This is a genomic window from Pseudomonas sp. QD4 (genome assembly GCF_049199125.1).
Lineage (GTDB): Bacteria > Pseudomonadota > Gammaproteobacteria > Pseudomonadales > Pseudomonadaceae > Aquipseudomonas.
Map to the genome: position 1 here is coordinate 1,290,660 of NZ_JBLZOM010000002.1, position 55,521 is coordinate 1,346,180.

Genomic DNA, 55,521 nt, shown 5'->3' on the forward strand with positions numbered 1-55,521 from the left:
CATCGCCCCGCCAGGCATCTACAACCTGCAACTGATGTCGGTCGTGCCCTCCACCCCCCACAGTTGGGGCGTGACCCAGGCTGAGCTGGACGATGGCAGCTACCGCACCAACCCGGCCTACCTGGCGAAGAAAGACCGCTACGCGCGCCAGCTGATTGCCTTGGCGGAGCGGGTGATTCCGAACATGTCGGCGCACATTGTGTATCAGGAGGTCTCGACCCCGTTCTCGGTGACGCGCTTTATCGGCTCCGAAGGCGGCACCTCCTACGGCCTGGCCTTTACCCCGGAGTACTTCCTGCACAACCGGCCGGGGGCCAAGACCGAAATCCGCAACCTGTACCTGTGCGGCGCCTCCACCCGTACCGGGCACGGCATCTTTGGCGCCATGACCGGCGGTGTGGAAGCGGCCGCGGCGGTGTGCGGGCGTCACGTGCGTTACCAGGTGATGGACGTCGGCACCCGCGCCGAAGCGGCAACCAACTGATCAGGTGGCTACCCTGAGCCCTGGTGAAGCAACGCCTCGGGGCTCAGCGTGGCCCTCGGGCCTCAAGGAGCGATGGCATGACAAACGAATACAACATGGCACTGGTGATCGGCGCCGGGCTCAGCCTGCTGGCGGCGCTGATGCATGTCGGGGTAATAGTGGGCGGGCCTTCCTGGTATCGCCTGTTTGGCGCGGGCGAACGCTTTGTGCGGGCAGCCCAGGCCGGGCGCTGGTTTCCGGCGCTGGTCACGGCGGGGATTGCCCTGGTGCTCGGCGCATGGGCGGCGTATGCCCTGTCCGCGGCCGGCGTCATCGAGCCCCTGCCCCTGCTGCGCCCGGCACTGTGCGCGATCACCCTGGTCTACCTGCTGCGCGGCCTGTTGGGGCCCTTCACCCTGGTCGGCACCGGGCGCAGCGTGCGCTTCGTGGTGGTCAGCTCGGTGGTGTGCCTGGTCTATGGCCTGGTGCACCTGTTCGGCCTGGTGCAGGTCTGGGGATCACTGGCCTAGGCCACAGTCCTGCAGCGGCGCGCTGCAGCCCGCTCTCGGCAGCGGCTGAACCTGCATTGCCTAGCGGGCGATGGCAGCTGCCGCCTGCACCAGACGCGCTGTGGCCAGCCGGATTTCCTCCCGATTGAGCGAGGCGAAGCCTATGCGCAAGGCATTCTCCGGTTGATCCAGCGGCGAAAACTGGCGACCGTTGCGCACCACCAGGCCATATTCCAGGGCCTTTTTTACCAGTTGATCGACATCGATTTCCGCCTCGAAACCGACCCACAGCGCCAGCCCGCCTTCCGGCTCCCGAACTGAAATCCGCTCGCCAAACCCATCCAGCAGGCCACTGTGCAGGGTTTCCCGGCGCCGCAGATACTCCTTCGAAACCCGGCGCAGGTGCTTCTTCAGTTCACCGTCATTGATCAGGTCCGCGAGCATCCGCTGCATGACCGCATCCCCCTGGCCCAGGGTCAGCGCAGCATGTCGCTCCAGCACCTCGATGACATTGGTGGGCGCCACCACATAGCTGCAACGGAAGGTCGACCCCAGGGCCTTGGACAGCGAGCCGATGTAGATCACGTGGCGCTGCGTGCTGTCGCTAGCCAGGGGCAGGTATGGCCGCCCGGCAAAGTGGTACTCGTGGTCGTAATCTTCCTCGATCACACAAAAATCATGGCGCCTGGCCAATGCCAGCAATTGTTGCCGGCGTCCGGCGTGCAGGCTGACGGTGGTGGGAAACTGGTGATGGGGCGTGAGGTAGATCATCCGCACCTTGTGCACCCGGCACAGCGCGTCAATCTGATCGACCCGGCAGCCTTCGCTGTCCAGGTCCAGGGTCACCAGTTGCGCCCCCAGCTTGCGAAAGATCTCCCACGCCGGTGGATAACTCAGGCGCTCCACCAGCACCACGTCGCCGGGTTTGAGCAGCGCGCTGGCGGTCAGGTACAGCGACATCTGGGTGCCCTGGGTCAGGCAGATATGCTCGGCGCCAACGGCCAGGCCGCGATTGTGGCGCAGCATGTCGGCCAGCGCGCGGCGCAGGTGATGGCTGGTTTGCTCGCTGCCGTGACGCACGGTATTGGAGGCGAAACTGCTGCGCAGCGCGTTGCGATAGTAGCGGTGCAATACGGCTTGAGGCAGCAGGCGGTGGTCGCACGCACCGTTATCGATGAACAGTGTGCCGGGCCGATGCTGCAAGGCCGGCACCTGGTCGCCCTGGGTGAAATACGCCACCGCGGGGTGCGCCAGCAGTTCCAGGGCGAAAGACGGCTGGGCACTGCGGGCGCTGGGCTGGGCGGCCAATTGCGCGTTGACGAAGGTGCCGCGGCGCGGCTCGCTGACCAGCCAGCCCTTGGTGATGGCTTCTTCATAGGCCAGGATCACGGTCTTGCGATTGACGTCGAGCAGCTGCGCCATTTCCCGTGTCCCGGGCAGCAGCGTCCCGGGGGTCAGGCGTCCGTCGACGATGGCCTTGACCAGGCCGTCGACAATCCGCCGGTAAGACGCCTGGGACTCGCTCCCCTCAAGTTGCAGCAAGGGGCGCCATTTACGCATCTGGACCATCTGAAATATCCAAATCTGGAGGTTCTAATGGTCCTAGTCTAGCGCAACAATCAGGCCTCACTTACCCGAGGTCCTTATGAACCAACGCCATGTCATTGAAGTGTCGCCATCGGGGAAAACCTTTGACGCCGGGGATGAGCTGCTGCTCGACGCCATGCTCGCCAGCGGCTTGCCGGTGCCGTTCTCATGCCGCCGCGGGGCGTGCGGGTCGTGCAAGGTCAAGGTGATAAGCGGGCAATACCGCGCCACGCCCCAGGCTGCGAATGGTGCGCCTGCCTCCTTCCCCCTGGCGGCCGATGAACTGCTTTTGTGCCAGAGCCATGCCTGCGCGGACATGCGCCTGGAGATCCCCGGCTGGTCCCTGGACACCCCGACCCTGGCGATCGACGCCCGAGTGCTGAGCCTTCGTGCCTTGAGCGCCGACGTCATCGAACTGGTGCTGCAGCCGGGCACCCGGGAGCCCCTTGACGTCAGGCCCGGGCAGTACCTGAAGTTTCGTCTGGGGGAGGACCACAGCCGCTGCTACTCGATCGCCAACCTCCCGGCCGAGGATCAGGGGCAACTGGTCTTTCATATTCGCCAGGTTCGCGGCGGGTGGTTTTCCGAGGGCATCCTGCCGACCCTGGAGATTGGCCAGACCCTGACCCTGGAAGGCCCGTTCGGCGCCTGTACCTGGCAGCACGATGATGATCGTCCGGTCGTCCTGTTCGCCACCGGCACCGGCTATGCCGGGGTCAAGCCGATCCTGCTCAATGCCCTGGCCCGGGGAGCCAGGCTGACGCTGTACTGGGGCGGCTCAGGCCCGGCGGATTTTTACGACCGCGACTTCCTCGACCGGGCCGGCGTCGAGCACCCGGGGTTTGCCTGGCACCCGGTGCTGGCGGCGCAAGCCCGGGTGCAACAGGTCGCACTCGGCCATGGGCATCCCTGGGCAGAGGCCCAGGTCTATGCCTGCGGCAACAGCACAATGATCAGCCAGGTCAGCGCGCAATGCCTGGCTGCCGGCCTGGCGCCACACCGCTTTGTCGCGGAAGCCTTTGTGCCCAACGGCGTGCCAGCCCCGGTGTCGACATTCAAGCCTCTGGATCCCGTGTGGGAGAAGGTCGGCCCGCGCTATTCCCTGGACGGCATGCTGGCCGCCCGCGAACAATCGGTTCGCGCCCTGGCCTTGATCGCCAGCCAACTGCGGGTCGGCATGACCACCGCCGAAGCCATTGATATGGCCAACCGGCAACTGACCCGGATGGGCGCATCCCACACGTGGCACCCGACCTATATCCGCTTCGGCGAAGACACCATTCGCTCGCCACGGGAGGGCATCGACCCCCTGCGCCAGCTGCGCGCGACCGATATCGCCGTGGTCGATCTCGGCCCGGTGTGGGACGGCTATGAAGGCGACTATGGCGACACTTTCGTGTTCGGCGAGCACCCGCTGCACCGGGCGTGCGTCACGGCCTTGCATGAGGTCTTCGACGAAACCCGCGAGGCCTGGCAGCGGGGGCTGACCGGTCGCGGGCTCTACGATTTCGCGGAGCGCAGCGCGGCGGCGAAGGGCTGGATGCTGGAACGAAACCTGGCCGGGCACCGCATCGCCGACTTCCCCCACGCCCTGTTCGGCAATAAAAAACTGGCCGAGCTGGAAATCGTACCGAGCGAGATGGTCTGGGTCCTGGAAATTCAGCTCTGCCATCCCACCGAAGCCGTCGGTGCGTTCTTCGAGGACATCCTGATCGGCGAGGCCCGCCCGACCCCGTGAGCCGGGAGCGCCGCGCCCTGTACCGGTGTCGGTTCGGCCTCTGATAAGCTTGCTGCCCCCTATCTACACCCGGTGCAGGATGCACGATCTATTAAACCCGGCAGTGTCTTACCAGGCCGAAAGCGAGCAGCAGGCCCTGGCTCGCTACAGCGGCTTCGGTGAAACGTTGTTTGCCGAGCTGTATCGGCACTTCCCCTCACTGACAGGCCAGGTGCGGTTTTTCCGCAACGGTGAACTGCCGGATGTCTGGGCCGTTTGCGGCACCGGGCCTTCGGCGTTCGCGGTGCAGCTGGACCCTGATATCGACGTCATCTGCCTGTGGAATGCACGCCTTCAGGAAGAAATCACCGCCTGGAACCCCGAGCCCGTGGCCCACGCCATGGCCCGCATCCGCACCGACTACTACCGGCTGGACGGGGCCGAAGTGCTGCAACAGTGGCTCGACCTGGCCCGGGATGATGAGGTGGTGATCGATCCGGAGCACATCAACCACGAAGCCCAGAGCAACCTGTGGCGGTTTTCGCCCACCGACGAGCAGACCCCGGGCATCACCGTGGCCGGCATCGGTGGCTTTATCAATGCCATCCTCGAAGCCCGCCGCGCCAGCCTGGGCCGAAGCGCGATGCTGTTCTACTGCTGGCACGACGCCCAGGTGCGCCAGTTGCGCTTCAGCCTGGTCTCGCAAAGCCACGGCCGCCTGCCCTTCGGGCGCAAGACCCGGCGCACCGAGCAGGTCGAAGACATCGCCCAGCGCCTGTATGCCGACTGGCACGAACTGCCGAGGCAGATCCACACGCCCGAGGCGACGCGCCATATCCTCCCGGTGTTTGTCGCGGCGATAGCCTGACCCTACCCTTTTCAACCGCTAGGCGATTGAACATGAACACAGCCTTGAATTCGATTTTCACCACCCTGGCCGAGGCCGCCGAACAATCACGCGCCCAGGGCGATAAATGGATCGTCATCGACTGTGCCTACCAGCACCTCGACGCCCTGCGCCTGCATGACTACCCGCAGGTACTGGAGCAGATCCTGGCCTTGGTCGAAACCTATCCGGAACTGGATTACGGCGGCCCCGGACCGTTCGGGATGCTGATCGAAGCCCAGGCCATTGCGGCCTATGAAGGGGCGCTGCTGGCGTCCCTGGCGCGCCAACCCAGCTGCCAGGTCCTCGGTTGGCTGAGCCGCACAATGCAGCTCGAAGACGCCGAGCGTAAAGCCCTGGGGCTGATTTCACGGGCGCGTTTTGCGCAACTGCTGGAGGACGTCCAGGTCCATCCATCAGTGCCTGAGGGCTGCGTTGATTTTGCCCAGTTCTGCCAGGAAGACGATCAACCAGAAACCTGAGTGCACTCCCCTTTGAGGCTGACCCCATGAGCGCTACCCACTCCCACGCCCAGACCCTGGCCGCCATCGCCCATTGGGTTGCGCAACACGCGCCAGACCTGCCGCCGATGTTCCGGCCCGGCGCATCAGAGGCAGAGATGGCCGAGGCTGAACGCCAGCTTGGACTGTCTCTGCCGCCCATGCTGCGCGCGCTTTATGCCATCGCCGACGGCCAGACCGAAGGCGCCGCCACGCTGCTGGATGCTTTTGCCTGGATGCCCTTGAGCGAGGTGGTGGATCGCGCGGCCTTCCTCAACGAGTTCTTCCCGGGCGGGGTCAACGAAGAAGACCCCGACCACGAGCCGATGCAGGTGGATGCCGGAATTCGCCCGACCTGGTGGTGGCCGCAATGGCTGCCGATCATGGCCAATGGCGGCGGCGATTATCTGTGCGTCGACCTTGACCCGGCACCCGGCGGGCAGCCCGGCCAAGTGCTCGCCTACTTCCATGACGAGACCTATCGCAGCCTGGTAGCGCCCGGGGTCGAGGGGCTGATCGAGCATGTCGCCAGGGGGTTGGCCAACGGCACTCTCGACCTCACGGACGGCATGCTCTGCGAGGTCTAGCAGGCGACCTCAGAACACCCCGCGCGCCTTCGCCAGCCCCAGGCGCTGCTGCTCGGCGTCGATCAGGGCATCGATCTTGCGCTTGCCGGTCCACAGCGCCAGGCTGCTCAGGGCCGGTGGCAGGGGCTGCTGGATCAGCGCCAGCAGGTCCAGCCCCGGGGTCTTGATCAGGCGCAACTGGGTCAACCGGGAGGCGGCCAGCCCCGTAAGCCCGGTCAGGCCCGTGAGGTTGTCCAGGTGCAGTTGCTCAAGCAGCGGCGCCCGCTCCAACGCCAGCTGCGAGAGCTGCGCCTGATCGGCCACGTAGAGCTTTTTCAGTGCCGCAAAGCGCCCCAGGTCCAGCTCGGCCAGCCCCCGCACCCGCAGCACTTCCAGGCTGTCGAGTTGCTGGTGGTGCAACTCCGGCATGGCCTCGCGGCTGCCAAAACTCACCGACAATTGCCGCAGGCCGCGCATCGGGCTGACCATCTCCAGCGAGGTCTTGGCCGGCAACCGGTGCAAGGCCAGCCGGGTGATCCCCGAATGCTCGGCCAACACCCGCAGGTTGTGGCTTTGCGCGCTGATTGAAAGGTTCTTCAGCCCGGGCATGCGGGCAATCGGCGCCAGGTCCAGCGGCGGGCCTTTGTCCTGGGAGACATGCAGCTCCTGCAGTTGGCCCAGGTTGGGCAAGCCGAGGATATCGGGCGTATTGCCGATGCGGATTTGCAGCCCGAACTCCGTCAGCGCGGCCAGGCCCGCCAGCGCGCCAAGGTCGCCGCGGGTCTCTTCGCAGTCCAGGGTCAACGAGCAGACATGGGGCAGCAGGCGCAGGTTGGCGCAGTCGAACGCATCATTCGGGTAATGGGAGTAAAAACGGACGTTGATCCGCCGACCGTACTCTTTGCACAGCGCATCCAGTTGGGTCAGCAGCGCGGCGTCGTACTGATCGGAGCGGTAGAACTGCACGATGACCTGGTCCAACTGGTCGTCATCCAGTCGGGAGCGAACCAGGGGTTCCAGGTCGAGGTGGGTTACGTCATACAGTCGGTTGTTGGACATGTGCGGTCCTTCGTCAGTGGCGCGAAAAGAATACAGGCTTCGGCCACACAACTCGCCCCGCGTTCACGGCTCAGGGGACAGCTCGCGTTCCATGACGATGGTGCGCTCGCCGTCGTCCTCGATCTCGCGCACCACCTGGTAGCCAAGCCGCGCGTAGAAGGCCTGGGCGGTCAACGATGACGGCACTGCCAGCACCGTCACCCCGGCCTCGCGGGCCGCGCGCTCGACCACGAACATCAGGTGCCGCCCGATGCCGCGCTTGTGCATCCTAGGGTCGACGAAGACCGAGCGCACGGCGCGCCCGTCGAGGCTGGCGGTGCCGACCGGGACGCCGCCGATCAAGGCCACGAACATCTGGCGCTTCTTCATCAGTTCGGCCACCGCGGCCGGAGTGAAACTCTGCTGGACCCGGGCGATGACACTGGGCGGATAGTCCTGGGCGTTGCTGCCGAGCAACGCTGCAAGAATCACCTGGCTGACTCCAGGTGCATCGCTGTCACGGGCCAATCGAATCAGACACGGCATAACTTCTCCCGCTATGAAACCGCACACTTGACTGCTCAGCATAATCCAAGCGCAGGTAGTTTTCGTACAGTGCCCAAGGCTTATGGCATCTGGAACACCAGACACGGGCTGTCGTTCAGGCGCCCTTCAAAGGCCGGGGTGGATGGCTCCAGCACGCTGCCCTGCAACAGCGCCCGATCCTTGCGCGCCACGATTACCCAGGCCCCGCGTGGCAGGGCGTCCAGTTGTGCACGCTGGGCCTTGGCGATAAACAGCGGCTGCTCGTCGTGATCCAGGTTCATCATGTAGCGCACGGCCCAGGTGTCCTGGCCGAGGTTGAAAAACACCAGCGGCCCCGGATTGGCGGCGCGCAACCCTTCGACCTGATCGACAAAACCCCGGGTGTCGAACTGCAGGTCCTTGGCCGGCTCCACCACCTTGATCAACAACCACCATTGCGCCGCCAGCGCGATCAGGCTGAGCAGCACCAGGCGGCGTCCCAGGGCCTGGCGCGTGCTGCGCCAGCCCTGGATGGCCAGCAGTTGCAGAAGCACAAACGTCCCCACCAACAGCGGCAAGGACACCGGCGGCCAGTAACCGTGCTTGTGCCAACTGTGCCGACAGACAAACAGCACCAGGATGCACAACGCCGGCAACACCGCCACCAGCCAGGTGTAGGCGCCTCGCACCTTGAGCATCCAGCCCTGGGCGTTGAGCAGGCCGTAAGCGGCCACCGCCGCGAACATCGGCACCATGGGCAGGATGTAATAGGCACGCTTGAAGTGCGGCACCGATAGCCCCAGCAGAAGCATCAGGCCGCATGCCCCCAGGCGCATCACCAATTGCAGATCGCCCTGGGCATGCCGCAGGTGCCACTGCCGGCGCAGGGCAAACAGCGTCGCCAGGGCCAGGGGCACCACCGGGAAGTAGCGATACAGGCTGAGCTGGAAGTAGAAAAAGAACGGCTCGCCGCTTTCATCGAGGCGACCGCTGACCTGCATGTTGAACACCTGATCGGCAAACGCCTGGCCGCCGCTGAGGCGCGCCAGGTGCATCAACCCCCACCAGCAGCCCGCCAGCAGCACCAGCCCGAGCACGCCATAGGCCAGTACCCGCTTGAGCACCAGCAATCGCTCGGCGCGCGAACGCAGCGGGCCCAGCAGGCAATAGGTACAGGCCACGCCGCAGACTTCGATCAGCCCCAACGGGCCGCGAATGACGAACGCCAGCACCAGCAACGGCAACACGCCAAGGCGCCGCCAGCGCGAGCCGATCTGCTCGCCGCTGTGCAACAGGTAGAAGGCCCCCAGGCACAACAGGGAGACCATCTGGTCGAGGCAGACCGAACGTGACTTCTCCAGCAACTGGGTGGTCAGCGCCGTGAGCAACACCGCCAGCAATGCCCAGGCCCGGCCATGGGGCGCGAGCAGGCGATACAACAGCGCCAGCACCCCGGCCGAGGCGATGGCCGTGGGCAAGACATTGGCCAAGTGGTTGGGCGCACCGAACAGCTGGGCCCACAGCCAACTGAACAAGGTCGCGGTGCCCGGGTAATCCGGGTACGGCTGGCCGTAGGTGGTGGGGAACAGGCTGGGTCCGTGGCGGAACATTTCCTGAAGGAACAGCGCCCAGCGTCCATCGAACCCTTGGGGCTGCTGGTCCCAGATCCCCAGGGTGAACAGCACCAGGGCCAGTAGCAGGATGCAGAACGATTCGACGCGATACCTAGTGTTGTGATCCATCGCTGACCCGTCAGGTTGATTCGCCGCTCAATGGGCGTGGCCATGGTGCCGGGGCAGCCCCTGAACGCCTCCTGAACGGGCGTTGAAAAATCCGGGCGGCCGTCCGCAAACCCCGCATTTGTTGTGCTGAAGAGCTTGCCCGATGACGAACGGCACACTCCCAATGACGCGCCGCGAACACGCCATTACAAGCGCTGCGCGGCCGAGCGGGAGCAAGCTCCCTCGCCACAGTGGTTTCAATACAGATGAAGCAGCAGCGCGTAGGCGGCGGTGCCGATCACTGCGGTACTGATCAACCCGCACCCCGTGAGCAGCGCCAGGCCTGCCACCAGCAGCATAGACAGGCTGGCGGCGAGGGGGTCGCGGCTGATCTCGCTGTAGGCGATGTACAGCGCAAAATTGATAAACACCGCCACCGGCAGCACCCGCTCCAGGCAGCGTTGCAGGCTGCAGGGCAAGGGCACCCGGACCAGCGCCGGAACGACCCGCACCAGGCAACTGGCGGTGAACAGTGCGGCAATGGCCATCAGCGTCGAGGGGTTCATAGCGTGGCCCAGGTCAGGATCAGGGTGGCCAGCAGCACACTGGGGATCCAGAAATACACCGGCCCCAGCCACTGGATCAGCCCCCAGGCGCACAGCACGCACAACGTCAGCGCACCGAGCATCGGCAGCCAGCGCTCACGCACTTGCAGCAGGCGGCCACGCAGCTGGGAAATCGACAAATACATCAGCACCACGCTGGCCGGGTAGCCCAGGTTGACCTCGGCGCCGACCCACTGCGCCGGCAGCAGTTGGCCGAGCAGCGCACCCAGGACCCCGGCGGCGGCCCAGGTGAGAAAGATCGTGGCCCGAATCAACAGCACCGCCCCGGGCCCGTCCTGTTCCCGTTCGGTGGCGTAGGCTTCATCGCCGAGCATGTGCGCGGCCAGCACCTTGCGCCCCCAGGGCCGGGGCAAGCGGCCCGCGGTGGTAAAGGCAATCGGCAGGTAGCGGCTGTTGATCGAGGCGGTGACCAGCAGCATGGTGAAAAAGCCCGCCCCGGACTGCTCCAGGGGCAGCACCGCAAATTGCCCACTGCCGGAGAACCCCAGCACGCCGATCAAGGCCACCTCCAGCAGGGACCAATCCGCACGCCCCGCCAGCACCCCGAACAGCAGGCTGACCGGCACGATGGCCAGCGCCGTCGGTGCTACCCGGCGCCAGACACTCGAGCGGCCCGGTGTCCATTCCAACTCACTGCCTTGCATAACCACCTCCGATATCCCGCGGGCAGCATGCAAGGCTCAGGCAACAGGGTCTTGTACGATTGTGCGGGCTGGCGTCAGCCCCGATTCACCACAGGAAAACCACACAAACTCCACAGTGTGCCGCGCCCGCTATCGATAGCCTTTGCGCTCATCAGCCCTCAACGGTCCGCTTCCCCATGTCCCGAACCTCCACCCCCATTCGTACCGTGCGCGCCATTGACTGGTTTATCACCTACCTGGTCGGCGTCGCGGCGCTGTCCCTGGTTGTGGCCCTGTCGTTCGGCCTGCTGATGCTTGGTGGCAGCCCCACGCTGTGGAGCAGCCTGCCGTCGGTGATGTCTTTCAGCCTGGCGATCGGGTGTTTGAGCGTCATGGTGGTCGGCACCGTCGCGGCCCTGCCCTGCGCCCTGTTCTTCTGGCTGGCCCAGCGTTTTACCTGGCGCCATATCGCGATCTACCTGCTGTGCGGCGCCCTGAGTGCGCTGCCCACCATTCCCCTGGTGATGCAGTTGGATCCGGATTTCTATACCGATCCAGCCGAAGAGCAGGTATCCCCCAGCACCCTGGAGCGCTGCTGGCCCCTGGCGCCGTTGTTCGGCGCCTCGGGGGCCTTGCTGGGGGCGATATTCTGGTGGCGCAGCGGCCGGCACCTGCGCTGATCAAGGGTGCGTGCTTGCCATTGAGCTGCAGGAGCCGGTTTACCGGCGATGGCGCTGTCAGTTCTGCTGCGACAGGAACGGCAGCACCAGGGCGATGAACGCTTCAGGCGCCTCCTCGGTAATGAAGTGCCCGCAATCGGCGACGATGGCGCCCCGCAGATCCAGGGCATTGCCCTGCAAGGTCTCCAGCGGCGCATTGTCGGTGGCGTGCTGCGCGCCAATCGCCAGCACCGGCATGGCCAGTGGGGTCGCCGCCCGCAGCTGGTTCTGGCGGATGGTTTGCGGAATCGCCCGGTAATAACCAAAGCCGCCACTCAAGCCGCCCGGCGCCGAGTAGGCCTTGACGTAGGTGTCCACCGCCACCCGGTCCTGGCGGAACGACCACTTCTCGAACATGTAGGCCAGGTACTGCGCCTCGCGGCCGGTGATCAGCACCTCGGGCAAGTCCTGCAACTGGTTGAACATGAAGTGCCAGAGGAAAATATTCAGCTCCGGCGGGGCGAAGATCGACGGCGCCGGGGCCAGCCCCGGAATCACGGCTTCGGTGAGCACCAGTTTTTCCACCGCCTGCGGCTGGTCGCTGGCCAGGGCGTAGGCGATCCACATGCCCACGTCATGGCCCAGGACCGAATAACGCTCGTGCCCCAGAGCCTGCATCAAGGCATGCAGGCGCCCGGCACTGGTGCCGGTGTCGTAGCCGTCCCGGGGTTTATCCGACAGGCCCATGCCCGGCAGGTCCACCGCAATCGCCTGGTAGCCCTGCTCGGCCAACGCCTGCATCACGTGGCGCCAGGTGAACCAGGTCTGCGGCCAGCCCGGTATCAACAGCACCGGCCGACCCTGGCCTTGCGTCACGTAGTGCAGGCGCAGGCCGTCGATACGCTCATAACCGTGGTGCGGCTCATGTCCGGCAACGGCCGATTGTTCAGCGTTATTCATGCTCATCATCCTTATGCCGCGACCGGCGCAATGCCGAGTAGTTGATTGATCTGGGCCTGATCCACCGGAGCTCCGGCGAAGTCGTCGAACACCTTGTCGGTCACCTGGATGATGTGCTGGTTGATAAAGGCCACGCCCTCGCGAGCCCCCTGCTGCTGATCCTTGAGGCAGCATTCCCACTCCAGCGCCGCCCAGCCGTCGTAGTCATACAGGGCCAGCTTGGAAAAAATCCCCTTGAAGTCGACCTGGCCATCGCCCAGGGAGCGGAAGCGCCCGGCACGATCAGCCCAGCCCTGATAACCGCCGTACACACCCTGGCGTCCGGTGGGATTGAACTCGGCGTCCTTGACGTGAAACATGCCGATGAACTCGTGGTAGATGTCCAGGTAGTCCAAGTAATTGAGCTGCTGCAACACGAAGTGGCTGGGGTCGAACAGCATCTTGCAGCGAGGGTGATTGCCCACCCGCGCCAAGAACATCTCGAAGGTCACGCCGTCGTGCAGGTCTTCGCCAGGGTGGATCTCGTAGCACAGGTTGACCCCCTGCTCGTCACAGGCATCGAGGATCGGCAGCCAGCGCTTGGCCAGCTCGGCAAACGCCGAATCGATCAGGCCTTCGGGGCGCTGCGGAAACGGAAAGAAATACGGCCAGGCCAGGGAGCCGGAGAAGCTGCCCATTTCTGTCAGGCCCAGACGCCGCGAGGCCTTGGCCGACATCTGCAAACGCTCCAGTGCCCATTGGGTCTTGCCCGCCGAATTGCCCTTGAGCCGGGCCGGGGCAAAGCCGTCGCACAGGCTGTCATAGGCCGAGTGCACGGCCACCAACTGGCCGAACAGGTGGGTGGTCAGCTCACTGATCACCAGCCCGTGCTCGGCCACCACACCGCTGATTTCATCGCAGTAATCCTGGCTTTGCGCGGCCAGGCTGACGTCGAACAGACGCTCATCCCAGGCCGGCAACTGCAAGGCCTTGAAGCCCATGCCGGCGGCCCAGGCGGCAATCGACGGCAGGCTGTCGAACGGCGCCGTGGCGTCACTGAATTGAGCCAGGTGCAGGCTCGGTCCTTTAAGGGTTTTCATCGGGCACTCCCATTATTTGTCGGTCGACAAACAATAGAGGCAGCGCCAGGACCCCGTCAATACGCGGGCTTGATTTTTTTGTCGATCGATCAATAATGCACGCCGGCACACACCCTTCATTCAGGCGAGGCATCCACAGCATGGCCGGCAGACCCCGGGAGTTCGATCGAGACCAGGCCTTGCGCCAGGCCCGCGATGTGTTTTGGCAGCGCGGTTTTGAAGCCACGTCCATGGCCGACCTGGTGCAGGCCCTGGGCATCGCCTCGGCCCGCATCTACGCCGCCTTCGGCTCCAAGGAAGCGCTGTTTCGCGAAGCCATTGCCCTGTACGAGAACGGCGAAGGCGCCTTTGCCGACCAGGCCCTGAGCGAAGAGCCCACGGCGCGCGCGGCCATCGAGCGCATGCTGCGCGACGCCATCGAGCTTTACACCCGTCCCGACGGGCCCCTGGGTTGCATGGTGGTGTCATCGGCGACCAACTGCACCCTGGATAACGACAGCATCCGCGAGTGGCTGGCCGGGCATCGGCGCGACCGCACCCGCTCGATCATCCAGCGCCTGGAACAGGCCGTGGAGTCCGGCGAACTGCCGCGCCAGACCCCGGTGCAAGCCTTGGGCGACTGCTACGCCACCCTGCTGCACGGGTTGTCGGTGCAGGCTCGGGACGGCATCGAAAAACCACGGCTGCTGGCCACCCTGCCCATGGCCTTGGCAGTGTTCGATGCTGCGGCCGGCACCGGTCCGGCGTAAGCCTATCGGGTTGCGCAGGGCTCCTGGGGCGGGCGCCGGCCCTTGATCAGGCCCACGGCCAGCGCCGACAGAATCAACACCATGGCCAGCGCCTCCCGGGCATCGACCTGATGCCCCAGCAGCAGCACCGAGCCCAGCACGCCGAACACCGGGATCAGCAACGACAAGGGTGCCACCCGCGACACCGGGTACTCGCGCAGCAACAGGTTCCAGCCCCAGTAGCAGAAGTGCGTGGCGCCATACACCTGGAACGCCAGGGACCACAGGGTGCGTTGATCCAGCCCACTCGCCAGGTTCACAAAAGGCGCCGAACCCTGGCTCAGCCAGGTCAGCGCAAACAGCGGCAGCGGCGCAAACAGGCTCGACCAGACCACAAAGGCAAAGATCTCGCGCACCCCGGAGCGCTTGATGATCACGTTGCCCAGGCTCCAGCTCAGGGCGCTGATCAACAACAGCCCGTAGCCCAGTGACGTGCCCTGCCCCGGGCTGCCTTGCAGGATGCACAGCAACCCCAGCGCCGCCAGCACCAGCCCGAGCACCTGCCCTCGGCTCAAGCGTTCGCCAAACAGCAACACCCCCCAGCCCAGGGTAAAAAAGGCGCTGAACTGGATCAGCAGCGCGGCGGTGCCCGGCGCCACGCCCAGCTTGATCCCGAGGTTGATCAAGGCCCACATCGCCACCCCGAAGATCACGCCATACGCCGCCAGCCAACCGATGGCGACCTGGGGCCTGCGGATAAAAAACACCCAGGGCAGGGCCGCCAGGGTAAAGCGCAGGCCCGTGAGCAGCAGCGGGTCGAGGTTGGCCAGGCCAAGCTTGGTGATCGGAAAATTAAAGCCCCAGAGCGCTGTCACCAGCACGGCCAGGATCAAGTGTCGCTTCTGCATCAGCTCGCGTTCCAGCACAAAGGCCCGCGCAGAGACGCGCCGGCGAAGACGCCACTATGACTAGCCCGGGCCATGGCCCGCTTGCAATGCCAGGCCATTGATCATTAAATTCGGGCCATGCGCCAGATAGATATCGATCCTTACGAAAACACCCCACGCGACGCCGTGGTCACCGCCAGCGACTACTACGCCGGCCAGCACTTCCCCCGCCACAGTCACCAACGCGGGCAATTCGCCCTGGCCGCCAGTGGCGTGATCACCCTGTTCACCGATGCCGGCAACTGGGTGGTGCCGCCACAACGGGCAGTCTGGGTGCCCGCCGGCGTGCCCCATGAAATGCAGATGAGCGGCCCGGTGACCATGCTCAACACCTACATCCGCCCCCCCGCCGCCACCGCGCTCAAGCTGCCCGCGCGGTGCCAGGTGTTCGGTGTGTCCGAGTTGCTGCGCCAGTTGCTGCTGCGGGCCATGAACATTCCCGCGCTCTACGCCGAAGACAGCCACGACGGGCACTTGATGACCTTGCTGCTGCATGAAATAGCCGCCATGGCGCCGCTGTCGCTGAACGCGCCGCTGCCCGATGAACCGCGCCTGGCAAAAGCCTGCCAGCGCTTGCTGGCCCAGCCGTCCCTGGAAATCGGCATCGACTGCATGGCGCGCGAGGTGAACATGAGCCGGCGCACGTTCACCCGCCTGTTTCGCCAGGAGACCGGCATCAGTTTTGTCGAATGGCGTCAGCAGGCCTGCCTGTTGGCGGCCGTGGCGCGCCTGGGCGAGGGCGAGGCCATCACCCGGGTCGCGACCGACCTGGGCTATAGCAGCCCGAGCGCCTTCAGCAGTGTGTTTCGTCGAGTGCTGGGGGATGCGCCCAGTCGCTACTTTCCCAAACAGGCTATGTGAGTCCAGGCCCGGGGGCCTGAACATCCTGGACCGGCAGATTGCCTGCCGGACCAGAGGCGAGTGGCTGCGCCCAGCGCAGCGTTCTACAGGAATACCGCCGAGAGCATGCCCAGGGCCCCGAGGCAGAACCCGATCAAGGCGCCACGCCCCGGTTGCTCATGGAAGATCGCCCAGATCACCAGCGGCTCCAGAAGCAGCAACGAGGTGACGGAGACCACGGTAATCAGCCAGATATCACCGACCGCGACATACCCCAGCCAGTACGCGCCAATCAGGCAGATACCGGCAAAGCACATGATCAACACCGGCAATGCCAGGTCGGCCCAGGTGGTGTTGCCGGTATGCGCCAGGCGCGCGGCGGCCACTTCACTGTAGATGGCGCAGAACTCGCCCAGCACCATCAACCCTACAGCAGAAACTCCGAGTAACTCTTTGGACATGAGACAAACCCCTTTGCATTGAGAGCCAGATTTTTCAGCTCCCAGGCAGCTATGGCTCCGTTGACGGAGCCTCCATGGCAATGCGCGGGGGTTTGCGGCGGCTCAGTAATCGTGAGGAACCTGAACATGTCCATCTCCTTCTCGGGTGTTGCAAAGGGGGTTGATACAGCGCAAGGAGGCCCGAGTGCGCTAGCATCACTGCCCTGCGCCTCCAGCCTCGCTGGCAGAGACTATCGCGATTTGCCCGGAAACCTGAAATGCCTGTTGCCCGCTCCCTCGATGCCTTGGAACACCAGATTCTCGACCTGCGCGATGTCGGCAACTCGATCATGGGCATCCAGGCCTGGGAGTCCGGGTCGGTGGAAGACGCCGCCCGCCGCTTCGGACTGCTCGACAACCCCGGCATCTATCGCGCAATCAGTGCCGAAGAGGCCGAGCAGGTGCTGGTCTGGCTGTTGCGGCGCGACATGGTCCACCGCCTGAAACTCATGCCCAGGGCCCAGGCCCAGCACTTCGCCGCCGAACTGATGACCCACCTCGCCGCCCCAGGCGCCACCTTCTATACCAACGGCCCGCTGATCAAGACCCCGGACAACCCCGGCGGCGAGGTCAACTGGACTGCTGTCAGCGACTGCACCTTCGACAGCGGCGTACTGGCCCTGGCCCCCGGGCGCATCGCTTGCGCCTGGTTTCAGGAGGAGGACTGAGGCCATGCCGCGCTTTGAAGTCTGGCATCACGCACAGCTGATCGGCTGGTCCGAACTGGAGTCCGGCGACCCGCCCATGGGCGTGGCGTTCGGCCTGTTTATCCCGGCGCCGGCCTATGCCCAGGTACAAGCGCTGATCCGCGCCCGGGCCGAAAGCGATCAGAGCGACCTGCACCTGAGCGTGCTGCACCAGGGCCAAGCGCTGGTCTGCGCGGGTGTCTACATCCAGGACTTTTCCGCCGACTGCGGGGAAGACGCCATGGAAGTCACGGTCCTGGGAATCAGCGAGCCGCCCTACGCCGAGCTGTTCGCCCAGCACGCGGCGGCGTATTGGCGGCCGCAAGGCTGAAGCCCGCGAGCATCGCGCCCGCCGTTCACGAATTGTTAAGAATTGGCCCCGTATACTTCGTCGATTGCCTCGCGGCACTTCGATCAATCCTCTACTGGTGGCCCCAAGCTCATGTCGCGACCCGCCCCGCTGCTCTTCCTGCTTGCCGGCCTGCTGTTCTTTTTCGCCCTGGGCAATCATCAGTTGCAAGGCTCCACCGAAGCCCGGGTCGCCGGGATCGCCATGCAAATGCACCTGGATAACGACTGGGTCACCCCGCGCCTGTTCGGCCAGCCCTTCCTGGAAAAACCGCCGCTGAGCCTGTGGCTCGACGCCGGCGCCATCCGCGCCTTCGGCGGCACCCCCTGGGCCGTGCGCCTGGCCTCGGCCTTTGCCGGTCTGTTCAGCGTGCTGCTGCTGTACGCCATGCTGCGCCGTTTTGGCCGGCCGACAACGGTGGCCTGGGTCGCGGCGGCGATGCTGGCGACCATGGCCAGTTACTGGAGCAACGTGCGCGGCGTGGGCGAAGACGCCTTGCTCAGCCTGGGCGTGACCTTGGCGCTGCTGGCGTTCTTCCAGGCTCAGCGCCGCGCGGCCGATCAGCAACCGGCGCTGCTGGCCTGGCTGCTGTTCGCCGTCGGGATCGCCATTGCCACCCTGAGCAAGGGGGTGCTGGGCCTGGCGATGCCCGGGGTGGTGATCTTTGCCTACCTGGTCGCCGACAGCCTGCTGGCAAAACGCTTGGCCCCGAGCCACTGGCTGCGCCCGGCGCTGTTTACCCTGCTGGGCCTGATCCCGCTGCTGATCTGGCTCTACCTGCTGTATCAGCGCGGCGGCCTGCAAGCCTTGGGCGAGGTGCTGTGGACCAACAGCGTCGGGCGCTTCGACGGCTCCTTCGAGGAAGCCGGGCATTACGAGCCGTTCTACTACTACCTGGCCAAGCTGCCCCAGGCCTTTCTGCCGTGGAACATCCTGGTCTACCTGGGCCTGTGGCACTTTCGCAAAAGCCTGATGGAGAACCGCTACCGGCTGTTCTTCAGCCTGTGGCTGGTGGCCCAGTTCACCCTGCTGTGCCTGGCGTCGAGCAAGCGCACGGTGTACCTGATGTCGCTGACGCCAGCCGCCGCGGTCCTGGCCGCCGAATACGCCGCCGTGCTGTATCAGCGCCTGGGCCGGCAGGCCGGCACGGGCAGCTGGCTGGGCAAACTGGGCCAGCACCGTCGTGGCCTGGCAGTGGGCATCATGACGCTGGTGGTGTGCAGCTATCTGGCCACCGCCCAGTGGGCCGCGCCCCGGGCCGACCGCACGCTGTCGTTTCTGCCGCTGATGAATCAGGTGCAGGCGCTGCAGGCTGACCAGCACCAGGTCGGGATCTATCAAGCTAATGAGCGGGTCGGCGGTGCCAGCGTGTTCTACACCCAAAGCCAGTTGCCGGACCTGCAGACCGAGGCCCAGTTGCACGCTTTCCTCGCGGCCTCGCCGCAACATGTGGCGCTGATGGCCGCCGAGCAGGAACCCCAGGCTCCGCTGCGGGTGGTCAAAAGCATGAAAGTCGGGCGCCAGGCTTACTATTTCGTCAGCCACTGAGGTCAACGGCAAAAAAAACGGCACCCCGATCAGGTGCCGTTTTTTTATCTCGCGCAGGGCCCGGTTGAAAGCCCGCCCGGTTCAGCGGCGGTCCAGCCCCAACGAACGCCAGTCGCTGGCCTCAATAAAGCCAAGCATCTTCGGCGCGGCCTCCAGGCTCGCACTGGAGACAAACAGCGAGGCGCCATAACCAAAGCTGGAAACCGGCAGCTTCAGGTCTTTCTCCAACTGCGCCATGCATTCGCTGTGGGTCACCAGAATCAGATTGCGCCCCGGCACCTTGTGCGCCAGGGCATCACGCAACATGGTGTTCTTGCAGTTGAACAGCCAGTCCTCGCCGCTGCCGGCGTCGCTGAACATATAGCCCGCCGTCTGCACCGCACGGGTCAGCGGGCTGTGGTAGATGTCGGCACGGTCCAGGCCCAGGTGTTCGAACTGCGCCCCGACCCCGACTGCCACATCGCGGGAACGATCGGTAATGCCGTCGGCCGCTCCCAGGCACGCGGCCCTGGAGTGATCGCAGCGCTCCACATGGCGCACCAGGACGATCATCTGGCCACTGGCCCAGCCCGCATTCAGCGCCTTGAGTCCCGCCCCATTGCCATGGGCCAGGTCCGGCACCGCCATCGGCTTGAGCAGCCACAGGGTCAGCGGCAGCACCAGCAGCGCAGCCAGCAACACCACGGCGGCGTTTTTGAAACGCGCCACGCGGCCGAAATCCGGCACTCGTCGGGTCAGGGCAAAACCGAGTCTTGATTCCACGTGCAAGCTGCCTCTCTGACAATGACCGGGACTACCAGCAGCCAGCACAGACGCTACCTGGCCCGGATGACAATTGAACGCTCAACGGCGCCGTCAACCGGCGGGCAAGCGCCGAGTGACGCCAAGACTCTAAGCAGCCCGGCGTAGGCCGGCGGTGAAATGGATGTGAAAAAAGTCTCAACCCGCAGCCGAGCCCCCCGGACAACCCCGACCATCCGCCTATTGCGCTAATCCCGACAAAAACGTTTTAGCAATCGCATTTGCCGCCGATATCCCCCTACGAACACACCTTGCTGGCCACCAAAAACAACAATCTTCCGGCTACCTAACGATAAAGAAGCGCAACGTTCCTGGAGGAATTGAATGAATAGCTGGTTTGCCAACATCAGTGTCAACCTTAAGCTCGGCCTGGGGTTTGGCCTGGTCCTGGCCCTGACCACCATCCTCGCCCTGACCGGCTGGACCAGTCTGGGCAGCCTGATCGACCGCAGTAACTGGATGAGCGACATCACCCAGCTCAATGCCGGCCTGACCAAGCTGCGGGTATCACGCCTGCAATACATGCTGACCAATGGCGACGAAACCGCCGCGCAGAGCGTGCAGGCCACCCTCGATGCCTTCGTCGCCCAGCAGCAGAAACTGCTCAACAGCTTCAAGAGCCCGGACAACCTCAAGCTGCTCAAGGAGCAGAGCGCGACCATCAGCGCCTATCAGGCTTCGCTGAACAAAATGCGCAGCGCCTACCGCACCGGCAACACCGCGCGCGAGGCCATGAGCAACAATGCCGAAACCGCCAACGGCCTGATCAACGCGATCAACACCCGGGTGCAGCAAATGCCGTTGAGCGACGAGCGCTTCGAGCAGTTCCAGGCCATCACCAAGGCCAAGGAAGCCTTTATGCTGGCGCGCTATGAAGTGCGCGGCTACACCGCCAACAGCAACCCGGAAACCGAACAGAAAGCCGTGGCCCAGCTCAACAACGCCATCGGCGAACTGGCCCAGCTCAACACCCACTTCAGCAGCACCCAGCAGGACGCCCTGCGCCAACTGGAAGCCGCGCTGAGTGCCTATCGCACCTCGCTGCAAGCGTTCAAGGCGGCGTTCAGCGATGCGGTTCAAGCACGCAAGGAAATGACCGATCAAGGCACCGACATCGTTGCCCGCAGCGACGAGCTGTACCAGATCCAGCTCGACCGTCGTGATGTCGAAAGCGCCCAGGCCCGCAGCCTGCAGTTGATCAGCACCCTGCTCGCCCTGCTGGTTGGGGTCCTGGCCGCGGTGATCATTACCCGCCAGATCACCCGCCCGTTGCGCGAAACCCTGGCTGTGGTGGAACGCATCGCCTCCGGCGACCTGACCCAGGATGTGCGCGTCACTCGCCGCGACGAACTCGGCGTGCTGCAACAAGGCATTGCCCGCATGGGCGTGACCCTGCGCGAGCTGATCAGCGGCATCCGTGACGGCGTGACCCAGATCGCCAGCGCCGCCGAAGAACTGTCGGCCGTGACCGAAGAAACCAGCGCCGGGGTCAACAGCCAGAAAATCGAGACCGACCAGGTCGCGACCGCCATGCATGAAATGACCGCCACCGTGCAGGAAGTCGCACGCAACGCCGAACAGGCGTCCCTGGCCGCAGCCGCCGCCGACGGTGAAGCCCGCCAGGGCGACAAAGTGGTGGCCGAAGCCATCACCCAGATCGAACGCCTGGCCAGCGAAGTGGTGCGCTCCACCGACGCCATGAGCGTGCTGCAACAGGAAAGCGACAAGATCGGCAGCGTCATGGACGTGATCAAGGCCGTGGCCGAACAGACCAATCTGCTGGCCCTCAACGCCGCCATCGAAGCCGCCCGCGCCGGAGAAGCCGGCCGTGGTTTTGCCGTGGTCGCCGACGAAGTGCGGGCCCTGGCGCAACGCACGCAAAAATCCACCGAGGAAATCGAAGCCCTGGTGGCCGGCCTGCAGAACGGCACCCAGCAAGTGGCCAACGTGATGAACAACAGCCGCAGCCTGACCGACAGCAGCGTCGAACTGACCCGCAAGGCCGGCGTGTCCCTGGAAAACATCACCCGCACGGTGTCCAACATCCAGTCGATGAACCAGCAGATCGCCGCCGCTGCCGAACAGCAGAGCGCCGTGGCCGAAGAGATCAGCCGCAGCATCATCAACGTGCGCGACGTCTCCGAACAGACCGCCGCCGCCAGCGACGAAACCGCCGCTTCCAGCGTCGAACTGGCTCGCCTGGGCAACCAGCTGCAAATGATGGTCAGCCACTTCCGCGTCTGACCCTTCCCCCCATCGCCCCTGCAGCCCCCGCTGCAAGGGCGAACACCCGTAGCCGCTGCATCCTCGCCCTCCACGGGCGGGAACTCAGCCAGGCCTCAACTCACCGGGCGCGGTACACCGTCGAGCAAGGCATCGACCACGGCCCTGACCATTTCCACGGAATGGATCATCGACCAGATCAAACCGCGCTCGATACCGCTGGCGCTGGTGATCTCATCGGCGGTTTCCTCGGCACACTTGAGCAACAGCGAGACATGCAGCAGCGCTTCTTCGGCGTTCACCCCCGGGCGTACGGCGAACAGCGGCCGTCCTTCACCGTCGCGGCAACCAAAGGTCGTGGCTCCCGTGACATTCAAGGTGTGATGCAACGGCGGCGTGGCATCGCTGCTTTGCAGAGCCTGGAGTAGGGTTTTATTGGGCACTTCCAGTGCGCTGATCAGCTCACGACTGGGTTGCGGGAAAGGTGGATCGGGAACGATCTTCTTCATGGCACACAGCTCCTTCTTGGATGAAGGCCGCCAGCATCACTTGCAGATGATGGGTGGCGGCTACGTGCAGGTCTGCAAGACCGGGAAGAAGAAGCAAGCCCGGCAGACCCGAAGGTCTCCCACACGTAGCCACCATAAATCGAACTGAAAACTCAGTGATTCAGCGTGGACACTTAGCGCTTCTTGCTTGTTCGGGCTTGCAGACCCGGTCGCTGAATAGGCAGCGACGGGCGAAGACTAGGCCCGGACATTCAGAAGGCGCAAGACAGTGAAACAGCTGAAATGTAACCGGCCGATTCTCTCGGAAAAGCCCTACAAATCAAAGAGAAAAACCGCATTAACCAGTCGAACTTATCGCTGCTCCAACACACAGTCCTTCCGAACCGACGTCCGAACGCGGCCCGAACCTTCGGCAGCGGCTACAGGGTTGGGGTCGGGGATGGGGATAGCCATTTACTTTGTCGTGGGTTTCAAATTACCTTGCAGCTCGCCACGTGAAGGACTCGCCGCCAGGACGCCTCGCCATGACCCTTGGCTACACCTCGGTCCCGCCGCTGCTCAAATACCTGCGCCATGCCGAACAATTGGGCCTCCCGATCGCTCCGGCATTGGCCGCTGCCGGCCTGGAGGCCGGGCAGTTGAGCGATAACAGCCTGCGCCTGCCGGTGGAGGTTCACGAACGCCTGCTCGACTACTTCTGCGCCCACTCCGGCGACCCCTTGTTCGGCCTGCATTCGGCGCGATTCGTCCTGCCCAACTCGTGGAGTGTACTGGGCTACATCACCATGAACTGCGCGACCCTGGGCGAGGCGATGAACCGCATCATGCCCTTTGAAAAACTGGTGGGCGACATGGGGGTCAGCCGCGCCGAGGTGGTCGATGGCCAGGTGCGGCTGATCTGGAGTTGCCGCCATCAGCGCGCCGAAACCCGACGGCACATGGTGGAGGATGTGCTGGCCTCCTGGCTGCTGTATGCGCGCTGGATCGCCGACACCCCGCTCTCGCCCAGCGCCGTGTGGTTCGAGCACCCGCTGCCGGACAACGCCCGGCGTGAACAGTACGAAAATTTCTTTGGCTGCCCGGTGCTGTTCGAGCAACGCTGCTCGGCCCTGCTGGCGCCCATGGAATACCTGCAATTGCCACTGCGCCAGGCCGACCCGCAGTTGCTGCGCACCCTGGAAGAGCATGCCCTGGGCCTGATGGCGTCGCTGGAAGATGCAGCCTTGCCGCTGCAAGTCAAAAACGCCCTGCGCCAGTTGCTCAAGCAGGGCTTGCCGCGCAAGGAGCAGGTGGCCGAACAACTGGCGATGTCGGTGCGCACCCTGCAGCGCCAACTGCAACAGGCCGGCACTTCCTACCAGCAGATCCTCGATGACCTGCGTCAGGAACTGGCCGAGCACTACCTGCTGCACAGCGATCTGCCGATCCAGGACATCGCCCACTACCTGGGTTTCTCCGATCAGCGCTCATTCCACCGCACCTTCAAAAGTCGCAGCGGCATGCCCCCCGGCGAGTACCGCCACAGCCATCGCGCCCCCCATTCAGGCCGGCACTAACTGCCTTTGCGCGGCAAGAAACGCCCGGCGCGCTGACCGTTGGCCTGGCCGGCGGCATAGCTGCGCAGACCATTGACCCAGACCTCGTCGATGCCCTCGGCCGCGCGCTGCGGGTCCTTGAAGTCGGCGACGTCGCGCACCCGGGCCGGGTCGAACAGCACCAGGTCGGCCCAGTGGCCTTCGCGGATCTCGCCGCGCTGCTCCAGGCCGAAACGCGCCGCCGACAACCCGGTCATTTTGTGCACGGCGGTGTGCAGCGGGAACAAGCCCAAGTCGCGACTGAAATGCCCGAGCACCCGGGGGAAGGCGCCCCACAAGCGTGGATGGGGAAACGGGTCTTCCGGCAAGCCGTCGGAGCCGATCATCGACAGTGGATGGGCCAGGATACGCTGCACATCGGCCTCGTCCATGCCGTAGTACACCGCCCCCGCCGGTTGCAGGCGACGCGCGGCGTCGAGCAGCGGGCAAGCCCATTCGGCGGCGATGTCCAGCAGGTCGCGGCCACCCATTTCCGGGTGCGGGGTCGACCAGGTGATGGTGATGCGATGGGCATCGGTGACTTGCTTGAGGTCCAGGGTCGAGGAGCTGGCGGCATAGGGATAGCAATCGCAGGCCACCGATTGGGTCAGTGCTGCCCGCTCCAGGGACGCCAACAGCTGCGGGCTGCGCCCCCAGTTTCCGGCGCCGGCGCACTTGAGGTGGGAAATGATCACCGGGGCCCGGGCGTGACGGCCGATCTGAAAGGCTTCGTCCATGGCCTCCAGCACCGGCGCGAATTCGCTGCGCAAATGGGTGGTGTACAGAGCGCCAGAGGCGCTGAGTTCTTCGGCCAGTTGCTGCACTTCATCGGTCTCGGCGCAAAACGCACTGGCGTAGGCCAGGCCGGTGGACAGGCCCAGGGCACCGCTCGCCAGGCTGTCCCGCAGTTGCTCGCGCATGGCGGCAATTTCCGAGGGGCTGGCGGTGCGTTGCAGGTCATCCAGATGGTTGCTGCGCAGCGCCGTGTGCCCCACCAGCGCCGCCACATTCACCGCCGGAACCGCCGCGTCCACCGCCGCCCGGTAATCGCTGAAACGCGGGTAGACAAAGGCCCCGCGCGCGCCCAGCAGGTTCATCGGGTCCGGCGGATCGCTGCGCAGGCTGACCGGCGCGGCACTGATGCCACAGTTGCCGACAATCACCGTGGTCACGCCCTGGCTGAGTTTGGGCAGCATCTGCGGCTGGCGGATAACCACCGTGTCGTCATGGGTGTGCACGTCGATAAAGCCCGGCGCCAGCACGCGTCCGCCGGCGTCGATCTGTTGGTTGGCTTGCGCGCCCTGCAGGTCGCCAATGCGCTGGATGCGGCCCTCGCTCAGGGCCACGTCGGCCAGGTAGCCGGGACGGTTGCTGCCGTCGATGATCAGGGCGTTGCGGATCAATGTGTCGTAGTGCATGTCAGTCTCCCAGCGGCAGGTGGTCATCGCCGCCGCGGTAGTCGTCCAGGGCCAGTTTGATCCGGCGCAGGCGCTCCTGGTTTTCCTCGGGCAGCACCAGCGCCACTTCGGTGGCGAGCACGTCGATGGCCAGCAGCATGCCGTAGCGCGCGGCGGTCGGCTTGTAGATGAATGAGGTTTCGGCGCTTTGCAGCGGCAACAGCACGTCGGCCAACTGCGCCAGCGGCGAAGCGCTGCGGGTGATGGCGATGACCTTGGCCCCGTAGTTGCGCGCCAGGGCCACGGCGTCGAGCATCTCCGGGGTGCGGCCGGTCAGGGAGCAGGCGACCACCAGGTGCTCTTCGTCGAGTACCGCAGCGGTGACCCGCATCATGACCGCGTCATGGCAGGCCACGATGGGATAGCCAAAGCGCACCAGGCGCACCTGCAATTCGTCGCTGCACTGGGCCGACCAGCCACCCAGGCCGAAGACGTGGATCATCCGCGCCTTGCCCAGCAGGCGCACGGCATCGGTGAAACGTGCCTCGTCGAAACCGGCCAGATGCTGATGCAAGGTGGTTTCGATATCGCCGAGGATCTGCCGGTAAAACCCCGACGACTCCGGCGCGCCGGTGGGGTCGAGAAAGCGGCTGCCGACGCCGCTGGCCTGGGCCAGTTGCAGACGCAGGTCACGCAGGTCGCGGCAGCCCACGCTGCGGGCAAAGCGCGAGAGGGTCGCAGTGCTGACCTCGGCGCGCTGCGCCAGTTCGTCGAGGCTGGCGGACGCGGCGAACCCGACGTCGTCCAGCATCAACCGGGCGATGCGTCCTTCGCCGGCGCTGAAGGAGTCCTGGCGGGCGCGAATCTGATAAAGGATGTCCATCTACAGCAACTCCGAAAGACCGAGGGTCAAGCCGAAGGCGATCACCGAAATCAGCGTCTCCAGCACCGTCCAGGTCTTGAAGGTCTGGACCACGGTCATATTGAAGTATTCCTTGATCAGCCAGAAGCCGCCGTCGTTGACGTGGGAAAAGATCACCGAGCCGGCGCCGGTGGCGATCACCAGCAGTTCCGGGTGCGGATAGCCGAGGCCAATCGCCACCGGTGCCACCACCCCCGAGGCGGTGGTCAGGGCCACGGTGGCGGAACCGGTGGCAATCCGCATCAGCGCCGCGAACAGCCAGCCCATCCACAACGGCGACAGCTGGAATTCGTGGGCCAGGCCGACGATCTGCTCGGTGACGCCGGCGTCGATCAGAATCCGGTTCAGGCCGCCGCCAGCGCCCACCAGCAGGGTGATGCTGGCCGTGGGCGCAAGGCATTCGTTGGTGAACTTGAGAATCGAGGCGCGGCTCATGCCTTGGGCGATGCCCAGGGTCCAGAAGCTCACCAGGGTTGCCAGCAACAGGGCAATCACCGAGTTGCCGATAAATTGCAGGAACTGGTTGAAGCCGGTGCCCGGGGTGGACAACTGGTTGGCCCAGCCACCGATCAGCATCAGCACCACCGGCAGCAGAATCGTGCACAGGGTCAGCGTGGTGCTGGGCAGGCGCTCACGGGGTTCGCGCTCGGTGAATTGGCGCTCCAGCGGGTTGTCCGCCGGCAGGTGGATGCTCGGCACGATGAACTTGGCGTACAGCGGCCCGGCGATGATCGCGGTCGGCACCCCGATCAGAATCGCGTAGAGCAAGGTCTGCCCCACCGATGCCTGATACGCCAGCACCGCCAGCATCGCCCCCGGGTGCGGCGGAACCAGGGCATGGACCACCGAAAGCCCGGCGACCATGGGCAGGCCCACCATCAGGATCGAGACCCCGACCCGGCGTGCGACGGTAAAGGCAATCGGCACCAGCAACACGAACCCAACCTCGAAGAACAACGGCAGGCCCACCAGGAAGGCGATGCAGACCATGGCCCAGTGCGCGTTGCGTTCGCCGAAACGGTCGATCAGGGTCCGCGCCACCTGATCGGCACCGCCGGACTCGGCCATCATTTTGCCGAGCATGGTGCCCAGGGCCACCACCAGCGCGATATGCCCCAGGGTCTTGCCGACCCCGGCCTCGTAGGCGGTGATCACCCCCGACGGCGGCATCCCGGCGAGCAGCGCCAGGCCCACCGAGACCAGGGTGATGACGATAAATGGATTGATTCGATAGCGCGCGATCAGAACGATCAGCGCAATGATGGCCATGGCGGCATAGCCCAGCAGCCAGTATCCCGATGCAGGTGTCATGCGTTACTCCTCGAAAGACAGGGTCACGTCGAATGGTTGTGAAACTCTTAAAGCATTTCGAGGAGAAGCTTTCAAACCATATGAAACTAACTTTCGTGAAGAGATACGCTTTGTCGCGAAACGACATGCGCCAGCGTCGGTAATGAAAATCGGCAGGCGTATTTTCATCCCATTTCGGGATGCTGTGCCCGGCGCACAGCGGTGCACCGGGGCGGCAGGCAAGGGGCTCGGGGAGAAGGTTTCAGGCCCTAGCGGCGGGCGAAATCATGCTGCGTGCACTGTTCGTAATAGGTCTGCTTGACCGCAGCCGGCTTGAGCCGCGACTGGCTGTTGTAGGTTTGCTCGGTGATGCCCATGGCCGACATGCGCATCCACGGCTGGGGGAATTTGCGCACCTGCAACTGCTTGCGCGCGCCATACAGCGACACCCCGGACAGCTTCGACTGCTGGGCTCCGGCGGCGATGCCCGAACCCCAACTGCAGGCAAAACGCTCACGCTTGCTCAACTCCCGGGCCTGCACCTCAAAAGAGCCACCCGCCAGGACCAACAGCGCCAGGGGCAATACCAAAGTCCGCATTTAGCCAACACCTAAGCTTCTGAAAAGACAGCAAGTTTGGCAACGAAGCGCAGTGCCGGGGGCCAGCAAAATGCCGCCTTTCATAGCGGCCTTTTGCAATCGTTGCTGGGGCCAGTGGCTGTGTTCGGGGGGCGGGCCCGCGTAAATTCGGCAAACCTGCAGCCGCTGCCGCCAGGCTGCGCTGGCCCTTGGGGACGACATTATTTCCCGGGGCTAATCGGGTGTCCGGCAGCGACAGCGCAGTCTCGCGGGCTCGGCGACGGCTACAACTCGGCTATGTCAGTCGTGTTGCACGCGGGCGCGCTTGAGGAGTTTTTTGCAGCGTTCCGACAGGTGCAGGACCCGCAGGTGTTTGCCGGCCTTGGCGTAGCGTTCGCGCAGGGTCATCAGGGCGGCAATGGCCGAGTAGTCGACAAAGCTCAGGTGGCGGCAGTCGATTGTCACGTGCGGCGGGTCGTTGGCCGGGTCAAACTGGTTGAGAAACGGCGCAGTCGAGGCGAAAAACAGGGTGCCGTGCAACTGGTAATGCTTGCTGCCGTCGGCCTCCAGGTGGCTGTCGGCATACAGCTCGCGGGCCTGTTGCCAGGCGAAGTTGAGCGCCGCAATCACGATCCCGCACAGCACGGCAGTGGCCAGGTCGGTAAACACGGTAATGGTGGTGACCGCAATGATCACCAGCACATCGTTGAGCGGCACCTTGTTGATCACCCGCAGCGAGGCCCAGGCGAAAGTCTGCTGCGACACCACGAACATCACCCCCACCAGCGCCGCCAGCGGGATGCGCTCGATCAGCGGCGACAGAAACAGCACAAACAGCAGGATCATCACCCCCGCCACTACCCCCGACAGCCGGCCACGGCCACCGGAACTCAGGTTGATCACGGTCTGCCCGATCATCGCGCAGCCGCCCATGCCGCCGAACATCCCGGAGGCGATATTGGCCGCGCCCAGGGCCACGCACTCACGGTCCGGAAAGCCCCGACTCTCGGTGATTTCATCGGTCAGGTTCAGGGTCAGCAGGGTTTCCAGCAGGCCGACCAGGGCCATCAGGATCGCGTAGGGGGCGATGATGCCCAGGGTTTCCAGGGTCCACGGCACTTGGGGCAAGGCCAGGTTCGGCAGGCCGCCGGCAATGTGCGCCATGTCGCCCAGGGTCCGGGTCGGCAGGCCGAACAGGTACACCAGCACCCCCACCCCAAGAATCGCCACCAGGGCCGGCGGCACCGCCCGGGTCAGGCGCGGCAGCAGGTAGACGATGGCCATGGTCAGCAGCACCAGGGCGCTCATCACATACAGCGGATTGCCGCTGAGCCAGTGTTCGCCACTCTTGAAGTGCTCCAGCTGAGCCATGGCAATGATGATCGCCAGGCCGTTGACGAAGCCCAGCATCACCGGGTGCGGCACCATGCGCACCAGCTTGCCCAGGCGCAACAGGCCGAAGGCGATCATCACCAACCCGCCCAGCAACACCGTGGCCAGCAGGTATTGCACGCCGTGCTGCACCACCAGGGCGACAATCACCACCGCCATCGAGCCGGCGGCCCCCGAGACCATGCCCGGCCGGCCGCCGAACAGCGCGGTCAGGGTGCAGATGATAAAGGCGCCATACAGGCCCATCAGCGGGTTGAGGTGGGCCACCAGGGCAAAGGCGATGCATTCGGGGAGCAAGGCGAACGCGGTGGTGAGTCCGGCCAGGGCATCGGCCCGCAGACGTGTGACTTTCATGGGTTACCTACAATGCAGGCCGGCGGTGCCGGGCCTGGGCGTGGCGGGAAGAAGGCGGGGAATGTTACGGAATTGAGGGCGATTCGGCCAGTTGGCCGGCGCCGGGGAGCGGTATCACGCCCCCCCGGACAGGCTGCGCGGCGGCGGGCGGGGCGCAGCCAGGTTGAGCGCCGGCGAGCCGGCGCTGCCCATGGGTTACTTGACGATCAGGCCCACCCCACGGCCCCGTGGGTCGGATGCGGTTTCCAACTGGTTGCCAGTGACCCGGATGGCCTGGATATCGCCCATCTCCCAGCCCTGGTCTTCCAGGGTGTAACCCATGCCCTTGAGCTCATCGGCGACTTTGCCGGTGAGCGGCGCGTAGGCGTCGAAGTAAATCGTGTCCTTCGGCAGCAACTGGTGATGCACGCGCTGCGCGGCCACGGCTTTTTCCAAGGGCAGGTTGAAGTCGTAGAGGTTGTTCAGCACCTGGAAGATCGAGGTGAAGATCCGCGAACCGCCGGGCGTGCCCAGCACCAGGGTGACCTTGCCATCGCGGGTCACCAGGCTCGGGCTCATGGACGACAGCATGCGCTTGCCCGGGGCGATGGCATTGGCGTCGCCGCCGACCACGCCAAAGGCATTGGCGACCCCGGGCTTGGAGCTGAAATCGTCCATTTCGTCATTGAGCAAAAAGCCCGCGCCCTTGACTACCACGCCGCTGCCGTAGTCCCAGTTCAGGGTGTAGGTGTTGCTCACCGCGTTGCCCTGGGCGTCGACGATGGAGAAGTGGGTGGTCTGGTGCGGTTCAAGGCCGGGACGGACTTTTTCCGTGGGCGAGATGGCGTCCGGGTTGACCTCGGCCGCGCGTTTTTTCAGGTAGGCCGGGTCGGTCAGTTGCTTGACCGGGACCTCGGAAAACGCCGGGTCGCCGAGGTAGTCGGCGCGGTCGGCGAACACCCGTTTTTCAATTTCTGCCAACAGGTGAATGTATTTTGCCGAGTTCAGCTCGACGCCCTTGAATGCCGCAGCGCGCTCTTCCTTGATGGTCACCAGCTGGGCCAGGGCCACGCCGCCAGAACTGGGCGGTGGCGCGGTGTACAGGGTGTTGCCGCGAAAACTCACTTGCAGCGGCTCACGCCACTGGACCTTGTAGTCGCCCAGATCCTGCTTGGTGATCAGGCCCTTGTCGGCCTGCATCTGCGCCACCAGCAGATCGGCAGTCTTGCCGCTGTAGAACTCCTTGGCGCCCTGGTCGGCAATGCGTTCCAGGGTCGCGGCCAACTCCGGCTGGCGGAAGGTTTCACCGGGTTTCATGCTGCCGAAATAGTCGCCGAAGTTGGTACTGCCGTTGAACAGCTTCAACGCATCTTCGCGGTACTGATACTGCTTGTCGGCCACCTTGAAGCCGTTTTTCGCGTAGCCCACCGCCGGGGTGATCAGCTCGCTCCAGGGCAATTTGCCGAACTTCTGATGCGCCTCCCACAACCCCATCACCGTGCCCGGCACCCCGGACGCGCGCGCGCCCACCAGGCTCAGGTTTTCGATGACTTCGCCTTTTTCATTGAGGTACATGTCGCGGGACGCGGCCTTGGGCGCGGTCTCGCGGTAGTCGAGGAAGTAGGGTTTGCCGTCGATGAACAGGGTCATGAAACCGCCGCCACCGATGTTGCCGGCCTCGGGGTAGGTCACGGCCAGGGTAAAGGCCGTGGCCACCGCGGCGTCCACCGCGTTACCGCCTTTTTTCAGGACCTGCGCCGCGACATCGGCGCCGTACTGGTTCGGCGCGGCCACCGCGCCGCCCTCCAGGGTCACGGCAAACGCCTGGGAACTGGCCGCAATGGCCACCGTCAGGGCCAAGGTTTTAAACAGCACAATGCGCATGAAGTCCGTCCTTTTATTGTTTTTTAACAGGCAGAACCTTATGCCCAAATTCGCGATCGGGGCAAATCGGATCAACAACAAAAGTTGGCCCCGGGCTGAGGTCGATCAGCTCTGGGTGAACAGGTTACCGATGGCGAGGGCGGTCACGCCTCGCCAAAAAAGCACGCAACCGGCATTGCCGCACGCGGCTGCACATCAGAGCATTTCGTTGCGGATCCACTCCACCACCGAGGTGCGCTTGGGCACCCAACCCAGCTGTTCGCGAGCGTGTTTGCCCCGGACCCGGCTGTTGGAACCCAGACCATAGTTGGCCATTTCATAGCCCCATTCGGCTTCGGCATCGGCCAGCGGCCAATCCTGCGGCTGCACCAGGTTCAGGGCCTGGGCGATGGCGGTGGTCATCTCGATAAAGGAGGCTTCCGCGCTTTCGACAACGTAGAAAGTGCCCGGGGTGTTGCCGGTCAGCGCCAGCAGGTACAGGGCCACCACGTCTTCGATATGCACATTGGACCAGATGTTCTGCCCCGGCCCGACATGGCGCACCACACCGCTGTTGCGTGCCTGTTTCAGCAGCCGAGGCAACTGCACGCTGTCGCGCTTGACCCCCAGGCTGTGGCCGTAGATCAGGGTGTTGCAGATCACCGCCGAGTTCACCCCGTCCCTGGCCGCCGCCAGCACCAGGTTGTCGATGGCCACCCGCGGAGCCTTGTCCGGCGTGGGCTGCGGCAGTTGGTCCTCAAGGTACAGCCGGTCGCTGGCGTGCCCGCCCGAAGCGTCGCCGACGATGCTTGAACCGCTGGTGTGGAGGAAGGTTTTGTGGCTGCCCTTGAGCGCCGCGAGCAGGGTTTCCACCGCGCCCCGGTGATCGCTGCTGGCGGCGTTGATCACCGCATCGGCCTTGCGCGCCTGCTCGGTGAGCAGGGCCTGGTCGTCCAGGGTGCCGAGCACTGGGGTGATTCCCAGCGCGCTCAGTTCTGCGGCCTGTTCGGCGCTGCGCACCAAGCCGGTGACCTGGTGGCCGGCCTTGACCAGACCCGTGGCAATCGAGCCGCCGATAAAACCTGCCGCGCCGGTAACGAATACGTTCATGGAGTAACTCCCAGGGTTGAAAAGTGATGCTGCCAGTATCGAGGCCTGCTCCGTGCGGAAACAGCCAGGCTGGCCCAATTCAATCTTGCGTGAGAGTCACGAATCAGCCCTTGAACACCGGGTTGGCGTAGCCGGCCAGCTTGCCCTGGATGAAGTCGAGGAAACACTGGATGCGCAGCGCCAACTGCGAGTTGCGGTAGTACACGGCATTGATCGGCTGGCGGTAGCCGCTGTTGGCCTCGGCCAGCAGCACCTTGAGACGCCCGGCGTTGATGTCGTCGATGGTCATGAAGTGCGACAGGCAGGCAATGCCCTGCCCCTCCAGCGCCAGGTGGCGCAGGGTTTCACCGCTGGAGGCACTGATGCCCGGTTCGATCTGCCAGCGATCACCGTGCACATGGCGCAGCGGCCAGTGGTTGAGGGTCTCGGTCTGGGTAAAGCCCAGCAGCGTGTGCTCACTCAGCTGCGCCACGCTCTGCGGCGTGCCGTGACGCTCCAGGTAGGCCGGGCTGGCGAGGATGTGCAGCGGGCTGCAGCCCAGGGAGCGCGCATGCAGGGTCGAGTCGGCCAGCACGCCGATACGGATGGCGATGTCGGTGCTCTGTTCCAGCAGGTCGATGATCAGGTCATTGCTGTTGAGTTCCAGCTGGATATCCGGGTACAGGCTGCGGAACTCGGCCACATAGGGAACGATGGCATGCAGCATGAAGGGAGACGCGGCGTTGATCCGCAAGCGCCCGGAGGGGGTCTGCTGGCGTGAGCTGAGGCGCTCTTCAAGCTCGTCCATCTGGTCGAGGATCAGCTTGGACTGTTCGAAGAAGTACTTGCCCTCCTCCGTCAGGTCCATGCGCCGGGTGGTGCGGTTGATCAGGGTGGTGTCGAGCTTGGCCTCGAGCCGCGACAAGGTGCGACTGACCGCCGAGGGGGTCTGCCCGATCTGCTCGGCTGCGGCGGAAATCGAACCGCATTCGATGACGCAGACAAAAATCTGCAATTCGTCGGATCTGGCTTTCACGTGAACCCTCTCTGGCAACAATTAACGGCGTTGCGAGGGAGCATGGGCCCTCGCGACGAAAGCGCATAGGCGCTTTCAAGGCCGTCAATAGTAGTCGGATTTACGCCGGCAGATTGAACACGGTCTGGAGGTGCTCTTCGTAGCGCTTGATGTCGGCCTCGATGGCCGGGCGCTTCATCACGTCGACACAGAGAAAGGTCGGCAAACCGTCCATGCCCAGGAACTCGTTGGCCTTGTGGAACGGGAAGTACACCGCATCCACGCCCTTGGCTTCGAAGAAGTCGCTAGGGTCATCGAACGCCTGCTGCGGCGCGTTCCAGGTCAGCGACAGCATGTACTGCTTGCCCTGCAACAGGCCGCCGCTGCCGTACTTCTGCGAGGCGTCGGAGCGGGTCCGGCCATCGCTGGCGTACAGGCTGCCGTGGCCTTCGGTGAACACTTCGTCGATGTATTTCTTGACGATCCACGGCGCGCCCATCCACCAGCCCGGCATCTGATAAATGATCACGTCGGCCCAGAGAAACTTCGCCACTTCTTCCTGAATGTCGTAACCCGCGTCGATGTGGGTCACCTTGACGTCCACGCCGCCACGGTCGAGCACCGCCAGGGCGGTTTCATGCAGGGTGGTGTTGTAGCGGCCATCGGAATGGGCGAACTTTTTGCCGCCGTTGAGCAACAGTACTTTTTTCATGATCCAGCCTCATCGGGAACAACCCGTTGGCGCGTGGCTTGTGCCTGGCGCCGAGTTGAAAAGATTAAAAACGATGGCGGCAGGGTATCGATGCATAGCCGCGGGAATAAGCCTGGGTCGGACAAAATACATTTGACCTATACGCACGAATAACCAGGTGATTGTTGTTATAGGATTTTTAAATCCTACTCAGCGAGAGCGCCCCATGTCCGAGCAACACGGTTTTATCCTGCATGCCAAAACCCGCCCCGAACAAGCCGAGGCCTTCGAGGCGCTGTTTCGCGCCTACGTCGAACCCAGCCGTGCCGAGCCGGGCTGTATCGAGTACCACATGCTGCGCGACCAGCAGGACCCGACGCTGTTTATCTTCTATGAGATCTGGCAATCCCGGGCGCACCTGGACGTGCATTCCAACCTGCCGCACATGAAACGTTTTTTCGAACAGCGCATGGACTTCCTGGAGCGGGATTTCGAGATTCGGCGGATCGACATGCTGAGCCGATCTTCGGCGAATGGCTGATAGCCCCGGCGCAGCAAGCGGGGCGAGATTGATTAGCGAGGCCTGGCTTTTCGGGAAAACCACGGCTCAGGATTGGCCGAACTCGGCAGACAAAACATCTGCAGCGCGGCGCTTATAAAAGCCACCCAGCGAATGATGCAGTCGCGTTCCGGAAAGTCCTTGGACGGGAGCTGAAAAACACTGCAACCGTAACGAGCCACGCTCAGTTGACCTGCGCCCCACAGCACCAGCAGCACAAAGAAACACCAGAACCTGCGCGGCGTGCGGTGAACGCCTGAAATGCTTCTTGAGGTCAGATAGAACGCCAGGAACACCGCCAGCGATGCCAGGGCATACAACGCCAGGGTCGATAACGACTCTCGGGGCATGAATTACTGGCCTCCCGGCATAGGGAGGCGGCGGTTGTTGCCAGTGATCGTCATCGAACGGTATCGGCCATCGCGGCCCTCCTTTTCATCGTCGAACACCCTATTCGAAGTGTTTCTGATGAGCGTTAAGGAGTGTCCGAAAATGCTGGATGAGCGCCGTTATTGCCCCCGCGCGGGCCTGAGTTGAGGGCTGGCGTGTCCCTAGCCACTGACCAGCAGATGCGCCCCCAGCCCCCCAAGGCCGATAAAGAACACCCGCTTGAACAACCGGGCGCTGATGCGCTGGCGCAGCCATTGGCCGAACCACATCCCCAGCAGCGCCGGCGCCAGGGCCAGCAGCGATGCACTCAACTCGCCACCGCCCAGGGCGCCGCGCCATAACAGCCCGGCGGCCAGGGCCAGGGTCGAGACAGTGAACGACAGGCCCAGGGCCTGGACCAGTTGATCCTTGGTCAGCCCCAGGGCTTGCAGATAGGGCACCGCCGGAATCACAAAGACCCCGGTGGCCGCAGTGATGATTCCGGTCACCAGGCCACACAGCGGCCCCAGCCAGCGCTCATGGTGCGGGCTTACCTGCAGCGTGGGCAGCAGCAGGCCACTCAGGGCGTACAGCAACAAGGCCGCGCCCAATGCCCGCACCACCCCGCCCCCGCCGTCGATCCCCAGCCACAGAGTGCCGGCCCCGGTGCCGAGCACGATCATCAACAACAACGGCCACAGGCGTTCAAGCAAGCCGCGCAAATGCCCGCCAAACGCCAGCTGCCAGAGGTTGGTCAGGGTGGCCGGGATAATCAGCAGAGCGGCAGCCTGCGTGGGGGCCATAGCCATGCCCAGCAGACCCATGGCGATGGTCGGCAGCCCGAGGCCGATCACGCCCTTGATCGTTCCGGCCAGCAAAAAGGTGCCAACCACCAACAATGACAGGGCCAGGCCCAGGTTCTGATAAAACGCGAGAAGAGTATTCATGGCCCTATCCTGAGCCCTGGGCAGGCCCCTGAAAATCTGCCATATACTGAGCCAGCCTCTCTCCCAGCAAGAGGCTATGACCTATAGGACAGCGGTGGTGGAGGCGACTGTGCAATTTGATTTAGTGGATTTGCGGCTGTACCTGAATGTTCTCGAGGCCGGCAATATCACCGCGGGCGCGCTGCGCAGCCATTTGTCCCTGGCCGCAGCCAGTGCGCGTATACGGGCCATGGAAGCCTCCCTGGGGATAGAATTCCTGCAACGTGGCCGGCGCGGCGTGACCCCGACTGCCGCCGGCAAAGCCCTGGCGCAGCACGCCCGAATCCTGTTGCAACAGGCCGAGCACCTGCGCCAGGAACTGGCCGAGTACGCCCAAGGCGCAAAAGGCCAGGTGCGCCTGCTGTGCAACACCACGGCGATCACCGAATACCTGCCGGAGCTGCTGGCGGATTTTCTCTGCCAACACCCCAACCTCGACATCGACCTGCAGGAACTGCCCAGCCAGCGCATCACCCACGCCCTGCGCCAGGGCGCGGCCGACCTGGGGATCGTCTCCGACGCGGTGGACACCCAGGGCCTGGACACCCGGGCGTTTCGCGACGACCCGCTGCTGCTGGTGATGCCGACCCATCATCCGTTGGCCAGCCACCCGGACCTGCGCTTTGGCGACACCCTGCATCACGATTACGTCGGCCTGGCCGCCCACAGCGCCCTGGCGGTGTACCTGGAAGAACAGGCGCTGCACGCCGGGCTGCGGATGCAGATACGGATCCGGGCCGATGGTTTCGATGGCGTGCTGCGCATGGTGGCCCACGGTGCCGGTCTCGCGGTGGTGCCGCAGGCGGCGCTGGAGCGTTGCACCCTGGAGCTGGCGCTGCAGGTGCGTCCGCTCGGGGAGCCCTGGGCCCAGCGCAAGCTGCTGCTCTGTGCCCGAGACCTCGGCGCCCTGCCGGCCTATGCCCGTGCCTTGCTGGAGGCCCTGGTCCCGGCTTGACTCTCCCCCCAGGGGCCGGCTTTAACCTGGGGTTTTGCTATTCAAGGAAAAGTCGGCAATGGGCAAACGCATACTGGTGATTCTGGGCCACCCTTCAAGCGCCAGTTTCTGCGGCGCGTTGACCGAACGTTACGTGCAGGCCGCGCAGCAGGCCGGGCACGAAGTGCGGCAACTACGACTCGGCACACTGGACTTCGACCCGGTGCTGCACGAGGGCTATCAGCAGATCCAGCCCCTGGAGGCCGACCTGTTGCAGGCCCAGGCCGACATCACCTGGGCCGAGCACCTGACCCTGGTCTATCCGATCTGGTGGGGCGGGATTCCGGCCCTGCTCAAGGGCTTCTTCGACCGGGTGTTCCTGCCCGGCTTCGCCTTCAAGTACCGCCCGGGCAAGGCCTTCCCCGAAAAGCTGCTGCTAGGCCGCACCGCCGACCTGCTGGTGACCATGGATACCCCGCCCTGGTACTACCAATGGGTCTACCACATGCCCGGGCTGCATCAGGTGCGCAAGACTACCTTGGCGTTCTGCGGTATCCGGCCACTGAAGACCCTGACCTTCGGCCCGATCCTGGGCTCCAGCCAGGTGCGGCAACAGGGTTGGCTGGAGCAGGCGGCGGCGCTTGCCAGCCGCTGATTCTCTCGGATAATGCGCCGACGCTTACACGCTGTCGGCGGCATTGGAAAAGGGAATGTGCATGTTTATCGGCAAAGCCGCGCAGCTGTCGGCGACCACGGTCAAGACCATTCGCCACTACGAGAGCATCGGCCTGTTGCCGCCGGCACAGCGCCAGGGCAACTACCGACTCTATGACCAGCAGAGCGTCGACCTGCTGATCTTTATCAAATGCGCCCAGCAACTGGGTTTCAAGCTCAAGGAACTGCAAGGGTTACTGGCCCGGCACAGCGGCCCGGACTTCCCCTGGGAGCTGGCGCGGGAAGCCCTGGCCAGCAAAAAGCGCGAGCTGGTGCAGCAGATCGCTTCCCTGCAACAGCTGCACGCCCGCATCGATGACTTCGAAGTCCAGCTGGAAACCGCGCGCCATCAATGCCCCCTGGGCCCCCTCTAGAACACCGCAGCGACACTGGAGGCTGTGTGGCGAGGAAGCTTGCTTCCGCTCGGTTGCGCAGCGACCGCAACACCTGAGCGCGCGGTGTGCCGGATAGACCGAAGTGGCGGGCTTGGGGCCGCTACGCTGCCCAACGGGAGCACGCTCCCTCGCCACAAGGGTGGCAGCCCGCCACTGGTTAAGTGTTGTGCTTACACCTTGGGCAACGGCGCCAAGCCGGCCTCGACGCGCGGTTTGCGGAAGCAGAAAAAGTACACCACGGACAGGATCACCAGGAACGGCACGCCAAACACCAGGGTCATCCTGAAAGCCTCGGTGAACACCGTGGTGATCATTACCGCGCCCATCAGCACCAGCCCCAGCAGCGTGCTGTAGGGAAACAGGCGCATGCGAAACGACAGCTTCTGTTCGCCGTGTTTCTGGTGGTAGCGGCGGAAGCAGTAGTGGGTGAGGAAAATCATGAACCAAGTGAAGATCGCGCCGAACATCGAGATCGCCATCATCAAGGTGAAGGAGCTTTCCGGGTACAGCACGTTGACCAGGGTCGCCAGGGCAATGCCCGAGCTGGACAGGATCAAGGCGTTGAGCGGGATCCCGTTCTTGCTCAGGGCGCCCATGGACTTGGGCGCATAACCGGCGCGGGACAGGCTGAACATCATGCGCGTGGTGATGTACAGCTGGCTGTTCATCGCCGACAACGCGGCAATCAGGATCACGAAGTTCATGACCCCGGTGGCCCCCGGAATGCCGATGGTCTGCATCACCGTGACGAACGGGCTCTGGGCCTTGCCAGCCTGGACCCACGGCACGATGGCCAGCATCAGGGCCAGGGTCAGCAGGTAGAACACCACCAGGCGCACGATGGTCGCGCGAAAGGCTTTCTTCACCGCGCGCTCCGGGTCTTCGGCTTCACCGGCAGCCACCGCGATCATTTCCACGCTCAGGTAACTGAAGATGGAGACGATCACCGCAATCCACATGCCCTGGAAACCGTTGGGGAAGAAGCCGCCATGGGCCGTGTAGTTGTGCACCCCGTACTCGGCGTTGCCCGAGCCGAACACCACATACACCGCGAGGATGATAAAACCGACGATGGCCCCGATCTTGATGGTCGAGAACCAGTATTCGAACGTACCGAAGGTCTTCACGCTGATGGCGTTGAGCACGATCAGCACACTGGAGAAGGCGACGATCCACACCCACTCCGGCACGTTGGCGAACCAGAACTTCATGTACATCGCGATGGCCGTCACTTCCGCCCCGACCGCCAGCACAATCGCCGCCCAGTAGGCATAGCGCACCAGGAACCCGGCCAGCGGGCTGATATAGAACTCGGCATAGGCGCCGAACGAGCCGGAAGTCGAGTGGGCCACGGTCATTTCCGCCAGGCAGCCCATCAGGATCAAGGTGATCAGCGCACCGATGGCATAACTGAGCAGCACGCTGGGACCCGCATAGCCGATGGCGTAGGCGCTGCCCATGAACAGGCCGGTGCCGATCGCGCCACCGATGGCGATCATGCTCATCTGCCCCGAAGTGAGCTGACGTCGCAGCCCCAGTTCGCGATTGGAAATCGCCTCAAAACCCTTATTGGTCGTGGTCACTTTTGTGCCCCTTTATTGTTATCGATGTCGCAGCACGCCTCTGCCGCCAGGGCGCAAACCGTGGCGGCAGAGAATTTCAACGCGTACAGAAACCTGTTGACGATCTAACGAGCGACGCTCAGCGATGTTTAACGCCGCATGAGCGAAGCGCAGCAGATCATCAACAGGTTCCAGGGCGTCGGTGTCAGGTCACGCTGTTGCGCACCTGGAATTGCGCCTGGTCCCAGGTCTTCTGATCGAGGATTTCGCCAAGGATCTGCACCGCATCCCAGACTTCGGTAAAGCTGGTGTACAGCGGGGTAAAGCCGAAACGCATGATACGTGGCTCGCGATAATCGCCAATCACGCCACGGGCGATCAGGGCCTGGATCACCGCATAACCTTGCGGGTGCTCGAAGCTGACGTGGCTGCCACGACGCGCATGCTCGCGCGGGGTGATCAGGGTCAAGCCGTGGGCGCCGCAGCGTTGCTCGACCAGTTCGATAAACAGGTCGGTCAGTGCCAGGGACTTGCGGCGCAGGCTGGCCATGTCGGTCTGGGCGAAGATGTCCAGGCCGCACTCGACCATCGCCAGCGAGGTGATCGGTTGGGTGCCGCACAGGTAGCGGGCAATGCCGCTGCTCGGCTCGTAACGCGATTCCATGTCGAACTGGCGGGCATGGCCGAACCAGCCCGAAAGCGGCTGTTTCACCAGGTCGACCAGCGCCGGCGCGACCCAGGCGAACGCCTGGGAGCCCGGGCCGCCACTGAGGTATTTGTAGGTGCAGCCGATGGCGTAGTCGGCACCGGCCTGCTTCAAATCCACCGGCACGGCGCCAGCGGAATGGGCCAGGTCCCAGATGGCCAGGGCGCCGCACTCGTGGATCAGCGCAGTGGTGGCCTGCATGTCGTGCATGTGCCCGGTCTTGTAGTTGACGTGGGTCAGCATCACCACTGCGGTGTCCTGGTCGATGGCTTGAGGCAGCTCTTCGGGGCTGTCCACCAGGCGCAACGAATAACCCTGTTGCAGCATCTCGGCCAGGCCTTCGGCAATGTACAGGTCGGTGGGGAAGTTGCTGCTTTCGGTGACGATCACCCGACGCCCGGGAGCCCGCAGGTTCTGCACCTGCAACGCAGCGCTGAGCACCTTGAACAGGTTGATCGAGGTGGTATCGGTGACCACCACTTCGCCCGCCCCCGCCCCGATCAAACCGGCCAACTGGTCGCCCAGGCGCTCGGACAGGGCACGCCAGCCGGCGCTGTTCCAGCTGCGGATCAGGCCATTGCCCCACTCTTGCTCAATCACCTGCTGTGCCCGCGCCAGGGCAGCCACCGGCCGCGCACCGAGGGAGTTGCCATCGAGGTAGATCACCCCTTGCGGCAAGGCAAACTGCTGGCGCAGCGGGGCCAGCGAATCTTCTGCATCGAGGGCCAGGCAAGCGTTTCTGGTAGTCATGAAATTTCCTTGGTCAGGGATGAGTCAGCGTCTCGACGGGCGGCGGCTTGCGCTTCGCGCCGGGGTCGAGGGACGCTCTCCAGGGGCTGGCGGCCCCTGTACGCTGGGTAAATAATGAACGATGCTTTAAAGAATTTTCGTGCAAAATGAGCGACCCGATCGTAGTTGACTCGAAGATTCTTCGACTTAAACCCTGAAAAACGCGGATAAATGCCAACCATGATTCTCGACTCCACAGACCTGCGCATCCTGCATGTACTGCAACAGGACGGGCGCATCAGCAACCATGAGCTGGCGGAAAAAGTCGCCCTGTCGCCCTCCGCCTGCCTGCGCCGCCTGCGCCTGCTGGAGAGCGAAGGAATCATCAATGGCTATCGCGCCGAGCTGAATGCCGAGCGCCTGGGCATCGAGCTGGAGGCCATCGTCCATGTGTCGCTGCGCCAGGACGTCGACGACTGGCACGAGACCTTTATCAAGAAGGTCCAGCAGTGGCCCGAAGTGGTCACCGCCTACGTGGTGACCGGCGCCAGCAACTATGTGCTGCGGATCCAGGCGCGCAACCTCAAGCACTTCTCGGATTTCATCGTCAATCACCTGAACCGCACCTCGGGCGTCACCGATATCCGCTCCGAGATCGTCCTGCAGAAGATCAAGGAAAGCTCGCAACTGCTGGACCTGCTGCCCAGAAAATAGCTGCAACAAGGCCTGCTCCCGGTCGTCAGAACCGGCGCAGGCTGCGGGCCTCGTTGCGTTGCAGGGTGGCGCTGGGGGCTTCGTTGAACAGCTTGCGGTACTCCGCGGAAAACCGCCCCAGGTGGGTGAAGCCCCAGCCCAGGGCGATCTCGGAAATATTGCGCGCCGAGCCATGCTCGAGGATTTCCCGGCGCACCGCGTTCAGGCGGTATTTTTTCAGGTAGACCATCGGCGACAGGGCCAGGTACTTCTTGAACGCCTCGAACAACTTGAAGCGCGACACCCCGGCGGCGGCCTCCAGGTCTTCGAGGTGAATGGCCTCGCGCGCATTGTCGTGGATGTACTGCCGAGCACGAACCAGGTAGTGCGGCAGCTTGACCTGCAACACCTCGCCCAGCTCATCGGAATAGTTGTTCGGCTGGGCCAGGATCAAGCCCTTGATCAGCGAGCTTTCGATGTCGCGGGTAAAGGCCAGTTGCTCGTAGAGCACGTTGCTGCGTTCCAGCTCGGCGATGAAATAACGCGCCATGCGCCACCACGACGCGGACGCGCCATCCACCGCATCCATCACCGCCTCGAAGCGCAGGGGCGCGTCCAGCGGACGTTGCAGCAGGACTTCCAGCGCCTCGTTCATGGCTGCACGGGTGATCACCACCTGGACCTTGCGGCAGTCACCGGAGATCGACAGCACCTGGCTTTCGTTGGGCGAGATGATCACCCCCTGGTCGCGGTTGGACTTGAGCAGGCGGCCATCCCGGCTCAGCTCCTGTTCGCCGCTCAAGGGCAGGCTCAGGCTGTAGCTGCTGAAGCGCTCGGCGTCTTCGATATCGACCCGCACATCGGTGCCGTACTCGATGGTCCCCAGGGTGGTGGCGCGGGATTTGAAGACGTTGGCGCTGTGGTGAAAGCGGATGCGCTCGGGATTCGCGGTTTCGAGCCGGTGCGGCCCGCAGATGCCGGACATCCAGCTCCTGGCGCTTTCGAGGTCGTAGTGGTCGATACAGATATCGCGAAACTGCGAATCGGCTTTGCTGTTCATCAGGTACACCCACGGCAATTTTTTTGCGCGCTCTGACGGCGCGTCTCTCGCTTGAACAGCAAGTTCTGCGCCTGAAACGACCACCGCCTACTTAGCGGATAACAATCCCTGACTAAGTGGATAACACCCGGCTGCCGTCCCCTGAACATGCCTCGCTGCTGTCGGCCACATTAGCCCATCGCTGCATCGCGGTGCAGCCGTTGGTCGAGTGGTGCACCGGGTTGGGTATTAGACGCACAGGCGGGAGCGCTGGGGTGTTACCTCGGAGGGGGCAGGGAGTTGTTTGGGTGGATGTGAGGGACAGCGAAGCGTCGCGGGCTCGGCAGCGGCTACAGGGGTGAGCGGCGGCAATTTTCTGGATGGCCTTGGGCAATTAAGCGGATAGCCACCCGGGGCCGTCACTCCCTCTAATGAGCGCACCTGATTGCCCTGAATAAAAAGGTACCGACTCATGAATGGTGCAAGAACCACAGAACAATGGAAAAGCTTCATCGAGGGCTGCCTCGATTTTCGTCCGGCCGACGGCGTGTTCCGAATTGCCCGGGATATTTTCACCGAGCCCGAGCTGTTCGATCTGGAGATGGAGCTGATCTTCGAGAAGAACTGGATCTACGCCTGCCACGAAAGCGAACTGGCCAACAATCACGACTTCGTGACCATGCGCGCCGGGCGCCAGCCGATGATCATCACCCGCGACGGCGAGGGTCGTCTCAACGCGCTGATCAACGCCTGCCAGCATCGCGGCACCACCCTGACCCGGGTTGGCAAGGGCAACCAGTCGACCTTCACCTGCCCTTTCCACGCCTGGTGCTACAAAAGCGACGGCCGTCTGGTCAAGGTCAAGGCCCCGGGCGAATACCCGGAAGGCTTCGACAAAGCCACTCGCGGCCTGAAAAAGGCCCGCATCGAAAGCTACAAGGGCTTTGTGTTTATCAGCCTCGACGTGAACGCCGACAACAGCCTGGAAGACTTCCTCGGCGATGCGCGGGTGTTCTTCGACATGATGGTCGCGCAGTCGCCCACCGGTGAGCTGGAAGTGCTGCCCGGCAAGTCGTCCTACACCTACGACGGCAACTGGAAGCTGCAAAACGAAAACGGCCTCGACGGTTATCACGTCAGCACCGTGCACTACAACTACGTGGCCACCGTGCAGCACCGCCAGCAGGTCAACAGCGAAAACGGCACCAGCAGCGCCGGGACCCTGGACTACAGCAAGCTCGGCGCCGGCGATGCCAATACCGACGACGGCTGGTTCGCCTTCAACAACGGCCACAGCGTGCTGTTCAGTGACATGCCGAACCCGGCCGTGCGCTCCGGTTACGCCACCATCATGCCGCGCCTGATCGAAGAGCACGGCCAGGCCAAGGCCGAGTGGATGATGCACCGCCTGCGCAACCTGAACATCTACCCAAGCCTGTTCTTCCTCGACCAGATCAGCTCGCAGTTGCGGATCATCCGCCCGGTGGCCTGGAACAAGACCGAGATCGTCAGCCAGTGCCTGGGGGTCAAGGGCGAGTCGGATGCCGACCGCGAAAACCGCATTCGCCAGTTCGAGGATTTCTTCAACGTGTCCGGCATGGGTACCCCCGATGACCTGGTGGAATTCCGTGAAGCCCAGCGGGGTTTCCAGGCACGCCTGGAACGCTGGAGCGATATCTCCCGCGGCAACCATCGCTGGCTCACCGGACCCACGGCCAACAGCGAAGCCATCGGCATTCAACCGGCCATGACCGGCGCCGAATTCACCCACGAAGGGCTGTACGTCAACCAGCACAGCAACTGGCAGAAGTTCCTGCTCGACGGCCTCGACGCCCAATCCCTGAAGCTGCGGGAGGTATGACCATGAATGCGCAATTGCAGTACCAGATCGAGCAGTTTTTCTACCGTAAATCCGAGCTGTGCGATGCCCAGGACTGGGACGCCTACCTGGCGCTGTTCGACCCGCAGAGCGAGTTCCACCTGCCGCAGTGGGATTCCGAGCACGTCTACACCCGCGACCCCAAGCGCGAGATGTCGCTGATCTACTACGCCAACCGTGGCGGCCTGGAAGACCGGGTGTTTCGCCTGCGCACCGGCAAGGCCGCTTCCGCCACACCGATGCCACGCACCCTGCACCTGATCAACAACGTACGCATCGCCGAACAGGGCGACGGCAGCCTCGAAGTGCGCCTCAACTGGCACACCCTGTTCTATCGCCTGGCCACGTCCGAGCAGTTCTACGGCCAGGCCACGTACCGCCTCACGCCCCACCAGGGCAGTTGGCTGATCAACCGCAAGCACGTGTTGCTGCTCAACGACAGCATCAACTCAGTGCTCGATTTCTATCACCTCTGACGCCGCGGACATCGCCATGAACCATAAGGTCGCGTTCAGCTTTGCCGATGGCAAGACGCTGTTTTTCCCCGTGAAACCCAATGAAATATTGCTCGATGCCGCGCTGCGCAACGGCATCAATATCCCCCTCGACTGCCGCGAAGGCGTGTGTGGCACCTGCCAGGGCCGCTGTGAGTCGGGCAAGTACAGCCAGGATTACGTCGACGAGGAAGCCCTCACCGCCCAGGACCTTGAGCAACGCAAGATGCTCAGTTGCCAGACCCGCGTACAGTCCGACGCGGCGTTCTATTTCGACTTCGACTCCAGCCTGTGCAACAGCGCCGGGCCCGCGTCCCTGAGCGGCTCGGTGATCGAGGTCCGGCAGGTCAGCGAAAGCACCGCGATCCTCTACCTGGACCTGGGCAGCAGCGAGCCGACCCTGGACTTCCTGCCCGGGCAATACGCGCGGCTGACGGTGCCCGGCACGTCGAACAAGCGCTCCTACTCGTTCGCCAACCGCCCCGACAGCAACAACCAGCTGCAGTTTCTGATCCGCCTACTGCCCGACGGGGTGATGAGCAACTACATCCGCGAGCGCTGCCTGGTGGGCGACACCCTTCAACTGGAAGCGCCGCTAGGGGCGTTCTACCTGCGCCATGTCGCCAAGCCGCTGATCCTGGTGGCCGGCGGCACCGGGTTGTCGGCCCTGCTGGGCATGCTTGACCAACTGGCCGACATGGGCTGCGAGCAGCCGGTGCACCTGTATTACGGGGTGCGCGGCGCCGCCGACCTGTGCGAAGGCGAGCGAATTGCCGCCTACGCCGAGCGCATTCAGGGCTTTCGCTACACCCCGGTGCTCAGCGAGCCCGACGCCCAATGGTCGGGCAAGCGCGGTTATATCGCCGAGCACCTGGACAGCAGCGAACTGCGCGACAACGAAGCCGACATGTACGTCTGCGGTCCGCCGCCGATGGTCGAATCCATCCGAAACTGGCTGCAGGAACAGCCACATAAGGCGATTCAGCTGTATTACGAGAAGTTCACCGAGAGTAATATCTGATCCTTCTGCAACAGGATGATCGAACCACCCGACTACTCGGATCGGTCCTGATAACAACTAAAAGAGAGCGTAATTAGTGGATCAAATTGTGAAACAGGGTGAACTCAAGCGAGGCTTGAAAAACCGTCATATCCAGCTGATCGCCCTGGGCGGGGCGATCGGCACCGGTTTGTTCCTGGGTTCTGCCGGCGTGCTCAAATCCGCGGGTCCGGCGATGATTCTCGGCTATGCCATTGCCGGCTTCATTGCCTTCCTGATCATGCGCCAGCTCGGCGAAATGATCGTCGAAGAGCCGGTTGCCGGCTCCTTCAGCCACTTCGCGCATAAATACTGGGGCGGTTACTTCGGCTTTCTGGCCGGCTGGAACTACTGGGTGCTGTATGTCCTGGTGGGCATGGCCGAACTCACCGCCGTGGGTAAGTACGTGCAGTTCTGGTGGCCGGAAATACCGTCCTGGGTCAGCGCCGTGGTGTTCTTCGTGCTGGTCAACCTGATCAACATGATGAACGTGAAGTTCTTCGGGGAGACCGAGTTCTGGTTTGCCATCATCAAGGTGGTGGCAATCATCGGCATGATCGCCCTCGGCTGCTACATGCTGTTCAGCGGCAGCGGCGGGCCCCAGGCGTCGGTGAGCAACCTGTGGAGCCACGGCGGGTTCTTCCCCAATGGCGGCACGGGCCTGCTGATGGCCATGGCCTTCATCATGTTTTCCTTCGGTGGGCTGGAGCTGGTGGGCATCACTGCCGCCGAAGCCAGCGAGCCGCGCAAGGTGATCCCGAAGGCGATCAACCAGGTGGTCTACCGGGTTCTGATCTTCTACGTCGGCGCCCTGACCGTGCTGCTGTGCCTGTACCCGTGGAACCAGTTGCTGGAAACCTTGAACGCTTCCGGCGACACCTACAGCGGCAGCCCGTTCGTGCAGATCTTTGCCCTGATCGGCAGCGACGCTGCGGCGCACATCCTCAACTTCGTGGTCCTGACCGCGGCGCTGTCGGTCTACAACAGCGGCGTGTACTGCAACAGCCGCATGCTCTACGGCCTGGCCGAACAGGGTGACGCGCCAAAAGCCATGATGAAGCTCAACAAACAGGGCGTGCCATTGCTGGCCCTGGGGGTTTCGGCGCTGGTCACCCTGCTGTGTGTGGTGGTCAACTACCTGGCGCCCAAGGAAGCGCTGGAGCTGTTGATGGCCCTGGTCGTGGCCTCGTTGATGATCAACTGGGCACTGATCAGCCTGACTCACATCAAGTTCCGCAAAGCCATGGGCGAGCAAGGCGTGGTGCCGTCGTTCAAGACCTTCTGGTTCCCCTTCAGCAACTACCTGTGCCTGGCCTTCATGGCCATGATCATCGTGGTGATGCTGATGATCCCCGGCATCCGCGTCTCGGTGTATGCGATCCCGGTCTGGGTCCTGGTGATCTGGGGCTTCTACCGCATGCGCCTGGCCAACAAGGCCGCGCAAACCGCGCTGCAATAAACCCCGCGTAAAGCAAAACGGCCCGGCATTCAGTGAATGCCGGGCCGTTTTTTTTGGCTTGCTATCAGAGCGACGAACGCACGCGCCACAGCTCGGGGAACAGCACGGTGTCGAGCATCTTGCGCAGGTAGCCCACGCCCTCAGTGCCGCCGGTACCTGGCTGGAAGCCGATGATGCGCTCCACAGTCGTCACATGGCGGAAGCGCCACTGGCGGAACGAGTCTTCGAGGTCGATGAACTTCTCGGCCAACTGATACAGGTCCCAGTAGCGCGAAGGATCGGCGTAGACCTCGCGCCAGGCGGCTTCCACGCTGGCGTCGTGTTCGGTCGGTGCGGTGCTGGAGCGCTCCAGGCGCTGCGGGTCGATGCTCAGCCCGGCCTTGGCCATCAGGCCGATCGCTTCGTCATACAGCGACGGCGTGGCAATCGATTGCTCCAGGGACTGCAACAGCTCCGGGCGATGGGCGTGGGGACGCAGCAGGGCCGCGCTCTTGTTGCCGAGGATGAATTCGATTTCCCGGTACTGGAACGACTGGAAGCCCGAGGACTGCCCCAGGTACGGGCGGATCGACTTGTATTCCGAAGGGGTCATGGTCGCCAGTACCGCCCAGGCGTGCACCAACTGGTCGAAGATCCGCGACACCCGCGCCAGCATCTTGAACGCCGGCGGCAACTCGCCCAGGCGCACATGCTCGCGCGCGGCCTTGAGCTCGTGCAGCATCAGCTTCATCCACAGCTCCGAGGTCTGGTGCTGGATGATGAACAGCATCTCGTTGTGGTCCGGCGACAGTGGATGCTGGGCGCTGAGGATGCGCCCCAGGTCCAGGTAGTCGCCGTAGCTCATGGAGTCGGAAAAATTCAGCTCGGCGTTATGCCACTCTTCCGGCTGATGGTTGGGTGAATAGGGACATTGACTCATCGCGTGGGCTCCTCACGTCAGGGGGGTGGCGTGCCGTTCGCGGGGGCGCGAGGAATGCAATCCAGGCGCGGCAGCGGGCGACGGCACGCTTCGTTGTTGTGGAAAACTAGCGTCGCAACGGACGCAGGATGGCCCGAACCGGGCTTGCATCCAGGTGGGCAAAACGCAGCGGCAGGGCGATCAGTTCGTAATCCCCTGCTGCGACGTCATCGAGTACCACACCTTCAAGAATCGCCATGCCATGGCGCGCCACGGCGTTGTGGGAGTCCATGGTCTTGGATTGCTGCGGGTCCAGGGACGGCGTGTCGATGCCGATCAGGCGCACGCCCAGGCCGGCCAGCAGCTCGACGGTCTCCGGGGCGACAGCGGTGAAATCCGCATCCCACTCACTCAGCGGCGCCTGTTGATAAGTGCGCAGCAAGACCCGCTCGGGCAGGTTATCCAGGTGCCCGTGCAGGTCTTCGGGCCGCACCAGCGGTCCAATGTTCAGGCAATGCACAACCCGGCACGGGCCCATGTACACATCCAGCGAGACCTCGCCGATGGGCGCGCCGTCGGCGCTGTAATGCAGGGGTGCGTCGACATGGGCACCCGTGTGCGGGGACAGGGTGATGCGCCCGACGTTCACCGGGCACTCGGGCCCGAACTGCCAGACCCGCTCTTCCTGAAACGGCGTATCGCCCGGCCAGGTGGGGGTCGCGGTGCTCAAGGGCGGGCTGATATCCCACCAGGCTGTGGTTTTTTCCATTGTGCTGCTCTCGACCAATGCGAACTGAATCATACGAGTGATGCCTGTGTAGATTCTTGCAAAATACTTCGGCATCGCTCGGATCTTTCGCAAATTCTTCTACGAAAAGGCCATTTCACACGCGGAAATATCAATGACCTCGCGGCGCTGGGCCGACCTGCTCCCGGGCTGCGCTTCTGGGTACCCCGATGTCGAGTTCAGACAACTGGCCGCAGGCCGGGCGCTATAGGGTGCTGCTTCAGTTCTGCCACATCACCAGGAGCCCCACATGAACCAGCCCATCACCGTTCTGCGCGACACGCACCCACTACCGGTACTCGACGCCTGCAAGTGGGAAAAGCTCGAAGGTGACCCGCACACCGTCAACCTCAACGCCTACACCAGCGAGGACGGCAGCAAGATCATGGGCACCTGGATCTGCACGCCGGGCAAATGGTACGTGGAGTATGTGAAGTGGGAGTACTGCCATTTCCAGGAAGGCTACTGCGTGATCACCCCGGACGGCATGGCGCCGATCCACTTGCGCGCGGGTGATATTTTCGTGGTCGAGCCGGGGATGAAAGGCACCTGGGAAGTGGTGGAGACGGTGCGCAAGTACTTCGTTTTCGCCTGAGCAAAAAGCCGAGGGCGCGCCCGACGCGGGCCCTCGGAAAAGCCCCGTCTACTGGGGCTTGCGATAGCTGTTGATGATCGCCGAGAAGTCCTTGCCACCTTCACCGCGCTGACTCATGGCCTGGTACAACTGCTGGGCCACTGCGCCAAGTACCACCGGCTGGTGCGCCTGGCGTGCCGCCTCGGTGGCCAGCCCCAGGTCCTTGAGCATCAGTTCGGCACCGAAACCACCGGTGTAGCCGCGCGATGCCGGGGCGGTTTCAATCACTCCCGGCCACGGGTTGTAGGTGTCGGAGCTCCAGCAACGGCCAGTCGAGCTGTTGATGATTCCCGCCAGCACCTGGGTATCGATCCCCAGCGCATCGCCCAGGGCCATGGCTTCACTGACGCCGATCATCGAGATGCCCAGCAGCAGGTTGTTGCAGATCTTGGCAATCTGCCCGGTCCCGACTTCACCGCAATGCACAATGTTGCGCCCCATCTGCGCCAGCACCGGCTGCAGGGTGGCGAACAGCTCGGCATTGGCCCCGACCATAAAGGTCAGGGTCCCGGCCTGGGCCCCGCCGGTACCGCCGGACACCGGAGCGTCGGCCATGGCCACGCCCTGCCGGGCCGCGGCCGCCGCCACTTCACGGGCGGTCTGCGGGTCGATGGTGCTGCAATCCACGGCCGGCACGCCTCGGGCGATACCCGCCAGTACACCGTCTTCGCCCAACCACACGCTGCGTACATGGGCGGCGGCCGGGAGCATGGTGATCACCAGCTCGCTGCCCTCGGCGGCGGCGCGTGGCGAGGCGCTGATGCTGCCGCCCAGGGCCGCCAGTTCCGCCAGCACCGTCTGGTTCAGGTCGAACAGGTTCAGCGCGTGGCCGGCCTTGATCAGGTTGCGCGCCATCGGCGCGCCCATGTTGCCCAGACCGATAAATGCAATCTTCATGGCCGACTCCTTAACGCAAGTTGATGGTGGTGTTCACACCGTCATTGACACTGTCATCGTCGAACCAGCGGCTGGTGACGGTCTTGGTCTGCGTGTAGAACTGCACCACTTGCTTGCCGTACGGGCCCAGGTCACCGAGCTTGGAACCGCGGGAACCGGTGAAGCTGAAGAACGGCACCGGCACCGGAATCGGAATGTTGATCCCGACCTGGCCAACGTCGATTTCGCTCTGGAACTTGCGCGCCGCCGCACCGCTCTGGGTGAACAGGCCGGTGCCGTTGCCGAAGGGGTTGGCGTTGACCAGGGCGATGGCCTGATCCAGGGTGTCGACCTCCAGCACCACCAGCACCGGGCCGAAGATTTCCTGGGTGTAGATCTGCATGTCAGTGGTGACCCCGGAGAACAGGGTCGGGCCGATAAAGTTGCCCTGCTCGAAACCCGGGACCTTGATCTGGCGACCGTCCAGCTCCAGGGTGGCGCCCTCTTTCACGCCGCTTTCGATCAGCTCGAGAATGCGCGCCTTGGCCTTTTTCGACACCACCGGCCCGACATCGGTGCCCGGCTCGCTGCCGGCATTGACCTTGAGCTTCAGGGCCAGGGCCTTGAGGTCCGGCAGCCATTGCTTGGCCGCGCCTACCAGCACCACTACCGAGGTCGCCATGCAACGCTGGCCGGCGGCACCGAAACCGGCGCCGACCAGGGCATTGAGGGTCTGCTCGCGATTGGCGTCAGGCAGCACCACGGCATGGTTTTTCGCGCCCATCATCGATTGCACGCGCTTGCCATGTTTGCCGGCGAGGTCGTACACATGGGTGCCCACGGCGGTCGAGCCGACGAACGACACGGCCTTGATGTCCTTGTGGGTGCACAACGCATCCACCACGTCCTTGCCACCGTGCACCACGTTGAGCACGCCGGCCGGAACCCCGGCCTCGATCGCCAGCTCCACCAGCAGCAGGGTCGACAGCGGATCCTGCTCGGATGGCTTGAGAACGAAGGTGTTGCCGCAGGCGATGGCCATCGGGAACATCCACAGCGGAATCATCGCCGGGAAGTTGAACGGGGTAATGCCAGCGCAGACGCCTATCGGCTGGCGCAAGGTGTAGGTATCGACCCCGCCGGCGACGTTCTCGGCGAACTCACCCATCTGCAGGGTGCCGATCGAGCAGGCGTGCTCGACCACTTCCAGGCCACGGAAAATATCGCCCTCGGCGTCGGCAATGGTCTTGCCCTGCTCGGCGCTCAGGACCACCGCGATACGCTTGGAATGTTCACGAATCAGGGCTTGCAGCTTGAGCATGATGCGCATGCGCGCGCCGATCGGGGTCAGCTTCCAGGTCTGGAAGGCGCGATGGGCGGCGTCGATGGCGGCGTTGACTTCTTCAGGGGTGGCAAACGGCACTTTGGCCAGCACTTGCTGGGTGGCCGGGTTGACGATGTCTTGCCAGTGGGTGGTCTTGGACTCGACCCATTCGCCGTCGATCAACAGTTTGGCCTGTTGCACAGCGGTGTCGGCAGACGTGAGCGATGCGTTCATTGGTGGTCTCCAGATCTTGTAGTTATGCAAGAGAGCCAAGGCGTAGGTCGCCTTGAGATGAGGCGTGCGTCGCGAATTGGTGATCGGACTGTTTTTGGAGTATAGATGTGCAAATTACTAATAAGAACGCACATAAAAGCCGGTCCATCATGCAAAAAAACATCACCTCCCTGGGTGCCCTGAACTGGGATGACCTGAAGTTTTTTCTCGAAGTGGCCCGTACCCGCAAGGCCAGCAGCGCGGCCAAGCGCCTGGCGGTGGACTACACCACGGTGTCGCGGCGCATCAGTTCGCTGGAAGGCGCGCTGGGCACCCTGCTGTTCGAAAAGTCCCGCACCAACGGCTTTATCCTGACCGCCGAGGGCCAGCGCCTGCTGGGGTATGCCGAGTCGATTGAAAGCACCCTGCACATGGCCTGCGAGCAGGTGTCGGGCTCCGGCGTGGCCTTGTCCGGCCATGTGCGCATGGGCTGCACCGAGGGTTTCGGCAGCTTCTTCATCACCCCGCAGTTGAGCCATTTCGTCGACGCCTACCCCGCGATCTCGGTGGATATCCTGCCCCTGCCGCACTTCATCAGCCTGTCCAAGCGCGAAGCCGACATCGTTATCGCCCTCGAACGCCCGGAGCACGGTCCCTACGTCTGCTGCAAACTGTGCGACTACCGCCTGCAGCTCTACGCCACCCAGGACTACCTCGACCAGCACGCGCCGATCCGCCGCCCGGCAGACCTCAGCGAGCACTCGTTCATCAGTTACGTCGACGACCTGGCCTTCAGTTCCGAGCTGCTGTACCTGGCCAATGTCGTGCCCGGCGCCAGCGCCAACCTGCGCAGCACCAGCGTGATCGCTCAATACGTGGCGGCGCAGCAAGGGCGCTCACTGGCGATCCTGCCCTGCTTCCTCGCCGCCCAGGACCCACGGCTGCTGCCGGTGCTGCCCGAAGAGATCAACATCACCCGCCAGTTCTGGATGTACTGCCGCGAGGACCTGCGCAAACTCAAGCGGATTACCCTGTTATGGGATTACATCCGTGAGGTGACGGAGCTAAACCGCCCGTTATTACTGGGCGAAACGCGAGACCTTCGGTTTACAGACTGAGCGTCTACAAGGAGTAAGGGAGACCTATCGTAGCGAGGTCAGACATGCCATTGCAACGACTTGTGACAGGGGTTATGACAGGACTTGTGACAATGCGCAGTGACCCGGACGGTTGGCTGAAAGCCCTCATCCAGAGGCGCGCATGGGCACGCGATAAGGACCTACGCAGGCGCGATAAGGCTCAGGTGAGGGCACCCACGGGGGGATGCGCGAGTGCGCTTGTAGTGAGGTGGTCATTCAGACTTTTCTGCCAGATTCTCAAGAAATTTTCGAACTTCGGGACCAGCCGGGATTGCTTCAGAAAGCACAGAGGACTTCGACTCATAATCAGCAATTGCGGCGTTTACGCTGCTCTCGACCGAACGAATCAGTTCTTCAATTTGGTCCAGCTTATGGAGTAAAGCCTCGTAGTCGAAACCCTTGAAGATGATCGCATGACCACTATCACCACGTAGGCTGAACACTATCGGGTTGTAATAGGACAAATCGGTGTGGGCGAATTGCTGCATTCTGACCCGCACGAGTTCAAGGTGAAGTGCCTTCATTTCCTTCGGTACGTGTCTCTTGACACTCAGCACATGGGTGCCGTGTTGCCTACCCCTGTTTGTTGAAAAAGGCCGCACATACGCCACGGTCAGGTCGCGTAGAAGGGCATAACGGACATCCGACCGTTTGTAGCGACGCAGAACTTTAATAGCTTGTTTGGCGGTGTCGAGGTCAATCGAGTACATGCGTAGAAAGTAATATGCTTCGTCGCCTATTCTCATCCGACTGTTATCCCTCAGAGCTTCGCTTCGAGTTTATCAGAACCGCCGTTTGCGCATCCCACAACGTGCATGAGATCACTCAGCACAGCCACCAAGTAGAACGAAGACGACATTCCCAAAGGCTTCGCCCAGAGGAGCACCTTGGCTAACTACAAAAGCGACAAGGAGTAGACCAAGAAATCGGTAGGTGACACGGTGGGTAGTCAGAGTGCGGATTACAGCTACACAGGTCTTCCACCGATTTGAGCCATACTCAGCCTTTCCTCAACAGGTACGACTTATGAGTTGGGAAGATGCCTTGAAGATATTCGCCACTGGGATCGTATCAATTGGAGGCGGGAGCGTCGTCGTGTTGGGACTGTCCACTTGGTTTGGAAAACTTTGGGCCGACAAGATTCTGGCTAAGCAGACCAGTAAACTTGCCGCTCAGCTTGAGTCAACCAAACGGGAACTTGATGTGGTCATGCAGACGACTCTTCGGTTTCAGAATGACAAGATGGTGATCTATCGAGCGGTTATCGACTCGGTCGCTCGGCTACTCGCTTCACTTGACTCACACGAAAGCGGGAGATTAGTAGCCAATGAGGCTGGGGCCCGTTTCGATGAGTTCAAT

General features: G+C 63.5%; 57 protein-coding genes and 1 pseudogene (2 of these 58 running past the window's edge). 27 read left to right on the forward strand and 31 right to left on the reverse strand.

The genetic code is table 11. The features are described from left to right. Both ACOZJV_RS16900 and ACOZJV_RS16905 read left to right on the forward strand, forming a co-directional pair. Positions 1-484: the end of a phytoene desaturase family protein gene (locus tag ACOZJV_RS16900; RefSeq protein ID WP_201129389.1), read on the forward strand. 1,154 nt of this gene lie to the left of the window's left edge; 484 of the gene's 1,638 nt are visible here — the last part of the coding sequence; its start codon lies off the left edge, out of view; its stop codon occupies positions 482-484. 77 nt (positions 485-561) lie between these two features. Continuing rightward, positions 562-993: a hypothetical protein gene (locus ACOZJV_RS16905; protein WP_020299956.1), complete on the forward strand. Its 432-nt coding sequence runs from the start codon at positions 562-564 to the stop codon at positions 991-993. A gap of 60 nt (positions 994-1,053) precedes the next feature. Here the strand turns inward: ACOZJV_RS16905 and ACOZJV_RS16910 are convergent, their stop codons facing one another. After that, on the reverse strand, positions 1,054-2,541 hold the full coding sequence (locus ACOZJV_RS16910; protein WP_421548074.1) for a PLP-dependent aminotransferase family protein: 1,488 nt from the start codon (positions 2,539-2,541) through the stop codon (positions 1,054-1,056). A 76-nt stretch (positions 2,542-2,617) separates the two neighbouring features. Between ACOZJV_RS16910 and ACOZJV_RS16915 the strand changes: the two genes are divergently transcribed. The 4 genes from ACOZJV_RS16915 to ACOZJV_RS16930 all read left to right on the forward strand — a co-directional run bounded on the left by ACOZJV_RS16915 (position 2,618) and on the right by ACOZJV_RS16930 (position 6,249). Further along, positions 2,618-4,297 carry a M24 family metallopeptidase gene (locus ACOZJV_RS16915; protein WP_421548075.1) on the forward strand — a complete coding sequence of 560 codons (1,680 nt, stop codon included), beginning with the start codon at positions 2,618-2,620 and terminating at the stop codon, positions 4,295-4,297. Between the two features lie 79 nt (positions 4,298-4,376). Beyond that, the gene (locus tag ACOZJV_RS16920; protein ID WP_153050197.1) at positions 4,377-5,144 is read left to right on the forward strand and encodes a hypothetical protein; all 768 of its coding nucleotides are present in this window, start codon (positions 4,377-4,379) and stop codon (positions 5,142-5,144) included. Between the two features lie 32 nt (positions 5,145-5,176). Continuing rightward, positions 5,177-5,644, forward strand: coding sequence for a hypothetical protein (locus tag ACOZJV_RS16925; protein WP_421548076.1), 468 nt, complete (start codon positions 5,177-5,179; stop codon positions 5,642-5,644). A 26-nt stretch (positions 5,645-5,670) separates the two neighbouring features. Further along, positions 5,671-6,249 carry an SMI1/KNR4 family protein gene (locus ACOZJV_RS16930; protein ID WP_421548077.1) on the forward strand — a complete coding sequence of 193 codons (579 nt, stop codon included), beginning with the start codon at positions 5,671-5,673 and terminating at the stop codon, positions 6,247-6,249. Between the two features lie 9 nt (positions 6,250-6,258). Here the strand turns inward: ACOZJV_RS16930 and ACOZJV_RS16935 are convergent, their stop codons facing one another. The 5 genes from ACOZJV_RS16935 to ACOZJV_RS16955 form a co-directional block, all read right to left on the reverse strand. Continuing rightward, a complete protein-coding gene (locus ACOZJV_RS16935; protein ID WP_421548078.1) occupies positions 6,259-7,287 on the reverse strand; it encodes a hypothetical protein in 1,029 nt (342 codons plus the stop codon). A 63-nt stretch (positions 7,288-7,350) separates the two neighbouring features. Beyond that, positions 7,351-7,812: a GNAT family N-acetyltransferase gene (locus ACOZJV_RS16940; protein ID WP_078469725.1), complete on the reverse strand. Its 462-nt coding sequence runs from the start codon at positions 7,810-7,812 to the stop codon at positions 7,351-7,353. A gap of 80 nt (positions 7,813-7,892) precedes the next feature. Next, positions 7,893-9,533 (reverse strand): hypothetical protein, encoded by a 1,641-nt coding sequence (locus ACOZJV_RS16945; RefSeq protein ID WP_421548079.1) that lies wholly within the window; start codon positions 9,531-9,533, stop codon positions 7,893-7,895. Positions 9,534-9,769: 236 nt separating this feature from the next. Then, positions 9,770-10,078, reverse strand: coding sequence for a hypothetical protein (locus ACOZJV_RS16950; protein ID WP_078469723.1), 309 nt, complete (start codon positions 10,076-10,078; stop codon positions 9,770-9,772). Next, positions 10,075-10,782: an AzlC family ABC transporter permease gene (locus ACOZJV_RS16955; protein ID WP_421548080.1), complete on the reverse strand. Its 708-nt coding sequence runs from the start codon at positions 10,780-10,782 to the stop codon at positions 10,075-10,077. The genes ACOZJV_RS16950 and ACOZJV_RS16955 overlap by 4 nt, the downstream gene beginning before the upstream one ends. A gap of 176 nt (positions 10,783-10,958) precedes the next feature. Between ACOZJV_RS16955 and ACOZJV_RS16960 the strand changes: the two genes are divergently transcribed. Next, positions 10,959-11,441: a hypothetical protein gene (locus tag ACOZJV_RS16960; protein ID WP_078469721.1), complete on the forward strand. Its 483-nt coding sequence runs from the start codon at positions 10,959-10,961 to the stop codon at positions 11,439-11,441. A gap of 57 nt (positions 11,442-11,498) precedes the next feature. Here the strand turns inward: ACOZJV_RS16960 and ACOZJV_RS16965 are convergent, their stop codons facing one another. After that, complete coding sequence (locus tag ACOZJV_RS16965) at positions 11,499-12,380, reverse strand: alpha/beta fold hydrolase (RefSeq protein ID WP_078469720.1); 882 nt, start codon at positions 12,378-12,380, stop codon at positions 11,499-11,501. An 11-nt stretch (positions 12,381-12,391) separates the two neighbouring features. Continuing rightward, on the reverse strand, positions 12,392-13,459 hold the full coding sequence (locus ACOZJV_RS16970; RefSeq protein ID WP_421548081.1) for a sugar phosphate isomerase/epimerase family protein: 1,068 nt from the start codon (positions 13,457-13,459) through the stop codon (positions 12,392-12,394). Positions 13,460-13,599: 140 nt separating this feature from the next. Between ACOZJV_RS16970 and ACOZJV_RS16975 the strand changes: the two genes are divergently transcribed. Next, entirely contained in the window at positions 13,600-14,208 is a 609-nt protein-coding gene (locus tag ACOZJV_RS16975) for a TetR/AcrR family transcriptional regulator (protein WP_421548082.1), read from the forward strand. 2 nt (positions 14,209-14,210) lie between these two features. Here the strand turns inward: ACOZJV_RS16975 and ACOZJV_RS16980 are convergent, their stop codons facing one another. After that, positions 14,211-15,095 carry an EamA family transporter gene (locus tag ACOZJV_RS16980; protein WP_201129361.1) on the reverse strand — a complete coding sequence of 295 codons (885 nt, stop codon included), beginning with the start codon at positions 15,093-15,095 and terminating at the stop codon, positions 14,211-14,213. 117 nt (positions 15,096-15,212) lie between these two features. Between ACOZJV_RS16980 and ACOZJV_RS16985 the strand changes: the two genes are divergently transcribed. Then, entirely contained in the window at positions 15,213-15,995 is a 783-nt protein-coding gene (locus ACOZJV_RS16985) for a helix-turn-helix domain-containing protein (RefSeq protein ID WP_421548083.1), read from the forward strand. Positions 15,996-16,078: 83 nt separating this feature from the next. Here the strand turns inward: ACOZJV_RS16985 and ACOZJV_RS16990 are convergent, their stop codons facing one another. Continuing rightward, complete coding sequence (locus tag ACOZJV_RS16990) at positions 16,079-16,396, reverse strand: hypothetical protein (protein ID WP_421548329.1); 318 nt, start codon at positions 16,394-16,396, stop codon at positions 16,079-16,081. 296 nt (positions 16,397-16,692) lie between these two features. On the opposite strand from ACOZJV_RS16990, the gene ACOZJV_RS16995 reads away from it, so the two are divergent. The 3 genes from ACOZJV_RS16995 to ACOZJV_RS17005 all read left to right on the forward strand — a co-directional run bounded on the left by ACOZJV_RS16995 (position 16,693) and on the right by ACOZJV_RS17005 (position 19,057). After that, complete coding sequence (locus ACOZJV_RS16995) at positions 16,693-17,142, forward strand: hypothetical protein (protein WP_421548084.1); 450 nt, start codon at positions 16,693-16,695, stop codon at positions 17,140-17,142. Between the two features lie 4 nt (positions 17,143-17,146). Next, positions 17,147-17,491, forward strand: coding sequence for a hypothetical protein (locus tag ACOZJV_RS17000; protein ID WP_201129357.1), 345 nt, complete (start codon positions 17,147-17,149; stop codon positions 17,489-17,491). A 111-nt stretch (positions 17,492-17,602) separates the two neighbouring features. Beyond that, entirely contained in the window at positions 17,603-19,057 is a 1,455-nt protein-coding gene (locus ACOZJV_RS17005; RefSeq protein WP_421548085.1) for an ArnT family glycosyltransferase, read from the forward strand. Between the two features lie 81 nt (positions 19,058-19,138). Here the strand turns inward: ACOZJV_RS17005 and ACOZJV_RS17010 are convergent, their stop codons facing one another. Beyond that, the gene (locus ACOZJV_RS17010) at positions 19,139-19,819 is read right to left on the reverse strand and encodes a histidine phosphatase family protein (RefSeq protein WP_201129355.1); all 681 of its coding nucleotides are present in this window, start codon (positions 19,817-19,819) and stop codon (positions 19,139-19,141) included. Between the two features lie 498 nt (positions 19,820-20,317). On the opposite strand from ACOZJV_RS17010, the pseudogene ACOZJV_RS17015 reads away from it, so the two are divergent. Further along, a pseudogene (locus ACOZJV_RS17015) lies at positions 20,318-21,196 on the forward strand (methyl-accepting chemotaxis protein); the annotation flags it as partial. Positions 21,197-21,397: 201 nt separating this feature from the next. Continuing rightward, on the forward strand, positions 21,398-22,102 hold the full coding sequence (locus tag ACOZJV_RS17020) for a methyl-accepting chemotaxis protein (protein ID WP_371106558.1): 705 nt from the start codon (positions 21,398-21,400) through the stop codon (positions 22,100-22,102). 95 nt (positions 22,103-22,197) lie between these two features. Here ACOZJV_RS17020 and ACOZJV_RS17025 read toward each other — a convergent pair whose 3' ends face one another. Beyond that, positions 22,198-22,590: a DUF3077 domain-containing protein gene (locus ACOZJV_RS17025; protein ID WP_421548086.1), complete on the reverse strand. Its 393-nt coding sequence runs from the start codon at positions 22,588-22,590 to the stop codon at positions 22,198-22,200. A gap of 524 nt (positions 22,591-23,114) precedes the next feature. Here ACOZJV_RS17025 and ACOZJV_RS17030 point away from each other — a divergent pair. After that, positions 23,115-24,146 carry an AraC family transcriptional regulator gene (locus tag ACOZJV_RS17030; protein WP_201129351.1) on the forward strand — a complete coding sequence of 344 codons (1,032 nt, stop codon included), beginning with the start codon at positions 23,115-23,117 and terminating at the stop codon, positions 24,144-24,146. Here the strand turns inward: ACOZJV_RS17030 and ACOZJV_RS17035 are convergent. From ACOZJV_RS17035 to ACOZJV_RS17075, 9 genes are all read right to left on the reverse strand, one after another. Then, positions 24,143-25,582, reverse strand: coding sequence for an N-acyl-D-amino-acid deacylase family protein (locus ACOZJV_RS17035; RefSeq protein WP_078469709.1), 1,440 nt, complete (start codon positions 25,580-25,582; stop codon positions 24,143-24,145). The two genes, ACOZJV_RS17030 and ACOZJV_RS17035, sit on opposite strands and share 4 nt — an antisense overlap. A 1-nt stretch (position 25,583) precedes the next feature. Beyond that, complete coding sequence (locus ACOZJV_RS17040) at positions 25,584-26,444, reverse strand: MurR/RpiR family transcriptional regulator (RefSeq protein WP_078469708.1); 861 nt, start codon at positions 26,442-26,444, stop codon at positions 25,584-25,586. Next, complete coding sequence (locus ACOZJV_RS17045) at positions 26,445-27,794, reverse strand: gluconate:H+ symporter (protein WP_078469707.1); 1,350 nt, start codon at positions 27,792-27,794, stop codon at positions 26,445-26,447. A gap of 248 nt (positions 27,795-28,042) precedes the next feature. After that, positions 28,043-28,372, reverse strand: coding sequence for a hypothetical protein (locus ACOZJV_RS17050; RefSeq protein WP_078469706.1), 330 nt, complete (start codon positions 28,370-28,372; stop codon positions 28,043-28,045). 279 nt (positions 28,373-28,651) lie between these two features. Beyond that, positions 28,652-30,097, reverse strand: a complete 1,446-nt coding sequence (locus ACOZJV_RS17055) for a SulP family inorganic anion transporter (protein ID WP_421548087.1) — start codon at positions 30,095-30,097, stop codon at positions 28,652-28,654. 195 nt (positions 30,098-30,292) lie between these two features. Then, positions 30,293-31,960 (reverse strand): gamma-glutamyltransferase, encoded by a 1,668-nt coding sequence (ggt, locus tag ACOZJV_RS17060; protein WP_078469704.1) that lies wholly within the window; start codon positions 31,958-31,960, stop codon positions 30,293-30,295. A gap of 195 nt (positions 31,961-32,155) precedes the next feature. After that, complete coding sequence (locus tag ACOZJV_RS17065; protein ID WP_421548088.1) at positions 32,156-33,049, reverse strand: NAD-dependent epimerase/dehydratase family protein; 894 nt, start codon at positions 33,047-33,049, stop codon at positions 32,156-32,158. 103 nt (positions 33,050-33,152) lie between these two features. Further along, positions 33,153-34,064 carry a LysR family transcriptional regulator gene (locus ACOZJV_RS17070; protein WP_020299987.1) on the reverse strand — a complete coding sequence of 304 codons (912 nt, stop codon included), beginning with the start codon at positions 34,062-34,064 and terminating at the stop codon, positions 33,153-33,155. Between the two features lie 100 nt (positions 34,065-34,164). After that, on the reverse strand, positions 34,165-34,755 hold the full coding sequence (locus ACOZJV_RS17075) for an NAD(P)H-dependent oxidoreductase (protein ID WP_078469702.1): 591 nt from the start codon (positions 34,753-34,755) through the stop codon (positions 34,165-34,167). Positions 34,756-34,960: 205 nt separating this feature from the next. Here ACOZJV_RS17075 and ACOZJV_RS17080 point away from each other — a divergent pair, with 205 nt between their 5' ends. After that, a complete protein-coding gene (locus ACOZJV_RS17080) occupies positions 34,961-35,275 on the forward strand; it encodes a putative quinol monooxygenase (protein ID WP_421548089.1) in 315 nt (104 codons plus the stop codon). Between the two features lie 32 nt (positions 35,276-35,307). Here the strand turns inward: ACOZJV_RS17080 and ACOZJV_RS17085 are convergent, their stop codons facing one another. Continuing rightward, complete coding sequence (locus tag ACOZJV_RS17085; protein ID WP_421548090.1) at positions 35,308-35,613, reverse strand: hypothetical protein; 306 nt, start codon at positions 35,611-35,613, stop codon at positions 35,308-35,310. 231 nt (positions 35,614-35,844) lie between these two features. Next, positions 35,845-36,609, reverse strand: a complete 765-nt coding sequence (locus ACOZJV_RS17090) for a sulfite exporter TauE/SafE family protein (RefSeq protein ID WP_421548091.1) — start codon at positions 36,607-36,609, stop codon at positions 35,845-35,847. A gap of 109 nt (positions 36,610-36,718) precedes the next feature. Between ACOZJV_RS17090 and ACOZJV_RS17095 the strand changes: the two genes are divergently transcribed. From ACOZJV_RS17095 to ACOZJV_RS17105, 3 genes are all read left to right on the forward strand, one after another. Beyond that, positions 36,719-37,603: a LysR substrate-binding domain-containing protein gene (locus tag ACOZJV_RS17095; RefSeq protein ID WP_421548092.1), complete on the forward strand. Its 885-nt coding sequence runs from the start codon at positions 36,719-36,721 to the stop codon at positions 37,601-37,603. 58 nt (positions 37,604-37,661) lie between these two features. Further along, positions 37,662-38,237, forward strand: coding sequence for an NAD(P)H-dependent oxidoreductase (locus ACOZJV_RS17100; protein WP_078474047.1), 576 nt, complete (start codon positions 37,662-37,664; stop codon positions 38,235-38,237). Between the two features lie 61 nt (positions 38,238-38,298). After that, complete coding sequence (locus ACOZJV_RS17105; protein ID WP_421548093.1) at positions 38,299-38,670, forward strand: MerR family transcriptional regulator; 372 nt, start codon at positions 38,299-38,301, stop codon at positions 38,668-38,670. A gap of 191 nt (positions 38,671-38,861) precedes the next feature. On the opposite strand, the gene ACOZJV_RS17110 is transcribed toward ACOZJV_RS17105, so the two are convergent. Together ACOZJV_RS17110 and kynU are read right to left on the reverse strand one after the other, a co-directional pair. Further along, positions 38,862-40,274, reverse strand: coding sequence for an amino acid permease (locus ACOZJV_RS17110; protein WP_078474048.1), 1,413 nt, complete (start codon positions 40,272-40,274; stop codon positions 38,862-38,864). Between the two features lie 184 nt (positions 40,275-40,458). Beyond that, entirely contained in the window at positions 40,459-41,709 is a 1,251-nt protein-coding gene (kynU, locus tag ACOZJV_RS17115; protein WP_421548094.1) for a kynureninase, read from the reverse strand. A gap of 219 nt (positions 41,710-41,928) precedes the next feature. Between kynU and ACOZJV_RS17120 the strand changes: the two genes are divergently transcribed. Next, the gene (locus ACOZJV_RS17120) at positions 41,929-42,402 is read left to right on the forward strand and encodes an Lrp/AsnC family transcriptional regulator (RefSeq protein WP_078474050.1); all 474 of its coding nucleotides are present in this window, start codon (positions 41,929-41,931) and stop codon (positions 42,400-42,402) included. Positions 42,403-42,427: 25 nt separating this feature from the next. Here the strand turns inward: ACOZJV_RS17120 and ACOZJV_RS17125 are convergent, their stop codons facing one another. Then, positions 42,428-43,441 (reverse strand): AraC family transcriptional regulator, encoded by a 1,014-nt coding sequence (locus ACOZJV_RS17125; protein ID WP_078474071.1) that lies wholly within the window; start codon positions 43,439-43,441, stop codon positions 42,428-42,430. A gap of 451 nt (positions 43,442-43,892) precedes the next feature. On the opposite strand from ACOZJV_RS17125, the gene antA reads away from it, so the two are divergent. The 4 genes from antA to ACOZJV_RS17145 all read left to right on the forward strand — a co-directional run bounded on the left by antA (position 43,893) and on the right by ACOZJV_RS17145 (position 48,291). After that, positions 43,893-45,281, forward strand: a complete 1,389-nt coding sequence (gene antA / locus ACOZJV_RS17130) for an anthranilate 1,2-dioxygenase large subunit (RefSeq protein ID WP_078474051.1) — start codon at positions 43,893-43,895, stop codon at positions 45,279-45,281. Positions 45,282-45,283: 2 nt separating this feature from the next. After that, positions 45,284-45,775, forward strand: coding sequence for an anthranilate 1,2-dioxygenase small subunit (gene antB, locus ACOZJV_RS17135; protein ID WP_078474052.1), 492 nt, complete (start codon positions 45,284-45,286; stop codon positions 45,773-45,775). 16 nt (positions 45,776-45,791) lie between these two features. Beyond that, positions 45,792-46,814: an anthranilate 1,2-dioxygenase electron transfer component AntC gene (gene antC / locus ACOZJV_RS17140; protein ID WP_421548095.1), complete on the forward strand. Its 1,023-nt coding sequence runs from the start codon at positions 45,792-45,794 to the stop codon at positions 46,812-46,814. Between the two features lie 76 nt (positions 46,815-46,890). Next, positions 46,891-48,291, forward strand: coding sequence for an amino acid permease (locus ACOZJV_RS17145; RefSeq protein ID WP_078474054.1), 1,401 nt, complete (start codon positions 46,891-46,893; stop codon positions 48,289-48,291). A 64-nt stretch (positions 48,292-48,355) separates the two neighbouring features. Here ACOZJV_RS17145 and kynA read toward each other — a convergent pair whose 3' ends face one another. Both kynA and kynB read right to left on the reverse strand, forming a co-directional pair. Further along, entirely contained in the window at positions 48,356-49,210 is an 855-nt protein-coding gene (kynA, locus tag ACOZJV_RS17150) for a tryptophan 2,3-dioxygenase (RefSeq protein ID WP_201129328.1), read from the reverse strand. Positions 49,211-49,316: 106 nt separating this feature from the next. After that, positions 49,317-49,958, reverse strand: coding sequence for an arylformamidase (gene kynB, locus ACOZJV_RS17155; RefSeq protein ID WP_421548096.1), 642 nt, complete (start codon positions 49,956-49,958; stop codon positions 49,317-49,319). A 268-nt stretch (positions 49,959-50,226) separates the two neighbouring features. Here kynB and ACOZJV_RS17160 point away from each other — a divergent pair, with 268 nt between their 5' ends. Beyond that, the gene (locus tag ACOZJV_RS17160; RefSeq protein WP_078474056.1) at positions 50,227-50,571 is read left to right on the forward strand and encodes a cupin domain-containing protein; all 345 of its coding nucleotides are present in this window, start codon (positions 50,227-50,229) and stop codon (positions 50,569-50,571) included. Positions 50,572-50,619: 48 nt separating this feature from the next. Here ACOZJV_RS17160 and mmsB read toward each other — a convergent pair whose 3' ends face one another. Both mmsB and ACOZJV_RS17170 read right to left on the reverse strand, forming a co-directional pair. Continuing rightward, positions 50,620-51,507: a 3-hydroxyisobutyrate dehydrogenase gene (gene mmsB / locus ACOZJV_RS17165; protein ID WP_078474057.1), complete on the reverse strand. Its 888-nt coding sequence runs from the start codon at positions 51,505-51,507 to the stop codon at positions 50,620-50,622. A gap of 10 nt (positions 51,508-51,517) precedes the next feature. Continuing rightward, positions 51,518-53,044, reverse strand: coding sequence for a CoA-acylating methylmalonate-semialdehyde dehydrogenase (locus tag ACOZJV_RS17170; protein WP_201129325.1), 1,527 nt, complete (start codon positions 53,042-53,044; stop codon positions 51,518-51,520). A 149-nt stretch (positions 53,045-53,193) separates the two neighbouring features. Between ACOZJV_RS17170 and ACOZJV_RS17175 the strand changes: the two genes are divergently transcribed. Next, positions 53,194-54,141 carry a LysR family transcriptional regulator gene (locus tag ACOZJV_RS17175; protein ID WP_421548097.1) on the forward strand — a complete coding sequence of 316 codons (948 nt, stop codon included), beginning with the start codon at positions 53,194-53,196 and terminating at the stop codon, positions 54,139-54,141. A 233-nt stretch (positions 54,142-54,374) separates the two neighbouring features. Here the strand turns inward: ACOZJV_RS17175 and ACOZJV_RS17180 are convergent, their stop codons facing one another. After that, the gene (locus ACOZJV_RS17180; protein WP_104904459.1) at positions 54,375-54,908 is read right to left on the reverse strand and encodes a hypothetical protein; all 534 of its coding nucleotides are present in this window, start codon (positions 54,906-54,908) and stop codon (positions 54,375-54,377) included. Between the two features lie 280 nt (positions 54,909-55,188). Here ACOZJV_RS17180 and ACOZJV_RS17185 point away from each other — a divergent pair, with 280 nt between their 5' ends. Further along, positions 55,189-55,521 carry the 5' portion of a hypothetical protein gene (locus ACOZJV_RS17185; RefSeq protein WP_104904458.1) on the forward strand. Its footprint extends 219 nt past the window's final position, so the window shows 333 of its 552 coding nt (coding positions 1-333); the start codon lies at positions 55,189-55,191; its stop codon lies beyond the right edge, outside the window.

Coding starts and splice junctions, on each gene's coding strand:
- ACOZJV_RS16905 (WP_020299956.1), top strand. CDS start 562: ATGACAAACGAATACAACATGGCACTGGTGATCGGCGCCGGGCTCAGC.
- ACOZJV_RS16910 (WP_421548074.1), bottom strand. CDS start 2,541: ATGGTCCAGATGCGTAAATGGCGCCCCTTGCTGCAACTTGAGGGGAGC.
- ACOZJV_RS16915 (WP_421548075.1), top strand. CDS start 2,618: ATGAACCAACGCCATGTCATTGAAGTGTCGCCATCGGGGAAAACCTTT.
- ACOZJV_RS16920 (WP_153050197.1), top strand. CDS start 4,377: ATGCACGATCTATTAAACCCGGCAGTGTCTTACCAGGCCGAAAGCGAG.
- ACOZJV_RS16925 (WP_421548076.1), top strand. CDS start 5,177: ATGAACACAGCCTTGAATTCGATTTTCACCACCCTGGCCGAGGCCGCC.
- ACOZJV_RS16930 (WP_421548077.1), top strand. CDS start 5,671: ATGAGCGCTACCCACTCCCACGCCCAGACCCTGGCCGCCATCGCCCAT.
- ACOZJV_RS16935 (WP_421548078.1), bottom strand. CDS start 7,287: ATGTCCAACAACCGACTGTATGACGTAACCCACCTCGACCTGGAACCC.
- ACOZJV_RS16940 (WP_078469725.1), bottom strand. CDS start 7,812: ATGCCGTGTCTGATTCGATTGGCCCGTGACAGCGATGCACCTGGAGTC.
- ACOZJV_RS16945 (WP_421548079.1), bottom strand. CDS start 9,533: ATGGATCACAACACTAGGTATCGCGTCGAATCGTTCTGCATCCTGCTA.
- ACOZJV_RS16950 (WP_078469723.1), bottom strand. CDS start 10,078: ATGAACCCCTCGACGCTGATGGCCATTGCCGCACTGTTCACCGCCAGT.
- ACOZJV_RS16955 (WP_421548080.1), bottom strand. CDS start 10,782: ATGCAAGGCAGTGAGTTGGAATGGACACCGGGCCGCTCGAGTGTCTGG.
- ACOZJV_RS16960 (WP_078469721.1), top strand. CDS start 10,959: ATGTCCCGAACCTCCACCCCCATTCGTACCGTGCGCGCCATTGACTGG.
- ACOZJV_RS16965 (WP_078469720.1), bottom strand. CDS start 12,380: ATGAATAACGCTGAACAATCGGCCGTTGCCGGACATGAGCCGCACCAC.
- ACOZJV_RS16970 (WP_421548081.1), bottom strand. CDS start 13,459: ATGAAAACCCTTAAAGGACCGAGCCTGCACCTGGCTCAATTCAGTGAC.
- ACOZJV_RS16975 (WP_421548082.1), top strand. CDS start 13,600: ATGGCCGGCAGACCCCGGGAGTTCGATCGAGACCAGGCCTTGCGCCAG.
- ACOZJV_RS16980 (WP_201129361.1), bottom strand. CDS start 15,095: ATGCAGAAGCGACACTTGATCCTGGCCGTGCTGGTGACAGCGCTCTGG.
- ACOZJV_RS16985 (WP_421548083.1), top strand. CDS start 15,213: ATGCGCCAGATAGATATCGATCCTTACGAAAACACCCCACGCGACGCC.
- ACOZJV_RS16990 (WP_421548329.1), bottom strand. CDS start 16,396: ATGGTGCTGGGCGAGTTCTGCGCCATCTACAGTGAAGTGGCCGCCGCG.
- ACOZJV_RS16995 (WP_421548084.1), top strand. CDS start 16,693: ATGCCTGTTGCCCGCTCCCTCGATGCCTTGGAACACCAGATTCTCGAC.
- ACOZJV_RS17000 (WP_201129357.1), top strand. CDS start 17,147: ATGCCGCGCTTTGAAGTCTGGCATCACGCACAGCTGATCGGCTGGTCC.
- ACOZJV_RS17005 (WP_421548085.1), top strand. CDS start 17,603: ATGTCGCGACCCGCCCCGCTGCTCTTCCTGCTTGCCGGCCTGCTGTTC.
- ACOZJV_RS17020 (WP_371106558.1), top strand. CDS start 21,398: ATGACCGCCACCGTGCAGGAAGTCGCACGCAACGCCGAACAGGCGTCC.
- ACOZJV_RS17025 (WP_421548086.1), bottom strand. CDS start 22,590: ATGAAGAAGATCGTTCCCGATCCACCTTTCCCGCAACCCAGTCGTGAG.
- ACOZJV_RS17030 (WP_201129351.1), top strand. CDS start 23,115: ATGACCCTTGGCTACACCTCGGTCCCGCCGCTGCTCAAATACCTGCGC.
- ACOZJV_RS17035 (WP_078469709.1), bottom strand. CDS start 25,582: ATGCACTACGACACATTGATCCGCAACGCCCTGATCATCGACGGCAGC.
- ACOZJV_RS17040 (WP_078469708.1), bottom strand. CDS start 26,444: ATGGACATCCTTTATCAGATTCGCGCCCGCCAGGACTCCTTCAGCGCC.
- ACOZJV_RS17045 (WP_078469707.1), bottom strand. CDS start 27,794: ATGACACCTGCATCGGGATACTGGCTGCTGGGCTATGCCGCCATGGCC.
- ACOZJV_RS17050 (WP_078469706.1), bottom strand. CDS start 28,372: ATGCGGACTTTGGTATTGCCCCTGGCGCTGTTGGTCCTGGCGGGTGGC.
- ACOZJV_RS17055 (WP_421548087.1), bottom strand. CDS start 30,097: ATGAAAGTCACACGTCTGCGGGCCGATGCCCTGGCCGGACTCACCACC.
- ggt (WP_078469704.1), bottom strand. CDS start 31,960: ATGCGCATTGTGCTGTTTAAAACCTTGGCCCTGACGGTGGCCATTGCG.
- ACOZJV_RS17065 (WP_421548088.1), bottom strand. CDS start 33,049: ATGAACGTATTCGTTACCGGCGCGGCAGGTTTTATCGGCGGCTCGATT.
- ACOZJV_RS17075 (WP_078469702.1), bottom strand. CDS start 34,755: ATGAAAAAAGTACTGTTGCTCAACGGCGGCAAAAAGTTCGCCCATTCC.
- ACOZJV_RS17080 (WP_421548089.1), top strand. CDS start 34,961: ATGTCCGAGCAACACGGTTTTATCCTGCATGCCAAAACCCGCCCCGAA.
- ACOZJV_RS17090 (WP_421548091.1), bottom strand. CDS start 36,609: ATGAATACTCTTCTCGCGTTTTATCAGAACCTGGGCCTGGCCCTGTCA.
- ACOZJV_RS17100 (WP_078474047.1), top strand. CDS start 37,662: ATGGGCAAACGCATACTGGTGATTCTGGGCCACCCTTCAAGCGCCAGT.
- ACOZJV_RS17105 (WP_421548093.1), top strand. CDS start 38,299: ATGTTTATCGGCAAAGCCGCGCAGCTGTCGGCGACCACGGTCAAGACC.
- kynU (WP_421548094.1), bottom strand. CDS start 41,709: ATGACTACCAGAAACGCTTGCCTGGCCCTCGATGCAGAAGATTCGCTG.
- ACOZJV_RS17120 (WP_078474050.1), top strand. CDS start 41,929: ATGATTCTCGACTCCACAGACCTGCGCATCCTGCATGTACTGCAACAG.
- ACOZJV_RS17125 (WP_078474071.1), bottom strand. CDS start 43,441: ATGAACAGCAAAGCCGATTCGCAGTTTCGCGATATCTGTATCGACCAC.
- antA (WP_078474051.1), top strand. CDS start 43,893: ATGAATGGTGCAAGAACCACAGAACAATGGAAAAGCTTCATCGAGGGC.
- antB (WP_078474052.1), top strand. CDS start 45,284: ATGAATGCGCAATTGCAGTACCAGATCGAGCAGTTTTTCTACCGTAAA.
- antC (WP_421548095.1), top strand. CDS start 45,792: ATGAACCATAAGGTCGCGTTCAGCTTTGCCGATGGCAAGACGCTGTTT.
- kynA (WP_201129328.1), bottom strand. CDS start 49,210: ATGAGTCAATGTCCCTATTCACCCAACCATCAGCCGGAAGAGTGGCAT.
- kynB (WP_421548096.1), bottom strand. CDS start 49,958: ATGGAAAAAACCACAGCCTGGTGGGATATCAGCCCGCCCTTGAGCACC.
- ACOZJV_RS17160 (WP_078474056.1), top strand. CDS start 50,227: ATGAACCAGCCCATCACCGTTCTGCGCGACACGCACCCACTACCGGTA.
- mmsB (WP_078474057.1), bottom strand. CDS start 51,507: ATGAAGATTGCATTTATCGGTCTGGGCAACATGGGCGCGCCGATGGCG.
- ACOZJV_RS17170 (WP_201129325.1), bottom strand. CDS start 53,044: ATGAACGCATCGCTCACGTCTGCCGACACCGCTGTGCAACAGGCCAAA.
- ACOZJV_RS17175 (WP_421548097.1), top strand. CDS start 53,194: ATGCAAAAAAACATCACCTCCCTGGGTGCCCTGAACTGGGATGACCTG.
- ACOZJV_RS17180 (WP_104904459.1), bottom strand. CDS start 54,908: ATGAGAATAGGCGACGAAGCATATTACTTTCTACGCATGTACTCGATT.